The sequence below is a fragment of the Microbulbifer maximicatervae (SeqCode) genome, assembly GCF_052467695.1.
In genome coordinates, this window is record NZ_CP174320.1 from 295858 (window position 1) to 353528 (window position 57671).

Sequence of the window (57671 nt, forward strand, 5' to 3'; positions counted from 1 at the left end):
GCTACCAGGAGGGCACTCGCGCCCTTAGCGATCAGGATGTAGACGTTATTATCTGGCCCGAAGCCGCCCTGCCCATGCTCTACGGGCAAGCCCCCAACCTTATGCAGGCGCTGCAACGCAATGCTGAGACTACCAACATCGATTTGATCACCGGTATTCTCTATGACACCCGGGGTTCGACACAGGAGGGGCGGAGTATTCACAACTCCGCCGCAGTTTTTGGCCAGAGCCCCAGCGTGTATCACAAGCGCCACCTGGTCCCCTTTGGTGAGTATGTACCTCTGGAGGATTTTATTCGGGGCACTATCGAGTTTTTTAATCTCCCCACTTCCTTTATCCGCTCAGGCCCGGACGAACAATCGCCGCTCAATGCTGCTGGTGCAAGCTGGGCGCCGCTTATCTGCTATGAGGTTGTCTATCCCAGGCTGGTTGCCGACTCAGCACTGTCTTCCCAGGTTTTGCTGACCATTAGCAATGATGCATGGTTCGGGACCTCTATTGGCCCCTTACAACATATGCAAATGGCGCAGATGCGCGCTTTGGAAACTGGTCGCTACCTGGTGAGAGGGACAAATACTGGTGTGACGGCAATTGTGGACCCCAAGGGGAGGATTATTAAAAAACTCCCCCAATTCGAGCGCGCGAATATGACCGGGGATATCAGAGCGATGAGTGGCGCCACTCCGTTTATGCTAGCCGGCATCTCATTGGTATTTGCCTTGGCGCTCCCAATGCTGGCCCTGGCCCTGTTTTTACGCCGTAGGGTGGAACCCCAATCCAACTCCCCTCTCAGTGGCGAGCTACCCGATTAAAACAAGCCCTCTGGCCACTCCCTGCCGGGGTGGCCATCGGTAAGCTACCGCCACTGAATATCACTGCTATGCTCCATTCAATTTTCTAGCGAATATAAGGCAAGGTGATTCCCCATGCATTGCTTGATTAGCGGTGGCACCGGGCTTATAGGCAGACTCTTTTGTCGGCGCTGGCTGGAGCGAGGCCATACTATTACGGTATTAAGCCGACATCCGGACAGGGTTCGAAACTTATGTGGCGAATCAGCCAACGCCTGCCGCGATCCCGCAGAGGTAAACCAGCCCGTAGATGTTATTGTGAACCTTGCCGGGGCCCCCATCTCCCGTCGCTGGACAGAAAAATATCGCACTGAAATTCGCGGTTCACGCCTGGACACAACAGAGAAGCTGGTTCGCTGGACCCTGGGCCAAAGAGACAAGCCATCCTACTTCTTGTCCGGCTCCGCAATCGGCTATTACGGCAATCGCGGAGGGGAGTTACTGAAAGAAGACAGCGCTCCAGGGGGGGGCTTTGCCGCACAGCTGTGTCGGGACTGGGAGGCCGCCACGCTCCCGCTGCAGCACTCTGGCGTTAAGGTAGGCATTATCCGCACAGCTATCGTTCTCTCCATGCGCGGTGGCGCCCTTCCCCAAATGCTGCCACCATTTCGGCTCGGGCTTGGCGGCCCCATGGGCTCGGGCGAGCACTGGATGAGCTGGATTCACGAAGAAGACGAAGTCGGGCTGATATTACACGCCATCGACAATCAACTTTGCCGTCCATTTAACGGAAGTGCACCAGAACCTGTAACCAACAACAGCTTTGCCCGGATCCTGGCCAAAGAGCTGCATCGCCCGGCGTTTTTACGCTCACCGGCCTGGGCTTTAAAGATAGCTTTTGGAGAGATGGCTGATGAATTACTGCTAGCCAGTGATAGGGTCGAGCCCTGTACAGCATTGGAAACCGGCTATACCTTCCAATTTCCAACTCTGGAGCAGGCCCTCTCAGACCTGCTCAAGGGTGACGGCGCTGCCACTAAAGCCAGCGCCTGAACAAATGAATTTAAGCGGCGGCCATATCGCTTTCGAGTGCCTGGGCTAAGTAGCGTCGGCTAGATTCACTGGTCACCAGGTCGCCATGGCACTCCATTGGCGCAGAACCCACCCATTGGGCATGCCAGCGATACCAATGGGACTCCTCGGCTTTTGAACGCAGCTCGATAAACTCCACTTCGGCGGGAGCAAAACCGAACTCCCGAACAATCTGCCCGGCAAAGGTCTCAAAATTTTTACTGAGTTGGGCGCCGCTATCGCCACCAGCACACAGAAAAACCAGTGTGCGGCCATCTTGCTCAACCCGCTTGAAGCCAATCCAAACAGCCCGGTTTAACCGGTTATGTAACTGTATCGGAGAGAAAGAAAGTGGGATGCCCTTCATCATAAGGTTATCTCGATTATTGTTATGTTTCTTATCCACAGCCGCTACTCCATATAAAAAGATAATCAATGGGTATGTCCTGTGGCGCCAGTCATCCTAAGCCCGGTACAACTAGCAATCAAGAGCTCTCAAACATTTGGGCTCGACGCCTGATCCCTCAAATCCTGTAGGCCTCTGAGATTACATTTATCAAAAAGTTCCTTATCCATCCTCAACATTTTCTGATGGACGGTAGCGAACTCCACCGATACCAGATCCGTGCCAGTATTTCCCGCCAGTAGACCTGGGTCCTTAGCTGGGAGACAGCATTAGGCAGCCAGCGCCCCACACCTGTTTGAGCGCGGGGCATCAATTCTCCGGCACTCCCAACCGGCAGGGGTTGTACCTCTAAGCCAGCGCGGGAAAAAATTTCCGCTGCGCGAGGCATATGCCACCAGTGAGTGGCCAAAAAAACCGACCTCACATTAGCTCTGTGCAAAATATCAGCACTATTTACTGCATTCTCTGCAGTAGTACGACTGCAATCTTCACGCCAAGTGACCGGAGTGGAAAACTCCTCCTCCAACAACGCAGCCATTAAATCAGACTCTGACAGCCGCTCTCCGCTGTGAACCCGACCGCCAGATACCAGAATCGGTAACTTTTCTGGTGCTTGCTCGACAGCACCGGCAACTCTTTCAAGACTCGCCGCAGAGAGTCTCTCCCTATTCGAATACCTGTCGCGATAACGCCCTGCACCAAGGATCACAACGGCCTCAGGCCTTATATGGGGTTGATAAGGTACCTTGCCCAATCGATCCCCAAGCCAGGATGAGAATGCCGGGGTCGCCCCTAACCAAAGCACACAAAAGGAAATCACAGCCAAGGGTAGAGAACATCTCTCAAGCAGGGACCCTGATGAAGAGAATCGCAAAAGGAATGCAACCAGCAGCCCCAACAATGGGGCTGCTGGAGGCATCAGAAGCGTGGCCGCCGCCGTATAGAACCCATTCAATACTCGAGACCACCCTCAATCTGGCGAAAGCATCCATAACCACACCGGTGGCAGGGAGTGATCTGGGTATTTGCCGGTGGCATAGCTCGGTATCCACAGCCCAAACACTGCAACTCCTCATCCGGCCCTACAAACTCGCCGGCCAAAGCCCAGGGCTTGCCCTCTTTGATGCATCGCATTAAGTTTGGCCAGGCGGTTTCTGTGGGGTCCGCCGCATCCAGCAGCCAATCACCGCTGCGCTCCTCCAGGGTCTTCAATTCCCCACCTAGTCCCCGGATATAGTCAGCAGCCCGATGCAGGTCATCTTTCAGCCAAGCCCGCAAAAATGCCATCTTATTGGCGGTGAGATTCTCAACAGCCAGCTCACCTTCGACCAAATCTTCAAAGTCTTCGCGAAACTCATTAATCAGATCGTCCTTCGGCGGCAACTTTGGTTCCTTCGTCACGGTATCCCTCCTATAATCCCGCGTTTACGCATCGTAAAAGATGCACTGGGAGCGAAACTTGATCGCGATCAATCTTTACCGATTGACAAGCGTTCACATCCCCCAATAAGCACTGAACAGTTTCCCGCAAATTTTGATCACAGAGTATAGGTCCCGAATCGATGGAAGAGCAGTACAACCCCTCCGCAGTCGAAGCTTCCGCCCAGGAATTCTGGGAGGCCGAGAAGAGCTTTGAAGTAAAGGAAGACGCCGGCAGGGAAAAGTTCTACTGCCTATCCATGTTCCCCTACCCCAGCGGCAAGCTACACATGGGGCATGTGCGCAATTACACCATTACCGATGTAATTACTCGCTATCAGCGCATGCAGGGCAGAAACGTGTTGCACCCGATGGGCTGGGATGCTTTCGGTCTGCCGGCAGAGAATGCGGCCATCCAGAACAAGACCGCTCCAGCCAAATGGACCTATGCCAATATCGAGTACATGAAAGGCCAGCTCAAGGCTCTGGGTTTTGGCTTTGACTGGTCCCGCGAACTGGCCACCTGCCAACCCTCCTACTATCGCTGGGAGCAGTGGTTCTTCACCCGCCTCTACGAAAAAGGCCTGGTCTACAAGAAAAACTCTGCAGTGAACTGGTGCCCCCACGACCAGACAGTACTGGCCAATGAGCAGGTAGAAGATGGCGCCTGCTGGCGCTGTGGCACTACCGTTGAGCGCCGCGAGCTGGCCCAGTGGTTTATCAAGATCACCGATTATGCCGAAGAGCTGCTCGAAGACCTGGACAAACTGCCCGAGTGGCCCGAGCAGGTGCGCACCATGCAGCGCAACTGGATCGGCAAGAGCCGGGGAGTAGAGCTGAGCTTTGCCCTGCCCAAGCCTATTGCGGGCATGGACCACTTCGATGTGTATACCACCCGTCCGGATACACTGATGGGCGTTACCTATGTTTCCCTCGCCGCCGAGCACCCCATCGCTCTGGAACTTGCCGAGTCCAACCCCGAACTCAAAACTTTTATCGCCGAGTGCAAAAAGCAGTCCCTATCCGAAGCCGATATGGCCACGATGGACAAGAAAGGCATGGATACCGGGCTCAAGGCGATTCACCCCATCAGTGGTGAAGAAGTCTCCGTATGGGTGGCTAACTATGTTCTGATGGATTACGGCTCAGGCGCGGTGATGGCAGTACCGGCACACGACCAGCGCGATTGGGAATTTGCGCAAAAATACCAGCTGCCCGTTATCCAGGTTATCGAGGCTGCCGACGGCGAGTCCATCAACTTGGAGAAAGAGGCCTATACGGAGAAAGGCAAACTGGTGAATTCCGGCAGTTTTGACGGCCTGGATTTTGATGGCGCCTTTACTGCGATCTCCGAAGCGCTGATTGCTGCAGGTAAGGGTCGGGTTAAGATCAACTATCGCCTGCGCGACTGGGGTGTCTCCCGCCAGCGCTACTGGGGTGCGCCCATCCCCATGTTCAACCTGGCCGACGGCGGAGAAATACCAGTACCCGCAGACAAGCTGCCGATCCTGTTGCCGGAAGATGTCGAGCTCGACGGCGTTCAATCACCTATTAAAGCCGACCCCGAATGGCGTAAAGACGAACTCAACGGCACTCCCGTAGAACGTGAAACCGATACCTTCGACACCTTTATGGAGTCCAGCTGGTACTACGCCCGTTATACCTGTCCCGATTTTGAAGAGGGCATGCTGGACCCGGACCGCGCCAACTACTGGCTGCCAGTGGACCAGTATGTCGGCGGTATTGAACATGCCATCTTGCACCTTCTCTACGCGCGCTTCTTCCACAAGCTGATGCGGGATGAGGGCCTGGTCAATAGCGATGAACCCTTCAAGAAGCTGCTGTGTCAGGGCATGGTGTTAGCCGAATCCTTCTACAAGGAAGAACACGGCCACAAGACCTGGATCAACCCCGCCGATGTGGACGTCGAGCGCGATGACAAGGGCAAGCCGACCAAAGCGATTGAGCGAGCCACCGGCGAAGAGATTATTGCCGGCGGCGTGGTAAAGATGTCCAAGTCCAAGAACAATGGCATAGACCCTCACGCTGCGGTTGAGGAGTACGGTGCCGATACCGTTCGCCTGTTCACCATGTTTGCCGCCCCTCCGGAGCAGACTCTGGAGTGGCACGATGCCGGTGTGGAAGGTGCCAGCCGCTTCCTGCGCAAACTCTGGAAGACCGTTCACGCCCATATTGCAGCGGGCTCCAGTGAAGCACAGATCGACCAGCAGTCCCTCAATGACAAGCAACAGCAGCTGCGCCGCAAAACCCACGAGACCATCCAAAAAGTGGGGGATGACTATGGCCGCCGCCAGACCTTTAATACCGCTATCGCAGCAGTAATGGAATTGCTCAATGAAGTCGGCAAGCTGGCAGATCGCAACAGTGATCAAGGACTGGCTGTAGAGAGAGAAGCCCTACAGACCGCCGTCTTGCTGTTGGCTCCGGTTACTCCTCATATCTGTCACCAACTGTGGCAGGTGCTAGGGAATACCAGTGCCCTAATCGATTCTCCTTGGCCAATGGCAGATGAAAAAGCACTGGTGCGCACCTCGATTACTTTGGTCGTCCAGGTCAATGGCAAGGTACGCGCAAAACTGGATGCGCCTGCTGATGCAGACAAAGAGAGCCTGGAAAAACTCGCCCTCGCCGATGAGAACGTTCAGAAATTTATCGGTGAAGCTACGGTGCGCAAAGTAATTGTCGTACCTGGCAAGCTGGTTAATATTGTCGCCAAGTAAAGACCCGCAATATGATGCCGGGAGTTTCACTCCCGGCTCACTTAAGTCAGCTCGCTGTAGCCGACAAGACCATGGCAAGTAGTTTATGAAAACAATCGCAAATCGAGCCTTTATTTTTCTTCTCGCTATCACTATTGCCGGTTGCGGCTGGCATCTAAGAGGCGCCCCTAAGAATTTTCCTCCCGGTAGTACACTCTATATATCCACAGTAGACCCTCGCAGTGATATCGCAGATCAATTAACTCGACTGCTCAATAATGCGGGTGTGCCTATGGCGGAATCACCTGCAGAAGCTGACTATACACTCATCATTCACCAGGAAACCGAGAGAAAACTAACCGTAGCTGTAGACTCTGAAGGGCGAGCATCTGAATACGAATTAATTACCAGTGCAATCTATAGCGTACGCACAGCTTCAGGCCAAGTCCTCCTAAATAAAGCACAGGCAGATGTTTACCGCACCTTGGAGTGGGATGTCGATGAAATTGTCAGTAAAAGTGAAGAGGAAAATACCTTGCGCGCGGAGATGCAGCGGGAGCTTATTGGGCGCATTATCGATCGCTTACGGCGTATCGATGTGAATGCTTCATTAGAAGAAAAGAGCTACTAGGTTAGTTTTATTAATGCGCGTTAACCCCCATCAATTATCGCAAAATCTAAAAAAGGGCCTATCGCCAATTTTTATTATCACTGGTGATGAGCCCTTAATAGTACAAGAGTGCTGCGATTTAGTCCGCTCAACAGCGAAAAAGCACGGTTTCACCGAGCGAGAACTTATTCACGCAGAGCATAATTTTGACTGGAACACGCTGGTTGCTTCAGCCGGAAATATGTCTCTTTTCGCAGAAAAAAAACTTGTCGAGCTGCGTTTACCCGGAGGTAAACCCGGGGATAAGGGCAGTAAAGCCCTGCAAGAGTTTGCTTCAATGGCGAGTGAAGATCTTTTGCTTTTACTGGTATTACCGAAACTTGATAAATCGCAACTCAACAGCAAATGGGTCAAAGTCCTAGAACAATCAGGAGTACTGGTTCAGGTATGGCCTGTGACGATTCAGGAAATGCCCCGCTGGATCAACCAGCGCCTTGCATCTGCAGGCCTCTCAGCCGAACCAGAAGCAGTACAAATCCTGGCAGAAAGAGTAGAGGGTAACTTGCTTGCCGCAAGCCAGGAGATAGAAAAACTTAAGCTTTCCAGCCCCCGGCAAGAAATCACCCGGGAAATGATGGAGCATAGTGTCACCAGCTCCGCCCGTTACAGTGTTTTTGACCTAATTGACACAGCACTCTCTGGCAACTCAGCCAAAGCAGTCAAAACACTCGACGGATTGAGGGTCGAAGGTATTGAACCACCCATTGTACTTTGGGCAATAGCAAGAGAAATTCGCACTCTTCTCGACATTATGGAAAAACTGGATCAAGGCCAACCTCTAGCGAGATTGGTTCGGCTGCAAAAGCGACAGCCATTGGTCCAAGGAGCCCTACACAGACTTAATAAGAAGCAACTGGAAAGCTTATTAATTCGCGCTCGAGCTATAGATAGCTCTATTAAAGGTGGTAGTGGGCAGCAATCTCCATGGACAGGGCTATTAGAGCTGACTCTCAATTTTTGCGGGCAGAGAACCATTTAGTCAATCTGCTCTTAGATAAGGATTAGCTTCTACCTTTATATAAAAAAACCGCCCAATAGGGCGGTTTCTTCATACCTGAAACTCTTCAGAATCAGTTCTGAGTGATGGTGGCAACGTTGCTTGCACCAACCTGCTCAATGCTAGCCATATTATATGCACTGTTCTGGCTAACAGTGGCAACATTTTCATAGCCACCCTGTCCAACGTGAGCGGAATGCTCGTAGCCAGTTTGGGCCACAGTAATCAGGTTATCGCCGCCAAAGTCTTGGTGAACTTCTGCCAGGTTCAACTCACCCGCTTGATCAATATCTACGATATTTGCAACACCAGCACTGTAACCATAGGCGTAGTTGCTGTTGCCTGTCTGATCAATATTTGCCAGGTTAGCATCGCCATACTGACCAAAGTCAGCACTATTCATGTCACCGGTTTGTACAAGGTTAGCGGTATTGTCATTGCCAAATTGAGCCATAGCACCAAAGTTATTGGTCTCATTCTGGGTGATATTGGCAACGTTGTTAACACCGGATTGGTAACCGAAAGCAGCGTTAGCATCACCTTGCTGCAGGATAGTCGCAGTGTTGCTGAGGCCGGATTGAGACAGGTCGAGCAGGTTAATATCACCACTCTGCATCAGGTTTGCAGTGTTCTCAGCACCTGACTGAAAAACAGTACCTACGTTGAAGTCACCTACCTGACCACCAACAAAACCATCAAATGAGGAGTACCAGGTGCTGTTCCAAACACCGTTATTGTCTCCAACCTGGGTGCTGACGAAGTAGTTACCGTCACCTTCCTGTTGCAGAACGCCCATGTTGTCGCTGCCGTCTTGATACATGTCGGCATAGTTAAAGTTAGAGTCGGTATACTGATCCAAATGAATCATATTTTCACTACCAAACTGCGCAGCGTAGGCACTATTGTAGGAACCGGTCCACTGGTGGATAGTTCCATTGTTACCTTCCCCATCCTGGTAGGTCAAAGCTTCACTGCCCATTTGGCTGGACTGACTGGTGTAAGCAGCATTACGGTCACCGAGTTGGGTCTGATCAATGTAGTTATCATCAGCATAATCCTGAGCTGCAACAGCTACGTTATCATTACCCTCCTGCCACTGATAGGCAGCATTATTGTTAGCCTCATATACTTGGGATACATTTGCAGAGTTATTTTCGCCGAGCTGAACCTGATCACCGTAGTTATTATCAGCTACAGCCTGACCTGCGCCAGCAATCAAAGCAATAGCAGCAGCAAGTGTAATCTTTTTCATTTATCAATCTCCCTCAGAATAAAATTATAAATACAAGTAAAATAGTGCAATGCCTTAATCGTACTGCACCAGTTGCACCGCATGGTCGTCACCGAACTGCGCGACATAACCAAACAATCCATCACCATTTTGAATAATGTTTGCAGAATTTCCGTAACCAACCTGGCTAATTAAAGCCACATTATCTACGCCATTCTGTATCGCTGTAGCTTGGTTGTAGGCTCCTGACTGCGATATCGCAGCATAATTAGAATCGCCTGTTTGTTGCACCAACGCTGCATTGGAGCCACCCTCCTGGATCAGGACAGCCTGGTTGTAAAGACCAGACTGGGTAACTTCAGCAAGGTTGTAATCACCTACTTGTGAAACCTGGGCCAAGTTACCCGTAATTGAATCTTTTCTTAACAAAAGAAGATCCAGAGCACCCTGCCCCGCAGACAATTCATTGTGGTCATCTAAATCAGAAGCCCAGCACACCGAAAGCGGTAAAACCAGAAACAGAAATAAAATTGCCGTTACTCGTTTAGCTGTAGCAATCACCAACCACCTCTCCAATAAGAACGGTTAACAACTATAAGAAACAACATGGACACTATAGGTAAAAAAAAATATATCTTAAATCAGAAGAAAGATTACATTTAACCGGAAAGAATAAGAAGAACGTAAAACTTTTGTATTAAGGTAGTGATTTAAATCAAAACACACAAAAAATAAAACAGTTCAATTCCACCAAATTACACACACAAACATGAAAATACATAGATATAATTTAATAAAATTCCATTTCGCTAAATTACATATACATCTAAATGAACATGCCAATAAAATTTAATATCCGCTAAAGATTTATAATATTTTTACTGGTGTCGCAGAATATTCACTGAGGACAGACATAGGGTATTGGCTATTATCTTCCAATGCCCACAAATTAGCATTAACTCCCTGGGATATAAGATGAATTACCGCCGACTCTATCGCAGAAAGAACACATAATTGAGCTGGATCGTTCGTGGTCATCCCAGCCTCTATTTCAAGTAAGCGCTTATATTCCACAAAAGTGTAAACATCGCCTTGAACTTGCCTCGACAAGATTTTCTTGCTCGTTAAAACACTACTTAGAACTCGTCCACTTCGGACATCTACCGCACGCAGGTTTACAGTAACCTCATCTACACGATATTGTTCAGAAATACCGATACCGAAGTAACGTGCCCCCGCACCCCCTGTTTTGATGTTTGTATCGTAACCGACTATCCCACCCTCCAACATAATATTGGCTGACATAAGAGAAGGCAGATCGAATACAGGACTGGCAGGATTGTCCTGTTCTTTCAGTGCAGCTCTAATTATTTTTCTTTCGGTTAAGAGGTTTTGTAAACCCTCCCGCTCAAGAGTCACAAACCATCCAGATTCATTTAGAACCTGAACCAGCATAGCTGCAGCCCCTTGAGTCACTGCGGTCGAGAATGAGCTGGAGGGCGCTGGCCGATATTGTCCAGTTTGATCACTAAAACCGTACACTGCTGCAACTATTTTCCCTCTAGGAGCAGGCAAACTGACTAAGTCAGAATAGGTGCTCATTCTATCCGTCAAAGTTGCCTTTTGCTGTCCAGGGCCGAACAACGCCTCCTTAACAGAACTACACCCACTAATGCTAAAAATAATAATTAGAATAAATATTCTCGATAACATCGCACCACCCCACAAAACCTAAGCTTGCAAATATAATTTTATTAGTTGCTTGGATTAAGACCTACAACTACAATTTCAGATATCTCACCCGTAACAGCATCGGTAATGGTGATCGTCAATTCACCATCAATATCAACAATATTTACGATATAGTCATCAGTTACCAAAGTACCGTCATTACCATTTCCCACATCTGTTAGTAGCTGTGAGAGCAAACGAGATTCTAACGTGTCAGTAAATCTATCCAGGGAAGAAGAGTCAGAGTACGGCGAATCCTTAGCATCAGGATCTTTTTTACTGTTCTGTGCACTAGCATTATTCAGTAAATAATTACCATTAAGAGGATTGCCCCCAAACGATGGATTCACAGGCGTGTACACCAGTTCTGTTGCAAACACCGAGCCAGATAACAATAAAAAAGCCGTTGTGAATAAAAATTTCATTATATTTCATCCCCCGCCAAATCAACATTTTGAGATAAAAGATCCTGCAACCGTTGCTGCCTCACATTATTATTTATTTGCGAAGCAGCCTGCTCGACAATTGCACCGAACTTTCTCCGCCCAGGATAAATGACAGTTTTAAAGACTTGCTTGCTATCAAAGGTTACCCAAACAACACTGCCCCACCTTGCCGAAGGCCTTTCATGCACGGTCAGGTTGTAGTCGAATCCTGTCAAATTAGTTGTTATATAAATTGATAGCGATCTAGCGAACTCATGACCTATACCGCTTACCGTATTATCAATTACCAATCCAGTAAGCAGGGATTCCTCAGAGCTTTGATCACTTGTTTCTTGAGCGTGACTTTTGTGAACGATACACGAAAGCGCAACTGTTAACACAGTTGCGCACAAAAATATTGATTTCATAATATTACAAGTTTTGACTGGCCCAACTACTTGCTTCTAACCGGTTCTTACAGCCTATTTTTCTATAGATTTTATACAAATGACTTTTAACGGTATGCTCGCTAACACATAATGTTTCGGCTATATTTGCATTGGTATTACAGTCACAGATCAACTGTAAAATTTGCCGTTCTCGCTGCGTGAGGTTTGAAGCCTTATCGCACCACTTTTTAGGCTTTCTGTGTTGCCTGAGAAAATTATGGAGAACATCCCTTGGAAACCAGTATTCTCCCGAGAATATCCTACCCAACCTCTCCATAATGACTTTTGCTTCGCATTCGGAGGGTATTAACCCCAGAACTTTTTCCCAATGCAGAACAAAATCAATATCGGCCTTCTGATCGACATTGATCAATACTATGTTGGGAGGTGTGGGCAGGGAGTGTATCTCCCTCAAAAGATTCTCGAGATCTGAAGAGGATACATCGGCACAATCAAGAAGAAGGTATTCGGCCTTAATACCACTTAGGGATGAAAGTGTCGAGCGCTGAAGGATAGCGCAGGTAGTCTTAAACTCATCTTCAATTCGCCCGGCAAATATTGAGGATTGAAGATTGACGCATGCAGTTAAAAAGGCAACTGTAATCCCTGTTTTTTCTGACTTAGGGCTAACAACCTTTAGTGGTGCATAATCCTTATGCAAATTCATCTGGGTTCCCCCAATGTGCAGTCCTTTTATGTTTCAGCCTGTTACCAGCCTAACTATTTTTTATCAATTTTCCGCGCTCATCTTACGCTGTGAGCTAAATCTATTCGATCAACTCATTAACTGCAACCGGTAGTGATCTAGATATCAAAAATTCAATCTTAAGTGTGCCAACTTGGTTCTCTAATACCATTTTGTAATACAAAGGTATCATGGATCAGTAAACTAAAAAGAAAAATCAACATGCTTTGGTATAGATTTCCTATCGGCAATAGAGCTCTATAAATATCAATTTTTTTGTACTGGTCCACATTATTAATAAATTTATTTTGAATAATTTAAGATAAAAAAAATTGCTACCAACAATAAGACGACAAACACAAGATGATTCGAGCCTCATCGGAGACAGACTGACAAAACGGTATTCGATAGCAATAAAATATAAATTTCACCTCATTACTTTTAAGCCATATTTGATCGAGTAAAATCACCTGAGAATTCATAGGATCAGGCCCTGCAAATAAAAACGGCAAAATCACGACTTAAAATTAAACAGCTTAAATAGTAATCAGGAAAAGCTTGTTTTATGCTCATATTCGGCTATGCCTGAACTATTCCCCTAGGGGAATTGGCAAAACCGTACAAGTTAAATTACAGCATCAAATAGAAATCTACATCCTCCAGGGTGAAGTTATGAACAGTGAGATCCACACATCAGATTGCAAAACCAATTATCAGGTTGCCAACCAGCCCAGCCCGCTTTCTGGTCATAACCTCTATATTGCTGATCAAGCGTTAAAGGAAGCCGTACATATTAATGGGGCCCATTGGGCTGAAGATGACCTGGAGCGGTATGGGGAGGTGTGTGGCAGGCCAGAAATGATTGAGCGGGGTTATGCCGCTAATGAATTTAAACCTATCTTCGAAAATCACGATCGTTCCGGCCACCGCATTGATTTGGTTCGATACCATCCCTCTTATCACCAGCTAATGCAGCTGGCACTTTCAGAAGGTTTACACAGCTCTCCCTGGACCGACCCACGCGCAGGTGCCCACGTGGCCAGAGCTGCAAAAAATTACTTGCACACTCAGCTTGAAGCCGGTCACGGGTGTCCTATCACTATGACCTTCGCCTCAGTGCCCACTATCGAGCTAAACTCTGAAATCGCCATTGAATGGATCCCCAAAATAACCAGCCGCACTTACGATGGAAGTAATCGCCCATATTTTGAGAAAAACTCATTGACGATCGGTATGGGCATGACCGAAAAACAAGGGGGCTCAGATGTCAGAGCAAATACCACCGCTGCAATTCCCCTCGCCGATGGAACCTATGAGTTATTAGGGCACAAATGGTTTATGTCCGCCCCTATGTGCGATGCCTTTTTAATTCTTGCCCAGGCGCCCGGCGGCTTATCCTGCTTCTTGGTTCCAAGATGGAGACCGGATGGATCGAAGAACCAGCTGGAGATTCAACGCCTGAAGACAAAGTGTGGCAATGTTTCCAATGCTTCTTCAGAAGTTGAGATACGCGGCGCATTGGGCTGGCTAATCGGCGAAGAAGGGCGTGGGGTCAGCGCCATCATCAAGATGGTAGCGATTACGCGGTTTGATTGCATGATGGGCTCATCTGCAGGGCAGCGGCAAGCTGTGATCCAGGCAATATACAACGCTAGTGAGCGTAAAGCATTTGGCAAAAAGCTGATTGATCAACCACTGATGCAAAATGTGCTTGCCGACCTGCAATTGGAGGTGGAAGGCTCAATTGCCTTTACCATGCGCATAGCCAGAGCAATGGATCAAGAGGACAGCGAACACGAAAAGATGCTACTCAGACTCGGGGCCGCGGTGGGAAAATACTGGATATGCAAACGCAGCCCTCATCACGCCTATGAGGCTATGGAGTGTCTGGGAGGCAATGGAGCTATTGAAAACTTTATTACGGCACGGCTGTACCGAGATGCTCCGATAAATGCAATCTGGGAGGGCTCAGGGAATATTCAAGCGATGGACGTGTTACGTGCCATCACTAAAACTCCTGCAGTAATTAGTCACTGGTTTGATGAATTAAACATTAGTCGAGGCATAAACACACAGTTTGATACGGCAGTCGACAAGTTAAGAAACGACCTTTCCGACCTAAATCAATTTGAATACCGTGCACGTCATATTATTGATCAAATGGCCCTGACCATGCAGGCGCACCTTCTGCTACAGGGGAGTAGCCCTTGTGTAACTGATGCCTTTATCAAATCAAGAATAGGGATTAACGGCACACACAATACTGGAAGCCTACCCACCGGGATTGACATCGCCACTATTCTGGAGCGGGGAAACCCTCTTATAACTTAAGATACGAAAACAGCTACTATCGCGCCTATTTCACGCTGATCGCTACCAGGGTATAAGACTTCCATCCCATGATAGTAATTTTCCGGTGTCTGACGATGCCAGTTGGCTCAAGACATCCACAATACGATTCGCGCTTAATTCAGGGGTGTAGAGTTTATCTGGGGGCAAATTAGACTGAAAAGGTTTGGATAATGAAGTATCTGTCGTACCTGGGTGAATCGCCACCACACAACTTTCCTCCAGTTTCCGCGCCCACTCAATAGACAGATTCTTAACCAGCATATTTAATGCGGCCTTACTACACCGGTAGCTGTACCAGCCACCGAGCTGGTTATCCGTGATACTTCCCACCTTTGCCGAAAGCGACGCCCACAACAAAGGGCGTCTGCGCTTCAAGAATCCATCCAGTGCGCGCGCTAAATGTAAATGGGAAAGTACGTTGACCTGAATCGACTGCAATAACCAGTGATCATCACATTGCGATAGGGACTTCTCCGGTCCATGGAACTCATCATGTAAAATGCCACAGCAGTTGATTACCCAACCTGGAGGCTCAGAGTGTTCGGCCAAAAAATTTTCAACAATATCGATGGACTCGGCTTGCTCTAAACAAACGGATAAATGGTGTCGCTCACCGACATGGCCAGGAATCATATCAACTGTGATTCGACTCAAGGTCAATAATGTAACTTGAGGATAGCGCCGAATAATTTCGGCGCCAATGGCCTGCGCTATGCCACCGGAAGCACCGGCTATCAACACAGATTGTGGACTTTCGAGCATACCGGCCTCCATGCCGGATTATGGAGTTTTACTATTTTCCTTTCTTTTTCTCTCCAGAAGACTGCACTTTCTCAGCTTTGCCCTTGGAGGCTTCCTTAACGACCCTTAGCATCGGCTCATCAGAGCGGAAAATAAGACCGTGAATTTCTGTCGTATTCTGCCCCTGAAGTAGCTGCTGTAAAAACTGTACTATTTGGGCTGAAATTTCCTGTCCCGGCACAAGGACCGGAATACCTGGCGGATAGGGAACAATTTCATCTGCACTGGTCCGACCAACCAGGTTCTCAATAGCTTCTGTGCCATTATCCATCAGCGGCAATTCTTCTGCTTCCGAAAAATAAGCATCTGCCGGTAGACATGTAAAACGGGTAAATTCTGGCAAACGCCTCGGCGACCCGATATGAATACGCTTGTGAGTATTTCCTGCCAATTGCTTAAGAGCATGAATCAAGCGAAGTAATTTGCTCTCTGTACTACCAAGGGTTACAAGTACAGTAATGGTATTGTAGGTGGTCTTTTCCACCTGGATGCCATACTGATCAAACAATTTAATCTGCATTTCATTGCCAGAGTAGCCACTCTTGGAAATATCAATAGTCACCTTGGTGGGATCAAGGCGAATGTTATCACTGGCAAGTGGGTCAGCAATTAAGTCATCACGTGTTAGCGCGCGGAACACACCTGTCTCATTAACGGCATTACGTAAAATTTCCACCATCTTTAGACATTGCTTCAAACGACCATACCCCTCCATCGCCATTTGTTTACGCGCCACATCTAGGCTCGCAATCATTGCATACTGAGGACTGGTAGAGGCGTGCATATTCAGGTTTTCACGAAAACGGAATTCATCAAAGTCCGGGTCTTGCACGTGGATCATACTGGCCTGGGAAAAGGCCGACAGCATTTTGTGGGTGCTTTGGGTCACATAATCTGCCCCACATTCCAGTGCTGTAGGCCGCAACTCGGGATGGAAGAAACCGTGGGCAAACCAGGCTTCATCCACCAGCACTTTCACTCCACGCTCATGGGCGTAGTCGATAATTGGCTTAAGGTCGTAACGCAATCCATCATAGGTGCAGGAGGTAATTACCAATAGGCGCGCATCACTATGCTCATCCAGGGCAGCTTCAATATCCGAACGCTTTACCGGCCCGTAAATTCCAAATTCTGGATGCAATACAGACTTCAGGTAAACCGGCTCACAGCGATTCATCACAATCGCATGGTGAACTGATTTGTGACACGCTTGGTCAACGATAATTTTTCCGCCACCGCCAAGAATTTGCTGAATAACCACTTTATTCGCGGTAGAGGTGCCGTTGGTCAGGAAAAAGGTATGGCGAGCCCCAAAAGCCTGAGCCGCTAGATCCTGAGCCTCCTGAATAACCGAGTGGGGCTCGAGTAAACTATCTAAAACTTGAACAGATACAGACAAGTCTGTATTGAAGATATGTTCACCCATAAAGCGATAAAAATCCCCCACCCAGGGACTATTGCGCAAACTGTCACCACCAGAATGACCAGGTGTATGCCACGCATCCCGAGCTGAGAATACGTATTCTTTCAGGGTGTCGGCAAAAGGAGTCGAAGCTCGTCGAGCAATAAACGCCTGCACCAAGCGGAACATATGGTTGAAATTGCCCTCACGGCGGTCGAACAACTCATCGAAGCGGCGACGCAAATTTGCCAGGGATTTTGAACCGGATTTGCCCGGCTTGGAGGTTGTTCCAGCAAAACCACTGTGAGCTACGAGGAAGATATTAAGCTGGGAACGCAAAGCGTGAATTCGGTCAGCGAGTTCATCTGCAGCATCCAGCCCCTGCCCGTCACTGCCACCATCGACAATGACCGCTTGCAGGGAATCCTCTTCTTTTGCCAACCTTTCAGCATCTGCGGGCGTTACGGCTTCAAAATGAAGACCAAAAGGATTGTCGTGTACTGCTGCCGTATTATTGAGAGCGGTAATCCACTCATTGGCCAATTTGCTATCAGAACTGACCAGAGCGACCCGGCACTCTAATTCAAGGCTGTTTTCGTTTAGGTTGCCCAAATCAGGCATCTTCAATTCCAAACCCATAATTCTTATCCATCAGCATAGCTTGCAGGTGAGTACAACTTGCTGTATCAATTATTCAACTATTTGATTTTATTAACTTTTATAAGGCCTCCGCGAGTTGCGGTGGCTCTGGAATTCCAGGGCAATAAACACCAGGGGGCAAATACTAATGTAGGAGGGAGGGGAATTCTGCGACTACATTGCATTTGGCGATTTTCGCCAAATGTACCCAGGCATACCAGATCTATTGCCAAGGAAGATAATAAAGTTAGAACTTTGCGCTACGCACAATACCATTAAACGTGAGGCAATCCTCGACCCTGTGACGTTGTACCTGGGATAATTGGTGAAGCGGAAAGTAAGCCCATTGGGAATGTTCATCAGAGAGAATATAGTCACCCTCTTTAATGAAATGGGCTCGAAAAATAAAAACATGTGAATTGAAAGCGTTGTGGTAATAGATGCCACTGAGATACTCTATTTGAACTTCTCGTCCAAGTTCCTCATGGCACTCCCGCACCAATGCCTCATGGGCAGTTTCACCCGGGTCTAATGCTCCGCCTGGCAAGCCCCAGCTACGCTCAGCATAAGTCGCTTTCAGCTGCAGTACTTCTCCGCCAGTATTCGTGATTACCGCATGGGCACTCAAGCGGTAACTATCATCAAAGGCCATGAACAAACCCTGATAACAAGTGAGGTTAAGAAGGGAAAAACGAGAGCCTATTCATTGCGAGTACGCCCTCGTCGTTAAGGTTAAAACCCCTGGGCTAATACAAATCCAAATCCTAAAGTTTGCACTGATTCATCATAATCAAGGAGGCTCTCGCCGTAACCATTGAAATAGCGGATATATCCATCGACGCGTTTCCCGAGAGGGAAGCCCCAGGTCAGCTCCACTGCACCACGATTATCTGAGCGCAAATTGTTACGTAACATCAGTGAAACCGTGTGATCTCCATCGCGGTATCGCCCACCTAGCTCAAAATGCCCCAGGTAGTGCTCAATATCCGGATTATCATCATCATCCTTATCTTCAGGAACCCTGTACCAGGGCTTTAGGCTGATTGAATAATTATCCCGCTCAAAAATGAAATTCGCATATATTCTATTCCAGCTACGGGAATAGGGTTCACTACGCCCATTTGACTGGTGGTTAATCGCTACCTGGTTAGCTACATTATTCCAACCAAATAGACTCCAGTCATTGAGCCAACTCAGAATCAATTCCGGCTCGTGGTTTGTTTCACGGAAGGGAGCGGAGTCATCGGAGTTGTACGCCTGCCAAAAGCTGCGATTTGTATAGGCGACACTCAGTACAGAAGCCTGCCCCAAAAAACCCCGCCAAATAGGCACCTGCACAGAAAGCTGGAATTGAACTTCGACGTTATCCAACTCTTCTGCCTCAGCTAGGCCTTCAATGTCTGCCAGCCCTCCCTCTTCCGGGGCTGGATTGTAGACCATTGGCAGCACGTAGTTAGTTTTATGGGAAGCTAAAGTAAAAGGGTTATTGGCAGCATCCCTGATAGCCTGAGCCCTCCCCCCTAACAATACTTCATCTGTCGGAAGGTCTTCCTCATACTCGTCGACAATAAAGTCCGCTATCACCGGATCCTCTTCAAGAGTCAGTTCAGCTCTGACTCTTTCAGCGCAGATACGTCGAATTTCCCTTATCGTGACATCGGCATCCGAAACAAGAATTTGCTCGTTCAAGCAGCGCTTATGGTGGGTCTGCAGGTTTTCTCCCGCATCCATAGAAAAAGTTGATTCTGGCGCCTCTTCAGCTAAAGCTGTTGGCAACTGTGCAACTAACCCAACAGAAGAAAGTAATGTGAGCCCGGCAAAAACCCTTCTTCGATAGTAGGACAAAACGCTTTCCCCCAGTCATTTATTGCAATCGTGATGCAAGCTTACACTGGAGAGGATTACAAGTCCCACTACATAATTTTGCGATTATCGTGACAAGACAGCCAATCAGGCTAGATAAGCTCTAATTTCAGCTTAGATAGAACAGAAAACTAAATAGTGACAGGTATAGAAACAGGAATCTCCATTTGAGCCTATTTGTGTGACCAATAGTGGTTATAAAGTTTCCTCAAGCTGGGCTAAAGTAGTCCTTTTAAGCTCGACGACCACTCCAAGTCCCTCAGCCGAACCTGCCACAGGCGACCAGTACTAGATGGCCAATCGTACCCCACTAACAGGCTCCGACTATCAACATAGCAATGGGCATCTCTTTCAGCTTCATCACCCTGGTAAATGTAAGCAATAATATCGGAACCCAGTTCCTGAGCCTTCTGGCTCGAAACATCCCCCGCCATTGATCTTGCCGTGCGATGGCTCACCCTAGGAGAGAGCAACTTACCCCGCTGAGATGGATCGACGATATCAGGGGATACAACTTCCAGGCCATTTTCATGTTGTACCAACCTCGACAAGACAGGCCCCATAAAAACCCGCATCAGTGGAAACAATAGCCGCTCTTCCCCTTCGATGTTGAGTTGCTGAGGGCCATTGGGGCCTGTCCAGCTGGCTTGAATATCATCACCTATCGCAGGACTCTTTCCCTCTTCTGGAATTAACTTGTAGTGGGCGCTCACCTCATCAACTTCATCTCGCCAATGCACAACACACTCACTCACTAGCCCCCCTTCCAAAAGAGCAAATACTTCGATACCAAACCCCTGGTCCCCGACTAAGCGCCGACTGACAAGCGAGCGTCGCCCCTGCTCATCATTCCCTAACTGCCAACTATCTTGCACAGGCATTTCCCTGCCATCACAACTATAGTGATAGCGACCCTGAGCCAAAGTTGAATTTAAACGCATCGCAGGTTCCCTCCTTGCTCGCTGTACATCAGACCGGCGGTCCAGTACCCAAAAAGTATTGCACATGGAGGGAGGCTAACCTCGTTTTTTACGCCTCCTTTAGCCAAACACTATGGAGACAGTGACCAACACAAGGATTTAAAAATAGGGGAAAACTATGAAACAGCTGAAATACCTCCAAAGTGAATGACTTAACCTGAAGTAGTTGAAGAATTTTCCAGCCGGATGCACCAATAGAGTGAACGTTTTATATAAAGCACTACTGAGGTTCATTTAAGGTATCCAGAAATTAGGCTCGCCAAAATTCCAGGTAACTCCTGACCTAGAACCAACTATCAATCATTGGAAAACCTATATCTACAAAAGTACTTACAGCCTCTTCTTTTATTCTCATTCACCCAAAAGAAACTTAAGCTATTTAAGCGGAATAACGTCAAGCTGGCGCAATAAACATCAAATAACTTTTCCCACATCACATAAGCACAAAATTCCAGCTAGCAGCACAGGATTTCCGGGGGAATGATCCAAATATATTTGGTAGCCTTTAATTCTTGAGCATGACAAAAGAGAAAACTCTCGAATTTTATCATTATCCATATCACTCATCGAAACCAGTAACTTGCTGGTACAGCAAAGTGAATGACTTTCATGGCGAGTAAAATTAGACGCAACAGCATGTCAGAAATTTGTTTGAATAGAGGATCGCTAATTCAACTACTAATTCTCTTAGAAGAGCTACGGAGACAATATCTTTAGGTATCCATGATGTTGCTGGAATACAACCATTAGATCCCTATAAATATCGCTTTCTCCTACCAGCTTTCACGTACTAGCGTCACCGAAGTCAAGAAATATGATATTGGTATTTAGGACTCTTAAAACACCCAAAACCCCAAGAAACATCCCCTTACAAAAAGCTTCTGCGTATCTACTGCTACCACCGTTTGTATGGACATTATTTTTAATATTATCAATCAGTAAAGTCTCAGGGCTACAGACCTAATCTATGGAACTAATAATTGGGGTACATCGCACTTCAGCAGCTACCAATAAAATATCTAACAGTATTGGTCAGCCGTAGCTTTCAGATCACAGCCACGGCTTATCGGAAGATAGCCCCATACAATGACTACAAATTTGAAAAGGTGAATATTAAAGATATCGCTGCCAAAATTCGGCCTGACCGAACTCCTCATCCATGGCGTACGGTTTAAACCCAGTCTTACGGTAAGCAGCCTGCGCAGTGTAATTTTTTTGTAGAACTTCCAAGGTTAACTTACAACAACCTCTGTCTTTTGCTTCTTTCTCAAGAAAACCCAGCATAGCCGTACAAACGCCCAAACCTCGTGCAGATTCACTAACAACAACATCGTGAATATTAATAAGAGGTTTACATAAAAAAGTGGAAAAACCAGTAAAGCAATTAATAAGACCAACAGCTCTACCATCTCGATATGCTAAAACACTAAAAGCTCCAGGAAATTCATTTAGTGCCGACACCAACCCTGTTCGACAATGATCAGAAAGAGCTTCACCACCACCAAATGGATGAAGTGCATACTCTTCCATTAAAGCAATTATGCTTTTTGCATCATGCAAGTCATCATAATTCGCCAAACTAATTTTTAAATCAATATCTACATTACAACCTGACAACACCATATGATTCTCTTTTTACTTTTCCATTAGCTCAACTGCTTTATTGAATGTAATTTATTAACCACTTATACAGCCAACTTATCCACCTCACTTATAGATCTCTGATGCAGCGTGGACAACAGAGGGTACAATATCGGATTTACTCCGTAACTTCAGCACCCTTCTTTTCCAGTACCGCCTCGATATTGGCTTTTTCATCCACTGGGAAATGCTGTAAATAGCTACGCAAACGCGTCCGTCTTGCAAGCAATTGACGCACTCTCAAGCGATGCCGCCCCACTGAATTCGAGTGCCTGGAAACCCTCTGCCGCCTTCTGGGAATGGCGCTTTTCTTTCTTCCCATGATCTTAGATTCCTTTTTAGACCAGGTTTTAGGCAATAGTCATCTTTTTAGATTAGACCAGATACACTTGGCGCGCACGAACAAAGTCGCTATCCTGCTGACTAATTGTCCAAACGGTCACATCAGGATAGATTCATTGCACCCGCTTAATCATTTAATAGAGAACAACCAACATTGGTCAGAGGCAACTCGCGAAGATAAGCCTGACTTTTTCCTTAAACTGTCTGAGCAGCAGAGCCCTGAATATCTCTGGATTGGCTGCGCTGATAGTCGCGTTCCCGCGAATGAAATTGTCGGCCTATTACCCGGGGAGCTTTTTGTCCACAGAAATGTTGCCAATGTAGTAGTCCACTCAGACCTGAACTGCCTTTCAGTACTGCAGTACGCTGTAGAAATCCTAAAAGTAAAACATATTATTGTCTGTGGTCATTACGGCTGCGGCGGTGTCCAGGCTGCACTTAATAACGAGCAGCTTGGCCTGATCGATAACTGGCTAAGACACATTCAGGATGTCAGGGATAAGCATCACACCTTGATAGATCTTTTCCAGCAACAGCAACGCACAGACTTACTGTGCGAACTCAATGTTCTGGAACAGGTAATACACGTTTGCCAGACCACCATTGTCCGCGATGCCTGGCGTAGGGGCCAGGAACTGACCGTCAATGGGTGGGTATATGGACTCAAGGATGGCCTGGTGCACGATTTGGGTATTTCAATCAAGCACCCGGGGGAAATTGCTGATATTTATCAAAGTGCTCTCAGCAAAATCGCCCAGCGCAGCACGGAATAATACCGCCCAACCACAACTCCTTTCGTTTTTACCGCTATAAATGGGAAAGCCCCGGTATTTATTTATCGGGCTCGACCCTGCTTGGTGGAAAAACATGTCGACATACAGAAAGTGGCAGTGCCAGAACTGCGGCTGGATATACGATGAGTCCAAAGGTTGGCCCGAGGATGGAATTCTTCCCGGTACTCGCTGGGAAGATATACCTGAAGACTGGTACTGCCCGGAGTGTGGTGCAGCCAAACAAGATTTCTCCATGCTGGAGATTGGCGCCGATACCACTCAAGCCAGCTTAGCTAGCAATGATGGCTTCCGGATCTGGGAGTGTATGGTATGTGGCTGGACATACAATGAGGCCGAGGGATGTCCACAAGATGGCATTGCTCCTGGTACTCGGTGGGAGGATATTCCCGACGAATGGAATTGCCCTCAATGCGGCGTTAGTAAACAAGAATTTGATATGGTCCTCGTGGGCCAAGCTCCCATAGCCCCGTCCCCTTCAGCCAACCAAAAAACAACCACTACAACCTCAGCACCTTTAGTTATTATTGGCACAGGGCTAGCCGGGTATAATCTGGCGCGAGAGTTTCGCAAGCTTACCCCCCAGTCTCCTCTCCTGTTAATCACTGCCGATGATGGAGCTTTTTACTCCAAGCCTTTGCTGTCAGCCTCTTTCTCTCACGGCAAGACTGCGCAGCAACTCAGCACTTCCAGTGCCGAAAATATGGCTCGCGAACTCAATGCACAAATTCTGGTTCACACGCGGGTAATACATATAGATCGCCAAAACAGAACTCTGACGATTCAGCAGGATGGTGCAGAGCATGCATCCAAGATTCCCTATGGAAAGCTAGTTCTGGCAACCGGGGCCAAGTGCCGCAAACTTCCCCACTATGAGGGGGATGCCCAATCACATATCTTTCGCATAAATAATCTCAGAGACTACCACCGTTTTCGCACTGCCGTGGTGGGGCGCAAGCGCATACTACTCCTGGGCGCTGGTTTGATTGGCTGTGAATTTGCCAACGATCTGGTACAGACCGGCTTCGCAGTGGATCTGGTTGACATGGAGCAATGGCCACTGGCGACACTGCTGCCGGAAGTCGCCGGACGCGATCTGCAGACGGCCCTGGAAGACTATGGCGTTCGCTTCCATGGGGGCTCATCATTAAAGCGTATCGAGAAATTGAGTACCGGTTTCCGGGCCCAGCTGAGTAATGGAGAGCAAATAGAAGCGGATGTCGTTCTCGCCGCACTCGGACTTGAGGCTAACACCGGCTTAGCCTCCATGGCCGGTATAGCCGTGCAAAGAGGTATTGCTGTAGATCGATATCTGCAAACAAGCGATCCCGATATCTACGCCCTGGGGGATTGCGCAGAAATAGACGGCCATCAGTTACTCTTTGTCGCCCCCCTAATCAGCTGTGCGAAGAGTCTGGCACAAACTCTGTCAGGAAATCTGACTCCCGTTTGCTTTGGCGTTATTCCTGTGGCCGTAAAGACAACCCTGCACCCAACTACCGTTTGCCCACCAAGCCCTGATACCAAGGGGACTTGGCAAATCAACAAAGAAGATTCAGGGGTTTGCGCCGAATTTCGCGACGAAAAGGGCAATTTACTCGGTTTTGCTCTTACCGGTAGTACGATCGCCCTCCGGGAAAGGCTCAGCCAAGAGTGCCAGCCAATTATGAACGACCAGTCAAAAAATGACTGTTAATCATACTTATTTTAATAGCTATTCGAGGTAAAGCGCGCAAACCGTTAACTTTTGCCTTAAAATGGCGGCCCTTCAAAGTTTTGGTACAAGTAGCCCTAGTATGACGACAGAGAAAAGCCGTACGATTTCCCCGTCACCCGAGCAAAGCCGGCTACTGCGGGACACCCTCGGCCACTTTGCTACCGGTGTAACTGTCATTACCACTCAGGATACCAATGGCCAACCTGCCGGCATGACGGCTAACAGCTTTAATTCCGTTTCCCTCGACCCCGCCCTGGTTCTATGGAGTATCGATAAGCAATCCATGGGCTATAAAGCATTTACCACCCGGGAGCACTTTGCCGTGCATATCCTGCGAGCAGACCAACAACATGTCTCAAACCTATTTGCTGGTCGAGGGGCAGACAAGTTTGGACAGGTCAACTGGTATGAAGGCCCCAATGGTATACCTCGCCTAGAGGAGTGTGCAGCCTATTTCCATTGCCGCCGCGCGCAGTGCATTGATGGTGGAGATCACACAATATTGCTTGGAGAGGTGCTGGAATTTGCCGCTTTTGGTGGTGAACCCCTGGTCTTTCATCAAGGCTGTTATCGTGCACTGGCTGGAGAGTAGCAGCTCACTTTTTGGAGCCTAATCACTACCCAAAGGCTATAAAAATAATTTTTTAATGCCAATTAACCAGTATTTGGCAGAAACTTTGGTGTTGCATTAGTGACCTCGTAATAATTCAAGGGCAGTCTGAAGCAAACCATGAAAATGGACTGATAAGCCATGACTTCAACTACGCTCTTCTGTTTCGCCCACCGGGGCTATCAACAGCGAGCCAGTGAAAACACTCTCCAAGCAATCGGGCATGCGTTGGAACTCAACGTCGGGGGTATCGAAATTGATGTGTGGAATATTGGTGGGCAGCTTCTGGTCAAGCATGACCGGCGACTCGGACGCCTAATCGCGGGCTCTGAACTCATCACTGAAATGCATCCCGATGCCCTGAAAGAGAGACCTCTCCCTTGCGGGAATAAGGTCCCTACATTAAGGGAAGTCCTGGAACTTGTGGGAAATAGTGCCCAACTCAATATCGAGCTGAAAGGGCCTAACTGTGCAGCCCTTTTCGCGGATGAAATCCACACCTTTACGCAGGATACTGGTGCAAGCTATGAGCAATACATCGTCTCCTCTTTTGATCACCGCCAGTTGTACCAGTGCCTGCAATTAGCTCCTGAGGTTCGGCGGGGAGTGCTGGTTTCCGGTGTTCCCCTCGATCTTGCAGCCTGCTCTGCTCCATTAAAGGCCTATTCATTACATACGAACGTAGATTTTATAAATGCAGATTTAATAGCCGATGCAAAACAGCGCGGGCTTAAGAACTACGTATTTACCGTCAACGACCCCAACGATTTGATACTGTTGGCAGCTCAAGGTATTGATGGGGTTTTCACTGATGAACCTCAAATCGTATCCGATTTTAATGCCCGTGTTGAATTCACAAAAACTGGCACTTAGACGTTGGAGAAGATCCTCTTCACCAATTAAGAAAACAGACAGTAACCCGGGACAATTACCGGGCTACTGCTGTGAGTTAAAGCAGGAAAAGACTCGAGGCTAAATAGTCTCCCCTATTTATACAGCTTAAAACTCTGCGCTAGCACGTAAATACCAATAACCACCATTAAAGCCAAATGGTGATGTGAGGGCATGGCGTACCCCGAGATATCGCAATGTGGGCTCCTGCTCATCATCAGGCATTACGTCAAAGATATTCTCGCCCCCCAACGACAATTTATAATTTTCATACAGCGTAAACGTCGCTTCGATATCAACGAGAATTTCACTGCCATAACTATAGGTATCATTGGCATCCCCAGCACCAAACAACCCGCCTGTTGATTCCCAACTGCCATAGCGATTAAAACGCAGGTACCCTGCAAATAAATCACCCGTATCGAGATCAAAAGTTAAAGTCGTTCGATCACTGGGAACTTGGTTTTCCAGGTCAAATACCCGTGAGGCATTGATGGTATTTGGCGTAACACTGGTAACTTCCTGGCGATTGTGATTGTGGCGTAAATCCACCACTAATAAACTTTCAAAAATCTCGAAATCACTGGTAACTGCCAGATCTATACCTGACACTTCCGAGTCATAAGCATTGACGAAATAGTTTGCATTGCTGCCGTTGAGTAGTGCTGCATTTTCTATACCGGCATTTTGCAACAGAATCACTTCGTCATCTCCGATGGCATTGTTGCGCAGAGCCAGGCGATCCTCGATGTCGATGCTGTAGTAGTCTATTGTCACACTGGTATTGTCCAGTGGAGCAAAAACCGCACCCAAGGTAAAACTGGTGGATTCCTCCGGCTCCAGCTCAACGGCTCCGAGCGCTGATGCTACCGGATGAGCCACAGGGTAGGTTCCATTGGGTATCAGGTTGCCACTGGAGTCTGTCGTAGTAGTAACATTTAAGGTATTCACCTGTCCGGGTGTTGGCGCCCTGAAACCAGTATTTACCGTCGCTCGAAATGCCAGTTGTTCATTCACATCATACCGTGCTGACAATTTCCAATCCGATGTCGAGCCAAACTCATCATATTCCTCTAACCGTAAAGCCGCTCCCAAAGTCAGAGCCTCAGTCACATCGGCTTCAAGGTCAATATAAGCCGCAATACTCTCGCTACTGAAACTGCCCAGCGCTTCAATCGGGAAACCCTGAAAACCATCTGAACCCACACCAAAGTACGCAGCAGTTGGACCTACCTCAGTGGACGCTGCATCCCCCCTACCAATTGAGTAAGTCTCTTCACGCCACTCAGCGCCGAATGCAAGGTTCAATGGCGAAGCAAAAGCCATGACATCAATGGGGTAGACAAAATCCGCATTGAGGCTGGACTCTTCCTGCGTGAGGGTTCCCGGCTTGAAGGAAGTAGGAGACAAAATACCCAAGCTTGGATTGATGGAATTTTTCAGGACATAGTCCACTTCATTTTCAGCCAAGCGTCCGCGTAGATCCCAGGAGAGGCCATTGGCAAGCTCTCCACGCGCCCCGAATACAGCCGCGATATCATAAATATCTGCACCAAATTCAGGGTTGTAGCCGCCGGGAAACTGAGTATAAATTGGGTTTCGCAACACGTACCCACTGTCGCTGGAAGTATCTGCTACCAGGTAATCCGAGGGGTTTAGGCCCTGCGCCAAAATAGAATCCACTAAAGACTGGGGAGCTGGGTCGGGCATGTAGTCGATACTATTCGGATCAAGGGGGTCATTGGGGCTGTCTACTTGCAGGGTACCTCTCGCAGTAAACTGGTGTTCTGGGTCGAGCACCGGTCCACGATAGAAAAAGTCAGAAATTGTTTCATTTTGTGAATAACCGAAGTTTCCATAGAGCTCTACCGAATCAGAGATATCCAGGCCGCTGTTAATAAAAAACTTCAGGGACTCAACATCGGGATCACCCCATCTCTGACCCAAGCCATCCAGTGGTACTAAATTATTTCCCACAACTGATCCTACCTGTTGCGCATCTGGCCGCGCTTCGCTGCGCCAGGTTTTATCTGCGCGGGAGAATTCAACGGTGCCATTAATAAATCCTGCATTACCCAGCGCAAATCCCGTATTTGCGGCAATACTCATCCGGGTTCCATCCCCTTCAAAATACTCCCCTGTCTGAGCTGATAAGCTAAATCCCTCTGCATCATCCTTCAGGATAATGTTAACGACACCAGCAATCGCATCGGAGCCATATTGTGCTGAAGCGCCATCACGCAAAACCTCAACTCGCTCTATAGCCATAGAGGGTAGCGCCGAAAAGTCGACGGCTTGGGCACCCTGGTTAACTGTGCCCAGGGGGGCAAGCTGCAAGTTAACCAGCGCAGAGCGATGGCGGCGAGTTCCATTGACCAGTACCAAAGTTTGATCTGGGGATAAATTACGTAAAGTCACCGGGCGGATAAAAGCGGTGCCATCAGCAATTGGAAATCTCTGCGTATTAAATGAAGGGGCAATTTTTGCCAGGGACTCAGTAAGATCAAAGCTCGCTTGATCCGCAATGTCCTCTCCGCCAACCACATCTACCGGAGAAAGAGTCTCGGTGGGAGATACACCCTCTTTGCGTGTACCTGTGGTTATCACTTCCTCCATTGCCCGATCAGCAGTATTAGAGGCGCCCTCTTCCTTTTCCTCAGCAATCGCATACCCACCAGAATTAAAAATCGCAACTGCCACCGCCAATGACAAAGGTCTCAACAAGTAACGCTTCATATTCACCACCCTCTCTTCTCATTATTAACATCAAACAGAACATCACCGGATAACTCATCAAAGCAATGCACATCAAATTAGATCCGTGCAGGGGTTAAACAAAAAAGCGGCATACTGACGTTCCGTTAAATTGCATTCATGCCAGAAATTAGTGCACGCCTGGGGTAGATCTTTTACGCGATTAAATGTCAACTTCCAACAAATCAAAAAATTAATGTCGCGATATTTATTTTAAAAGGAGGGGGTACACGTTTAGCAAATACCAAAAACTGCCAAACGTGACTTTTAGAAAGGCTGAAGCAAAAGTGACAGCAATGAATTCACTTAAAAAAATAAATAGGTGAAATCAGCACCGTCTATTGAGGTGTATAAGTAACGTCAACTTCATAATCCGATCCAAGGCGACTGTAACCCCGCACCATAAAATAGGCTTCACTCTCACCACTTGGCACGGTTAAGGAACAGTTCTCAGAGCTATCTCCCTCATAGGGACGACAATCGTAATAGCGCCAAGTAGGTGCCGCACCAAAACGGACATATAGATCGGCATCATTAGTACCGGTCATATCCGCGATAAAATCTGTACCGGGCGTTACACTGAGAGGTCCATAGTGATCCTCCGAACCTCGACCCACATCACCACTAAAGGTTTCTGTTTGTTCCTCACCGGGGTCTGGATCGGGATCGGGGTCCGGATCGGGGTCTGGGCCCGGATCATCCCCTATATAACCCTTGGCCAATTCAGCGACATAGGCAGCAGCAAGCTTTCCAAACTTCACCGCATGACTGGCATCTCCACCACTATTAGCGAGGGTATCACTTGAAGTGTGGATATAAGGGTTTGAGCCATTAAAAGTCGCCTCAAAAGGAAAGGAAACCGGATACCCCTGGTTATACCAAGATGCGTGATCAGAACACGCATAACCACAATAAGTTGTTCCAACAGTGAGGCCGCTCAGGTAGGTCTGGGCCAGATCCTCAAGAAAGCTATTCTGGGCACTATTGGTGTAATCTCCAATAATATAGATATCACTATTTGAGCCATAGTAATTGGTCATATCCAACTGCAAGGCACCTATCACATTTTTATTCTGTGACTTGTAATCGCTGGCAATATCATCTGAGCCCCGCAGCCCCACTTCCTCAGCAGCGTACCCCATAAAAGCCAGCGTTTTATCCGGCTTATAATCTGTAGCGACAATTGCATTAATGACATCAGTCAATGTTGCTATGCCAGACGCATCATCGTCAGCCCCCGGCGCTCTCGTACCTTCACCAGTGCCAAAACCGACCGTAGAATCCAGGTGCGCCCCCAGCACGATAATTTCATCCGGGTCAGCTTGCCCCTGAATCGTCAAAATTACAGAGGGTTGCGCCCAACTATGGCTATAAAGTTCGACTGAGGCATCACTTCGTGAACTCGTTAATGCCTGCCACTCATCCCTTATCCACTCAGCACCATCCACGCCGGTTGAAGTGGTGTAATAGCGATTAGTAAAATTCGACAAACTTTGAATAGTTGACCGTATATTAGACTCTGAGATCTCTGCTTGCAGGGCGTTAACCACATCTGCATTATCAATAGAGTAAGCGATCACGTTATTCACTGTTGTCGTCAGCGATGAAATCTGGGCAGCTTCTGCTTCCTCCAATGAGTCATGTACCATAAAGCCGCCACAACGGTTATGGTTGATATGCATCAGAGTCGATATTTCGGAAAGATTCTTTTCATTAACTTTTAGAATAGTGACTCCGTTACGTTCCTCACCTTGAATCGAGAGTGGTTGCTTGGCAACCAGGCTACTGTTTTGCTTTAAGGTTTTATAACCATCACTACCTATAGTTATCCACAGCTCTTCTGCCACAACAGCGCCGGGGAGTGCAAGAACCCCAACTAAAGACCTACTAATAATTTTTTTCATTATCTTCTCCACATTAAGTTAGCCCCCTGCGAATCCCTGATATTTCAAAAACACAGGCAGGCAATAAACACACATGCAAGAAGCCTGCACAAACAGCAGTTTTGAATCTCAATAATATTCAAATAATACAAAAACCAATGAGGATGGAACTACAGGCCATACCTATAAACAATCGCGGACAATCCAGAAATATTTTTATTATTCGAATTTCGAAAAGCGCAGAGAGAACAAACAAAACCGGATTGACCAATCCGGCAAGGAAAAACTAGCACATTCAAATAAATACTAAAACAATTTGGCATCTTTCAGCGTAAAAGCCGCAATAAACTTTAAGTGGATCACAAATATACAAAAAACATAGAATATAAAAACACTATTAATAGCAAATAGAACTAGGAATAATTTCTGAACTAAAGGGTTTTTCAGCCCTTTATTTTAATTAGATCTACAAGAAGAATTTTAAGATTGCAACTCACACAGAATCTACCCAACCAGGAAGCCTCCTTTTTAATCCCTGCTGGTTTTGTAAAGCAGCGGCTGCACATAAAACGGTCTCATCAGCATATTTTCTGCCTACTATTTGCAGACCTACTGGCAGACCACTCACTGAAAAACCACAATTGATTGATATTGCCGGATGGCCTGATAAATTGAAGGGGTAGGTATAAGGTGTCCAGGAATACCATAGAGATCCTGGATTATTATCCGGTACATTGACCCCAGCACTAAATGCGGTAATAGGTAAAGTTGGGGTCACTAACAGATCATACTTCAGAAAAAATTCCTGTAATCGCTCAACAAAATTATCTCGCCACTTCAGCGCGTCGAGATAATCAGGTAAGGATAATTTGTCCGCTTGTTCTGCGACCTCCAACAATTGGGGCTCCACCAGTTGGCGCCTGGTACTATCCATCGCCCTAAAGATGCTCGCTATTCCCGCGCAAAACAGACAGCCAAAAGCTGCACTAGCATCATCAATACCCGGGTCAACCTCTACAACTTCAGCACCCAATTCCTGGAAGTGCATTACACTAGCAGAAACGTTGCTCACCACCATGGGATCAGGTTCTACGTAACCAAGACTGGGGCTGTAAGCAATACGCAACTTTCTTGTTCTTTCAATCAACCTTCCCTCTGTAGCTGCAAGGAAATCAATGTTCCGGCGAGGTATTGCGCGGATATCCCGATGATCCGGTTCACTGATTACATTCATCATCAGTGCACAGTCTTCCACCGTCGATGCTAAGGGCCCCACATGCACCAGGGAGGAGAAGGTACCTAATGGCCAATGGGGAACCTGTCCAAAACTCGGTTTGAACCCAATTGTGCCGCAAAAGCTGGCCGGAATCCGGATAGATCCACCACCATCAGCCCCCACAGCCAGAGGGCTCAATCCCAGTGATACTGCAACCGCAGCCCCGCCACTCGAACCACCCGATGTCTTATCCCTATCCCAGGGGTTTCTCGTAATACCGTCTATGGCGTTATCCGTCACCGCCTTCCAACCAAACTCCGGTGTCGTGGTTTTCCCTATTGGCGTGTACCCGTTGCGCTGTAATGCCGCAATGCAAGGGGCCGCACATCCCAGCGTCGTCTCTGGATCAATTATTTGGGAGCCGAAAACCGTTGGCCACATCGGTGTATAGAAGACATCCTTTATTGCCACTGGCACCCCATCAAGTAATCCCCGCACATTACCAGACATATAGCGGTGTTCAGCTTCCCGCGCATAGGCGAGGCTTGTCTTTCTGTCAATCAAACAAAAAGCCTTAACATGCCTATTAAGTCGCTCAATTTGGTTGAGTAACTCCTCGGTAACCTCAACCGGTGAGAAAGACTTCTTCCTGTATCCATGCAACAGCTCAAGAGCTGTCATCCCAACGAAATCGCCCATCGAGTAAGCCTTCCAATTACTGATCCGTTAACTTCATCAGACTAGTCGTCGGTAGCTAACTACTTGCTCCACCTTCTCTTAATAAGATCCGATGGAATAATTTCACGCAATACAGAAAGTTCAGCTTCCAGTCAGGAAATTCACAGTAAGCTTTGGTGAAATCACCGACACGGATAACCGCTGTGAAATTTCCCTCTCAAATTGCACTCCTCTTTCTTTTAGTTTCATTGATCTCGGGATGTGCCACCATGAGCGAAGATGAATGCTATGTCGCAGACTGGCAGGCAATCGGGTATGAAGACGGTGCAGCAGGTCGAGACATTTCTTATTTAGGGGGGCGTCGTGAGGCTTGTGCAAAGTACGGTGTGTCAGTCAATACAATGGCTTATCGCAATGGGCGAACTGAAGGGCTGGAGCTTTTTTGCACCGAGCTGCGCGGCTTTGATCAGGGTCGCTCTGGCAACAGCTATAACGGGGTCTGCCCCGCAGACCTCGAAGGGTTATTCTTGCGGGGATACAATTCAGGCCAGGATATTTTTCTTGCCGAATCTGCTGTCGAGGAACTGGTATCCGCAATTCATGACCTGGAACTGGCAAGAGAGCATATTCTCGATGATATGACAGAGATCGGTGCTTTATTGGTAGATGAGACAGTCGACAACTCTGAGCGGGTGACATTGCTCGCTGATATTGCTCGCCTAAAGGTCAGGCATTCAGAACTGGGGATGGAAATTACTGGCTTGCAGTTCGAACTAATGCAGCGAGAAGCCGAGTATCAGGAAGTATTGGCCCGTTCTCCCTACCTGTAACCCTGCTCTAAAATCCCATAAGAGCCAAGATTACCTCTGCGGGCCCTAATCTGCAGAGGTTAATTCCTGTCTCTATCTATTGTCGTGAATCAACCATTTCTAATCCCGGTCTCCATTACTACCAAACTGACACCATATGATAAATAGAAAAAGTAGGCCTCCTACAAAAGGCAGGCTTGCAGCGGTTGCCCCCTATTCGACTTATAGACCACCAGGAAATTTGCACCAAAGAACCAAGTAAAAAGACAGTTTCAAGAAAAATTATTCTCTATATTTCGGGCAATTGGATCAGTGCTGGTCTTTTATCCTACCCCGCATTGACTTCACCTGAGAGCGACGACTTTTTGCTTGCAGGCGACGCTCCTTGACACCACGACTGGGTTTTGTGGCCACGCGGAATTTTGGCTTAAATGCAGCTTTATCCACCAGTTCCTGCAGTCGCTCCAGGGCATCCTGGCGGTTTTTCTCCTGGGTTCGGAACCTCTGAGCCTTGATAACCACCACGCCATCAGAGGAGATTCGACGATCTTTTAACTTTAAAAGACCATCCTTAATCAACTGTGGAAGTGAAGAAGCCCGAATATCAAACCGCAGATGAATTGCACTGGAAACTTTATTTACATTTTGGCCACCGGCGCCTTGTGCGCGTATCGCACTCATTTCGATTTCTTCTTGAGGGACAGACACCTTCCCTTTTTCATAAACCATAAACACCCAATGCCCGAGTTACATCATTTTACTAAAAATACAAAATCTAATGACCATTCTGCCCAAATAGTGCAGCTATTAACCAGCCCCACCACACAGATACAATTCGCCATTGACAGAAATCAAATTATAAAAAAATGCTTCCTATAAAATGAGTGTATCTAGGGGTAAACCTCATTTACCGGGAAACCCTCATTAAGTAATATTGCGCCAGCCGAATAAAAGCTATTAAAGGGGCCTTAAAGGCCAACCAGGATTTGCGGAATGATTTGTGACTTATTTTCAAGTCATAGTCAAATCCGCTAAGATTGCCCGGCTTCCTAGAAGTACTGGAGCAAAGAACAATAAAGACTCGCGCCCTGTAGTTTCCTCTGGACTGCTCCCGATGTCTCCGCGGGTGTGAGATTACCGCGACAAGGAGAAAACCATGCATAACGCCAAGCGTAGCCTCGCAGCGGCCATAGCACTCGCAACAATGACAAGCTCTGCGGCTTTCGCCAAAGAGGCAGCCTTTTCCCAGGTTATCGCCTTCGGTGACAGCCTGACCGATGTCGGCAACTACGATGTATTCACTAATGGGGGCGACGATCGCGAAGTAGCCATTAGTCTTTTATCCCAGAACCTGGGCCTGGGTGCCGTAACTCCGTCTTGTGCAGGTATGGAATCTTCCTTTTGCCTACCCACCGTAGACCCCTCACTGAGTGCAGAGGAACTTGAAGCTTCCGTTACTGCTCAGATTGCTGCTGGCTTGAGCAATGCCGGTACAGGCTGGGCCGTAGGCGGACACAAAGCAGCTGATGTTCTGATGAATATCATCGGTCCCGACAACTATGCAGCCTACCTGCAGGCATATGGCCTGGAGGCTGACCCGAGCCGTCATAACCTGTTAAGCGCCCTGATGCCAACCACTGGTGACGAAGGCTTAACTCCCAGCTACCCGGACTCCGAACTCCTGACCCAATTGCTGGTACAACAGGCCACTGCAGCCCAATTAGTAGCCCAAGCCGAAGCTGCCCTGGCAGAAGGTGATACCGCAACTTATGCTGACCTGATGACCCAAGCTTCTGCTATGGGCGACGCCATTGAGGGCACCTTTGCTGATCTTATAGCCACGACTGGAACTTCCGGTAACCCACACCCACTGGGAATGGGCTACCTGGAAAGTACTCTGGGAAGTGCTGATCACAACGCTCTCTATTGGGTAAACGGCGGTGGTAACGACTTACTCAGCGGTTTCGAAGATGTCGTCGCTGGCACCTCAACCATCGAAGAAGTCACTGCGGACCTGGACGTTGTATCAACAATGCTGGCAAGCGCAGCTGGCGCTCTATCCGATGCAGGTGCCAATTACATCCTCGTATCCAATGTACCGGATGTCAGCAAAACTCCTGGCGTTTATGCTGCTGCATATGAAGCAGTTTACTCCAGCGACAATGCAGAGGCTCTGCAAGCTGCAGTTGATGCTGGACTAGTGAGCCAGGAAGAGGCGGATGCCCAGCTGGCCACCGCCTTCGAAGAGATACTTTTCGAAGCAAGTAGCACTTCTGAAACCTTCAACTCAGCACTGTTAGCTAAGGCCAAGGATATCGACGGCGTTCTGATGGTTGACCAGGCAGGTATCCTGAAAGTCGCCCTCAATAACCCGACCATCTTTGGTTTATCCTCCTCAGAGAACCAACTGTTTTGTTACGACGGCAGTGGCAACGACTGTATTGAGCATTCCGTTTATGGCATTAACGGCACCGACCCCGATGCAGACAAGCTGATCTTCAACGACAGTGTTCACCCCACTCAAATTGGTCAGGAAATCCTCGGTGACTACTACACCGCAATCGTGAATGCTGCTCAGGTTGCCGGTCAGCTGCCAGATATCGCAATCCAGGCTACTCGCACCCACACCAACAGCCTTGACGAGAGCCTGGCCAGTGTTCGTTACCGCTCCGCTCAGACTGGCGTTTTCGCCGGTAGCTCCCTGGGTAACGTCGACTACGATACAGATTACACCGCCAATGTCAGGGGAGATGGCTACTCCAATATTCTCGGCATGACTTTCGCCGTGCGCGACAATGCGGAAATCGGTTTTGCAGTAAGCCGCTCCAATATTGATGTGGATAATTCACAGCTTGCTATTGATTCCACCTCAACCAACTACAGCGTTTTTGGCCGCATGCACTACGACATTTTCTTTGTCGAAAGTAACGCGACCCTGACCGATGTAGATTACGATGACGTCAGCCGTTCTGTCTCTCTGGGCGACACTTATAACGGTAACCTGACCGGGAATACCTCTGGCGAGAACTTGTCCTTGGGTATCACTGCCGGTGCCAACCTGCTCAACAGCGAAACCTTCCAGTTCGGTCCATTTGTAAGCTTCACCAAGGTAACTACGGATGTAGATGGCTACACCGAAGATGCCATCGAAGGCTTTACCTATACCGACCTGAGTGGCAATGAGCTCGACCCGCTGGGTATGCACTACGGTGATCAAGAGCGCCGCCTGAGAAATATGCGTTTTGGTGCTTTCGCCAATAAAAGCTGGGATACCATTAATGCCTATGCAGAAATTTGGTATGAAGACACCAACGGTACTGAAGAAGACACTATTGAAGTGGGTGTAAAATCCATGGAAGGCAATATGAATGCCATGCCTAGCTATGCCAGTGTCGACGAAGGTATCTTCAACGGTGGTATGGGTATGATTGCCGGTATTCGCTGGCAAGCAGCTGACGCTATCGCAGTCAGCGCAACTGTCGCTTCCCGCCCAACGACTGAATCTGCTTCCGTCAATTTAACTTACCGCTTCTAAGTGGTAACTGTGCCCCCTACCAGGGGGCACAGCCTCCCCTTTTATTTAACTACGATTCTTCTCGCTTCAGAGCCTTCCCTCATCAGTGAAACTGAAAAAACAGGGCCCGTCCAAATGCTCCGATTGGAAACTGACAACCTGGTTATTCAAGAGCTTAATGAAGACAGGGATAACGGTTTAATGCTGGCACTACTCAATGATGCCGATTTTCTAAAGAATATTGGCGATCGCGGGGTTCGCACAAAAAGTGAGGCTCGCAACTATATCCTAAATGGTCCCATTGCCATGTATCGTGAGCACGGCTTTGGTATGTACAAAGTGTCCTTGAACAATGGCACTGCAATAGGCATCTGCGGACTGGTTAAGCGAGAGGGGCTCAATGGAGCCGATATTGGCTTTGCCTTTTTACCCGATTATCGTGGCCAGGGATTTGCTTTAGAAGCTGCCAAAGCTGTAATGACGTACGCCAAGGATACACTGGGATTAACGCGAATCCTTGCGATTGTACAACCAAAAAATAAACCCTCTATCCGATTACTGAAAAAACTCGGCCTAGCCCATGAGAAGCAAATTGTATTGCCAGGCGAGACTGAGAAACTGATTTTAATGGCCTGGCACAAAGACGCAGCTGAAATAACAAACTAGAATAAAAACTATTTCTTAATAAAATTATTCTGATATACAACGTCGCTGCACCTTATAATAAAAATACCACACAGACCCTGTGGTTTTTCATTGACATGCAACCATGCTGGTCTAGTCTCCAACTTACTATTAAGGAGAGGACTGCCATGATTATCGCAACCGATATGCCAGAAGTCAGTCGATGTGCCGCCAGCCAGTGTGCTTATAACGCCAATGATGCTTGCCACGCCAGAGCAATTACCATTGGTGACGGTGCCGATCCCGACTGTGATACTTTCTTCACCAACTCCCGTCATACAAGCAGCTCCCGTACCGCCGGCGTTGGTGCCTGCAAAATGGAAGACTGTAAATTTAATGATGACTTCGAGTGCTCAGCAGAAAGTATTCAAATTGGGCTGACAGGAAAATCCCAGCACTGTCAGAGCTACACTCACTGACTAGGCAACCAACAACCCAATAAAAAAGCCCGGATCAATACTCACCGGGCTTTTCTATTAATCGGGGGCGATTAACTCACAGGTTCAAGTGAAGCCTCTTTTGAGCCCTCACTCACCGCAGTGCGAGGCTCCCATACAATCCCCTTGGTATCCACGTGTTGTTTAAATAAAGGCTGATAATGAGCTTCAAGTACCTTTCGCTTAATCTTTAGTGTCGGCGTTAGGAATTCATTGAGGGGAGTCCACTCTTCTTTGGTAATAAAGATGGTCTTAATCCGCTCATGTTGCGGTAACTTATCATTTACCGAAGTCAGTAGCTTCTGCAAATGCTCATTAACTTCTCCCCGTGGTAATTTCTCAGCGGACTCGGAGATAGTCACCAGCATTACCGGCTGATCCATACCGTGCCCCAGAACACAGAGCTGGGCCAGCATTGTCTCATTACCAAAAAATCCTTCGAGTCGGCTGGGCTGAATAAACTTGCCTTTACTGGTTTTGAAGGTTTCTGAAATACGCCCAGTGATATGTACCAGGCCGTCCTTATCAATAAATCCAGAATCACCCGTGTGGTAATAACCGTCCCGTATTACCTCCGCAGTTTTTTCCGGTTCAAGATAGTATCCCTTCATCAAGGAACCGCTCTTAAAGAGTATCTCCCCTTCCTCAGAAATCTTAACTTCACAGCCGTGATAAGGCTTACCAACCGTCCCCGGCACAGGATCTTCCCCCGGCGGAGCAAAGCAACCATAAATAAAATTCTCGGTCATACCGTAGCCATCGGCCACCTTCATTCCCATGCGGTGGTACCACCGCAGTAGTTCAATGGAAATAGGGGATGCGCCGCTAACCAATATTTCTGCATCATCCAACCCCAGACCATTGCGAACTTTCTTTCTCAACCAGGTATTGATTCCAGGAATACGTAGCAGTACTTCTTGCAGTGACGGCGGGATTTTTTCATCAATTCCCTCTTTAAACTTGGTCCAAAGACGAGGAACCGAGAAGAACATCGTCGGGCGCGTGCGCTTTAAATCTTCCAGGAAAGTATCCAGAGACTCGGGGAAATGAATTGGGGTACCAGAATACAAACAATGGAATTCAACCAATATCCGCTCTGCAGCATGGGCTAAGGGCAAATAGGAAAGAACACGGTCATTCTCATCCATTCCATAACCGCGAATCATATTTGGGGAGACAAAAACCACCGAAGACCAGCTATGCATAACCCCTTTTGGATTACCTGTAGTTCCAGAGGTGTACATGATCGTAAAGATATCATCCAGATCAAAAGTCGGCTTCTCCTCAAAGCGCTCACTCTCTTTGATTAGGGTTTCCAGATCCTGGTCACAACGGATCTCACAGCGCTGGATAGCGACCGAGGGCAGCATGTCAGCAACTTCCTGTAGAGCCGCATTATTGTCGGTGGCCCCACAGAAAAGCATCTTCGATTCAGAGTGCTGTAAAACATAAGTCATCGAGGAGACAGATTGACCTGGGTAAAGCGGCACGCTGATCATTCCCGCCAGCATGATACCCACATCCACAATAATCCAGTCCGCACAATTTTTGCCGTGAATAGCGATGCGATCACCGGGCTCGTACTGAGCGCGCAGGTAGCCAGCAATCCTGCGAGCCCGATCCATTACCTCACCCCAGGTATAGTCTCTCCATTGCCGCTGCTGCATTTGGCGAAGAAAGACCGTATCAGCCTGCTGCGCCTCCCTCTGATAAAGAAGCTCTAAAGGTTGCAGGCCCTTCACCTTCTCGTACTTTTCTTCCGGGGTCATCGCTAGTCCTCTCTGATTATTGTGTTTTTTTTAATTATGAGCAGTATCATTTGTCCGGGCAGATTGCACCAATATGCAGCACACCCTGAGCGGAGTTACCAAGATAACTAAGCAGTAAAGCCACTAAATAACGACTTTTACCCGGCTTGGCTAGATCCGCCGAATGAATATGGCAGATGAAACACCTAAAAAGGCAGAATTCCTGACAGTTATTGTTTTACCTTAAGTTACTGAAGATCAGCTATTAGTGCAATTATTGTTATCAACCATAAAATGCGAATGGCCGGTCACAAAGGAGCAGGCTCTTTGCTGCTTAATTGGGACATCAGGTCTAACAAAAGTATCCCTTTTATCAGGACGCTACTTACTAATAGAACTAAAAACTAGTGCATTGTGGTACACAGTGTCACATGAATGTAATTCGAAATGACTTTTGATTTCTTAAAAATTTAATCCGCACTAATTTCTAATTTGATATCAGGCTTACAGAAAAACAACCTGAGACAACAAGCAAAAACAAATAGCAACACCCAACTTAAAAGCCCGAAAACTACAAAGACTTTCTTTTAGTAAGTGCAAGCACTCAGGTAAACAAAAAAACGACAAAAATCCACGGAGACTTAAAATCTATTTAAGGCAATTAATACATTAACCTTAATTTAATTAAGAGCATTAACAGCTCTTAAACATTGAAAATAGCCGCCTCAATACTTCAGAGAAAATAACTTTAATTTCTCAATCAAGAATATACTTTCAGAGCTCGCAACAGCGAAAGCACTGTCAGTTTTGTTTAAAAATAGATGTGTTTAACTGGGCGTTAAAAGCGAGATTGAGGAGGGAGAAATGGGGAGAGGGATGTGAAAAACACCCCCCTCTCCTACAAATTGTATTAACCTACCTTTTCTCCGTGAGCCTGCTTATCAGCATGGTAAGAAGAACGTACCAAGGGACCACAGGCCGCGTGCTTAAAGCCGATTTGCTCGGCGTAGCGGCGATACTCTTCAAACTCATCCGGATGGACGTAGCGTTGTACCGGCAAGTGTTCTTTACTCGGTTGCAGATACTGGCCGATCGTAAGCATATCGATATCATGCTCGCGCATATCGTCCATTACCTGGAAAATTTCCTCTTTCTCCTCACCCAGGCCAACCATCAACCCGGACTTGGTCAGTACGTCAGGGCGACGCTTTTTGTATTCCTGCAGCAGCTTTAAAGACCACTTGTAATTGGCACCGGGACGAGACTCTTTATACAGGCGTGGCACAGTTTCCAAATTGTGGTTAAACACATCCGGAGCTTCTTTCTCCAGAATGTCCAGCGCTACATCCATACGGCCGCGGAAATCCGGAGTGAGAATTTCCACTTGCAGGTTCGGGGATTGCGCTCTCGATTCACGAATACAATTGGCAAAATGCTCGGCGCCACCATCGCGCAAGTCATCCCGGTCAACAGAGGTGATTACCACATAGCGCAAACTCATTGCAGCAATGGCATCCGCCAGGTTCTTGGGCTCTTCCGGGTCCAGTGGATTGGGCTTACCGTGGCCTACGTCGCAGAAAGGACAGCGACGGGTACAGATTTCACCCATGATCATAAATGTCGCGGTACCGCCACTAAAGCACTCTCCCAAATTAGGGCAGCTCGCCTCTTCACAAACCGTTGACAGTTTTTGTGAGCGGAGAATATTTTTGATGCGATCCACTTCTTTTGAAGCGGGAACCTTTACGCGAATCCAGTCAGGCTTACGCAGCAGGTTATCGCTGGCAATTACCTTCACCGGGATACGCTCTACCTTATCGCCATCGCGAAGTTTCTCCCCCTGCTGGAGGCGGCGAGTGCGCTTAACGGGCACCAGGTTGGGTTTATCAGCCATTACTTAATTCCTGCTGTTCTGCGCTCAGCTGCGCAAATACTTTTTCATCAATGGGTTGCCACTGGGCGTCGGGCAACTGAAGAGTGTGGAGCAGCTCGCGTACAAAAATCTCGGCGACCTGGCTCCAACTCGGGGTTGGTTCCAATATTTCTGCCATCTGCACCATCTGCATCCCCGCATAGCCACAGGGGTTGATCCGCAGGAATGGAGCCAGATCCATATCGATATTGATGGCGATACCGTGGAAACTGCACCCCCGCCGAACTCGCAATCCGATAGAGGCAATTTTACTCCCCGCACCTGGGCCTTTAGTGAGGTAGACCCCAGGCGCATCGGCCCTGGGTGCCGCTGCAACACCAAAGGTTTCCAGCATTGCCACCGTGGCAGTTTCCAGGGCAGTGACCAGATCACGCACGCCGATTTTTGCTCTGCGCAGGTCCAGCAATGGGTACACCACCAACTGGCCGGGGCCGTGATAAGTCACCTGTCCCCCACGATCCACCTGAACCACGGGTATATCACCGGTATTCAGCAGGTGCTCGGCTTTGCCTGCCTGCCCCTGGGTGAAAACCGGCTCGTGCTCTACACACCAGATCTCGTCGACACTTTCGCCATCGCGACTATCGGTATAGCGCGACATGGCCTGCCAGACACTCTTGTAATCTCGCCGCGCAAGATCGCGAACAATGGTCATCAGAGCACCATATGCACAGCGGGGTGCTGTTTCAGTTCTTCAAATAATGCTTTGAGCTGCTCCTCACCAGTGGCGAGGATAAAGAAAGTCATTGAGGTGAATTTACCAGTACTACTGTCACGTAAGGTAACGCGCTCTTCATCCAGGCCGGGGGCATGGCGACGCATCACATCCAGTACAAATTCGTGCGCCTCATCATTGGCATCACGCACGACCTTGACCATGTAGTCTTCGCAGGGAAATTCAATTTTCGGGGCTTTTTGATTGGGATCTTGACTCATACCACTCTCCGGGGCCGGGCTGTTAGATATTGAGAAAAGCTTAGGCACAGCCGGGCGGCGATTATACAGCGGCTAAACAGCAGTGGACAGTGAGCAAAAGGGGAAGTGGACAGAGAGTGGGGAGGGATGGACAGGGATGGGAATCATTCCCATCCCTAAATCAGCAATTAGCTAAAAAAGCCCATTACAAAGCGCTTGATGGAGTCCCACATGCGCTTGAAGAAACCGGCACGCTCCACATCTTCGGCAGCAACTGCTTTAACATCGGCGACAGTCTCACCATCCAGGGTCACAACAACTTTACCTACTGGCTGGCCCTTTTGCACAGGCGCTTCCAGCTCGCCATCCACAATCAGGTCGGCCTTAATGCCTTCCTCACCGCCTCGGGGGATGGTAACGAATACATCTTTAGCTACGGCAATACCCACGCTGGGCTCTTTACCACCCCAGACACGCTCCGTCTGCAATTCTTCACCCTGACCATAGACCTTGTGGGTTTGGTAGTAGCGGAAGCCGTAGGCGAGCAGTTTTTGGGTTTCAGAGGCGCGCTTCTCATCACTGTCGGTGCCGACAACAATAGCAACCAGGCGCATGCCGCGCTTCATTGCAGAAGCTACCAGGCAGTACCCTGCTTCTTCCGTATGGCCGGTCTTAATTCCATCTACAGAGGAATCGCGCCACAGCAAACGGTTGCGGTTGGGCTGGTTAATGCCGGAGTAGCTGAAATACTTCTCGGAATAAATATCGTAATGCTCTGGGTGGTCCATTATCAGCGCGCGCGCCAGTACACCCAGGTCATGGGCAGTCGTTACATGCCCCTCTGCAGGCCAGCCAGTGGCGTTGACGAAGTTAGTATCTTCCATTCCCAGCAGCTCTGCCTGCTGGTTCATAACTTCGGCAAAGACCTCCTCACTACCGGAGACGTGTTCTGCCAGGGCGATACTCGCATCGTTACCGGATTGAATAATCACACCGCGCATCAAGTCGATAACCGGCACCTGGTCACCCACTTTAACAAACATCTTGGAGCCACCCTTGCGCCAGGCCTTTTCAGAGATACGAACCATATCGTTTTCTTTGATGCTTCCCTTAAGGATCTCCTCAGAAACGATATAGGCCGTCATCATCTTGGTTAGGCTTGCCGGCGGTACCGGAGTATCCGCCTCGTGCTCAACCAGGACCTGACCGGTATTGGCATCTAAGAGCAGGTAAGACTTTGCCGCCAATTGAGGCGGTGCAGGGATAAGAGATTGCGCCTGGGCCAGGCCCGCACATAACAACAGGAAAGAACAGGCGATAATCCGTGTGATCATAGGTATATGTCTCGTCATTCCTCGTTTTCGTTGGCTTAACCTGCAACGAAATCTACAAGGTTAATCAGCGGCACTAGAGCTTGTCACCAAACGCCGCCTATCATTACAAAATTACAAAATACAAGAAAAAACGCGTCAATGCGCACTATTTTGTGAACGGGTATTCAAATGACTGCCACCGATAGCATCAGTCACAATCATTTAAGGCAGATATCACCCTTCCCTATTGATACCCAAAAGCCCACAACACTATTCGTAAACTACTTGTGGCTGTCCAAATTGCTTTTGCTCAACAGTTTCCCGCGCTGTTGCCAAAGCTCTCTGCTGGGTGAGTGGGCCAATTCGAACTCGATAATAAGTCTTGCCGCCACTCTGAACAGAACTAACAGCAACAGGATAGTCAATGGCCGCTGCCAATTGGGTGCGAATTTCCTGGGCCTGCGCGGAACTGCTATAAGCACCAACTTGCAGATAGGTATTGTCGGGCAACTTGATAGTTGTATCTTCCGCCAAACCAGCGGTGCCATCACTATTGGCCAGCACTTCATTGGCCGCCGGCAACGCGGCCGGATCCAGAGCCTCTACCTCAACCCGAGCAATGCCTTTATCAATGTATCCGAGCTTTTGCGCAGCAGTATAACTGAGGTCGATGATGCGCCCGTGCACAAAGGGCCCCCGATCGTTTACCCGCACGATAATACTGCGGCCATTGTCGAGATTGGTGACCTTGGCATAGCTGGGCAGTGGTAGCGTTTTATGGGCAGCAGACATGGCATACATATTGTAGACCTCGCCATTTGCAGTGCGTCGGCCGTGGAATTTTGTTCCATACCAGGAAGCCTGCCCCACCTCTTTATAACCCTTGACGTCATTGCGTACACGATACGTGACACCGTTGACCTTATAGGGGGATTTATTGCCGGCGTCGCCGATCGGCTCGCGGACAGGGATCGGCTCAGGGGCTGCTTGCATATTTACCGGAGCAGCAGGGCCACTATCCTTGATGCTATTAAAGTCCGGCTGCTTGGTATTTTCGGTTTTCTGTGGTTTTGGCTGCGGGCCACTACAGGCCGCTAATATCAGGACCGCCAGGGCCACTCCCCAACGCGCTTTGCACTGAAACATAATCCCCCCGGCGCGCGACAACTTATTGCTGCCGTCTCCAAGCCGCTATTATCTGGAACTGCTAAATAAAATAGAAAAATATGAACGCTAAAAACCGAAATGGTTCCCTCCATTTGGGTTAAATTTAGCTGCGGGACTGAAGCCGCCTTAAGACTTGCCGCCTCTCGCTTTAACGATCTCTTGGGCCAGGTCATTGACGGCCATAGCGTAGAGACGACTGCGGTTATAGCGGGTGATAGTCGCGAAATTATTCAAACCGAGCCAATACTGTTTACCCTGCTCAGTTTGCAGGGAGAATACGTTGGCCGGCATTTCCGGAGCCACCTGGCTAGTAGCGTTAAAGCCTTTGTCCGCCAATTCTCCAACGGTCCACTGCGGCTGCAGAGTATCGTTGACGATTGTCATGTCCGCATTCGGGCGGGGGCTGGCCAGTACCGCGACCGGTTCACCGGGCTTCCATCCATGTTTAACGAAATAGTTAGCCACACTGCCGATCGCATCGGTAGGGTTGTTCCATATATCCGCCTTGCCATCGTCGCTGAAGTCCACCGCATAAGAGCGGTAGCTTGACGGCATGAATTGACCGTAGCCCATAGCCCCGGCATAAGAGCCCTTGAGAGCCAAGGGGTCCATATCCTGCTCACGAGTCAGCAGAAGGTAGTTTTCTAACTCTTTGGTAAAAAACGCAGAGCGACGGGGGTAGTTAAATGCCAGCGTGGAAAGTGCATCCAGAACCCGGTAGCCGCCCATATTACCGCCGTATCGGGTTTCGATACCGATAATGGCAACGATCATTTCAGCGGGCACACCGTATTTCTTTTCAGCCTCAGCCAGGGCCTCGGCATTTTGATCCCAAAAGTCTACCCCACCGGCAATGCTCTGCGGGGTGAGAAACATTTTGCGATATTCATGCCAGGGCTTGGCTTTCTCGGCTGGCCGTTTGATCGCCTTTAGGATGGAGTCTTTGCGCTTGGCCTCACGCATCAGAGTCTGCATTTCTTCGCGATTAAAATCGTGCTCTTCCACCATATAATCTACGAATTCTTGCGCTTGTTTATTATTTCCATGACCCGGTTCCTGCGCACAGGCGGCGAGGGCCAGTCCCATCCCGATTAATAATCCCGAGGTCCACTTCAAAACGACCGCTCCTGTCTTCATCTCGCGTCTCTAAATCCGGTTATTGTCCCTATGCAGTGCTCCTCAAAAGTGAACTCTGCGCCGCTCAGTGCCAACAGCCATCAACAAGCCAAATCCGGCCATCAATGTAATCAAGGATGTCCCGCCGTAACTAATCACTGGCAAAGGCACCCCCACCACCGGCAACAATCCTGTAACCATACCAATGTTTACAAATACATAGACAAAAAAAGTGAGGGTAATACTCCCCGCCAACAGTCGGCCAAATACGTGCTGGGCCATAAAGCTGATGTAAATGCCGCGGGAAATAATCAGTACATATAGCAAAAGCAGCAACAGGGCGCCGCGCATACCCCACTCCTCCGACAGTACCGCGATAATAAAATCGGTATGGCTCTCCGGCAGGAAATCGAGCTGTGACTGGGTTCCCTGCAGGTAGCCTTTGCCGTAAACACCACCGGAGCCGATAGCCGCTTTGGAGTTAAATATATTCCAACCAGCACCAAAACGGTCATCATCTGGGTTGAGTAGGGTCAAAATTCGCTGCCGCTGGTAATCGTGGAGCCCCCAGTGCCAAATTGGATAGGCAGCAACCAACAGCGCCATTGCTGCCGCACTGATCATCTTCCAACTCAACCCCGCTAGATACAGGGCAAAAAGACCGGACGCCGCAATCAGGATCGAAGTCCCCAAATCCGGTTGCCGTACGATAAGAGCTGCGGGAATCGCCACAATTGCCAAAGCTCCAATCACTGTGGTCAGTGATGGCGGCAAACGGCGTTGATGCAGGTAAGCTGCCACTGCCATGGGGACACCGAGCTTCATCACTTCCGATGGCTGGAAGCGAAATCCGCCTATCTCCAACCAGCGCTGTGCCCCCATCGCCTTGGTGCCAAAAAACAATACCCCAACCAATAGCGCACAACCGGCCAAATAGGCCCAGGGGGACCAGCGCCGATAAAAATCCAGAGGAATTTGCGCAACGATAAACATGCCCACGAAGGCCACGCACATAAAAATCGACTGGCGCCGCACATAGTTCATATCACCGCCAGAAGCGCTGTACAGCACTCCAAGTCCTACGGCGGCCAACACCAACAACAGCACCAGTAGCGGTATATCAATATGCAGGCGGCGTGAGAGACTGGCCGGTTTGCGCAGACTGCCGTGGGCATCTGACAAACGGTGGGAGAAATCGCGACTAGCCATTGCCAGCCCCCTCGCTCAAATAAGTGGTATCCGCCGTCTTCTGCGGTTCCAACTGCGGGCGTGACATCCACTCCGCAAATAGCTCTCTTGCCACCGGAGCAGCAACCTTGCCGCCGCCCTCGCCATTCTCGACCAGCACCGAAACAGCGATACGGGGGTTATCCACAGGCGCGAAAGCCACAAACAGGGCGTGGTCTCGGTGGCGCTCTTGCAGGGCCTCTGAGTCATAGCGCTCCCCCTGGGCAATGCCGACCACCTGAGCGGTTCCGGACTTACCCGCCACGCGGAAATCCAGATCTTTACCAGCCCGTTTCCCGGTACCGGTACGGTGGTTGACTACAGCCTCCATTCCCTCGAATACCAAATCCCAGTGATCAGGGCGGGCCTCGAGGTTGTGCAGTATCTCGGGGGGTTGCTCCACCCCGTTGATCGACTTGACCATCTGCGGGCGGTAGTGGGTACCGCGATTGGCAATCGTGGCAGTCATTACTGCAAGCTGCAGTGGCGTCGCCAACACAAAACCCTGTCCCAGCACCGCATTCAAACTGTCACCGGGAAACCAGGGCATACCGCGGGCACCGCGCTTCCAATCTCTAGAGGGAAACAACCCGGAGCGCTCCATGGGCAAGTCGATTCCGGTCTTTGTCCCCAGGCCAAAATGGGAGGCGATGCTGTGCATATCATCAATATCCCAGCTGTGCGCCATATCCCAAAAGTAGACGTCACAGCTCTGCGCCATGGCCTGTATCAGATCCACTTTCTCACCGTGCCCCCAGCGCACATGGTCACGGTAGATGCGCGGATCGTTGGGCAGCTTGTAAAAGCCCGGGTCCTTGACCGTACTCTCTCGGGTAATAATGCCCGCCTGGAGTCCACCCAGCCCCATCAAGGGCTTTAGAGTCGAGCCCGGTGGATACTGACCCTGCACCGCCCGATTAAAAAGTGGCACGTCGAGGGAATCGCTGAGGGCGCGATAGTCGGCAAAGCTGATGCCGGTCACAAACAAGTTGGGGTCGAAGGACGGCTTGCTGACAAACGCCAACACACCACCGCTATTTACATCGATCGCAACTACTGCACCGCGGCGATCTCCCAGGGCATCAGAGGCGACTTGTTGCAGCTGAGCATCCAGGTTGAGCACCAGATCCGAGCCCGGTTTGGGGTCCCGGCGCTCCAGTACTCGTAAAACCCGACCACGAGCATTAATTTCGACATTTTCATAACCGACCTCTCCGAGCAGGAGATCCTCGTAGGAGCGCTCCAACCCCACCTTACCGATGCTGCGGGTACCGCGATAGCGGCGCACATCATCCTCGGTAAAGTTACTCAGGTCGCGGTCACTGATTCGCCCCACATAGCCCACACTGTGGGCAAATAAATCCCCGAGGGAGTAGTAACGCACCAACTCCGCCTCCACTGACACCCCAGGCATACGGAATTGATTAACACTGATCCGTGCGATTTCATCTTCGTTCAAACGAAACCGGAGAGGCACTGGCTCATAGGGGCGCCGGCGCTTGAGGCGTTTCTGGAATTTGGTGACATCATTTTCATCGAGTCGCACCAGGTTACCGATCAGCTCTAAAGTGGCATCCATATCGCGAACGCGCTCGCGAACAATCGACAAGTTATAACTGGCGCGGTTATCGGCTAGCAAAATGCCGTTGCGGTCATAGATCAATCCGCGGGTCGGCGCGACCGGGCGCACCTGGATACGGTTCTCATCAGATTGAGTGCGGTAGTCTTCGTAATTAACCACCTGGAGGTTGTAGAAACGCGCTACGAGAACACCCAGTAAAAAGATAACCCCCACAAGCGCCACCAACATACGATTGCGAAACAATCGCTGCTCGGTATGGGGGTCCTTGAGATGGTAATCGTGCGGCATCAGAATTTATTCGATGGTTTTTGACTGGCGTGCAAAAAATCTAATTCCCTACATTAACACAGAGCGAGTCTGGAGAGAGAACCGAGTCGGCAAATCTCTCCGCGACTTATCGCAAATGCTTTATTTGTGGTAGGGATGGCCGGCCAATAATGTCCAGGCCCGATAAACTTGTTCAGCCAGAACCACTCTCACCAGCGGGTGCGGCAAGGTCAGAGGGGACAGAGACCAGCGCTGGCGCGCACGGGCGAGGCAGTCTTCGGATAAACCGTCGGGCCCGCCAATTAACAGGCTGATATTTTCCCCGAGCATTTGCCAATCACTTAATTGCGCCGACAACTGCTCGGTACTCCAGGGCTTGCCTTTCACATCGAGCGCTACCACGTGGTCCCGCGGTCCCAAAGCGGCGAGCATCGCCTCGCCCTCTTTTTTTCGCGCTTTTTCAATCAGGGCTGCAGAGCTCTTTTGGCCTCGTTGGCCGAGTGGAATTTCCACCATTTCCAGAGCAATTTCCCTGGGCAGGCGCTTAGCGTACTCGGCGTAGCCCTCCTGCACCCAAGCCGGCATTTTTCCACCGGCGGCAAGAATGCGGATTTTCACAGCAATTAACCCTGGTGCGGATCACTGCCATCGGCATCGTCACGGGTATTCGGAGTCATAGACCAGAGTTTTTCCAGGTCGTAGAAACCGCGAACATCTGCGAGCATCACGTGAACAACCAAGTCACCGTAGTCGACTAATACCCACTCGCCCTGGTCAACACCTTCAACACCAATGGGGCGAATACCTTCTTTTTTCAGCTCGTCTACAACGTTCTCTGCCAGGGACTTAACCTGGCGGCTGGAAGTACCAGTACAGATCAGCAGATTGTCCATTACATCTGAAAGCCCGGAAACATCCAGGGAAACAATATCCTTACCTTTCAAATCTTCCAGCGCATTGAGAGCGATATCTTTAATATTTGTCATAACACCTTGATTCATTGCGGGTCGCCTGAAGCAACCTCTGTATAAAGTCGATGATCTTCTATGTACTGCAACACAGTTGCGGGCAGTAAATAGCGTGGCGACTGGCCACTTTTAATTAATTCGCGAATTTGCGTCGCGGAAATTGGCAACATGGTCTGCTCCCGCAACAGCAGGCAACCACATGCTCGTGTATGCAAGCCTGCAACCGTGCCCCGATGATTCTCCAGCAGTTCTGCCAGAGGGCCATGCTCTTCGCTATCGCGATCTGGCAGGTGCCAGCCCGGCCTTGTTACCACCACCAGATGTGCCAGCTCCAAGAGGCGCTCCCAGCGGTGCCAGCGGTGCAGACTCAATAGGGAGTCCAATCCCATGCAGAAACTGATGGAGGTTTCACCTCCCAGTTCACTGCGCAGCTCCTCCAGGGTATCTACCGTATAAGTAGCTCCGCCACGATGGAGTTCTCGCTCATCCAGGGTGAGCTCATCACACCCCTCAAGCGCCAGAGCCAGCATTTCGCTACGCTGGCGGGACGATACACCTGGCGTCTGCCGGTGGGCAGGCTGGTGGCTGGGTAGCAGGCGCATTTCATCAAATTCGAGCACCTGGCGCAGCTCCAGCGCCATGCGCAAATGACCGAGATGAATCGGATCAAAGGTTCCGCCAAACAGGGCCAACTTATGCCTTTTGCTCGCCACAATTATTTCTCGTACCCCCCGCACTCGCTGCCCCAAAGGGAAAAGTGCTTATTGCCGGATATGGCCATCTCCGAACACAATCCATTTTTGCGAAGTGAGCCCTTCCAGGCCAACCGGGCCGCGGGCGTGGATTTTATCAGTACTGATACCAATTTCCGCCCCCAAGCCGTACTCGAAACCGTCAGCAAAGCGGGTTGAGGCATTAATCATCACTGAGCTGGCATCCACAGCACTCATAAAACGGCGGCTGCGACTGTAATCCTGGGTGACAATTGCCTCGGTGTGGCCGGATCCGTAACAGGCAATATGGTCCATAGCCGCTTCCATATCCGCAACAACACGCACAGCCAGAACCGGGGCAAGGTATTCCTCACTCCAGTCATCTTCTGTCGCCGCTACACAGTGAGCAATGATTTCACGGGTCCGGTCACAACCGCGCAATTCAACCCCTTTGTCTTCGTAGGCACCAGCCAAGCGCGGCAGTATATCCGCCGCAACCATCTCGGCAACTAAAAGTGTTTCCATGGCGTTACAAACACCATAGCGATGGGTCTTGGCATTGAGGGCGATATCGAAAGCTTTGTCCAGGTCAGCCCGATCATCGATATACACATGACAAACACCGTGCAGGTGTTTGATTACCGGCACCCGGGCTTCGCGACTGACCCTTTCAATCAAGCCGGTTCCGCCCCTGGGTACAATCACATCCACATATTCCGGCATAGTGATCAGGGCACCCACCGCCGCTCGATCGGTGGTATCGACAACCTGCACCGCCGTTTCCGGCAAACCCGCTTCGCGCAAGCCGGCGGTAATACAGGTGGCAATTGCCTTGTTCGAGTGCAGCGCTTCACTGCCTCCACGCAAAATTGTGGCATTGCCGGATTTTAAGCACAGGCTCGCTGCATCAATGGTCACATTGGGCCTGGACTCATAAATAATGCCCACCACCCCTAGGGGCACACGCATTTTGCCCACTTGAATACCGCTGGGGCGATAGCGTAAATCTTCAACTTCTCCCACCGGGTCGGGCAGCTCTGCCACCTGCACCAAGCCCTCGATCATGCCATCGATGCGGGCATCGTTAAGCTCCAGACGATCCAGAAGAGCCGCATCCAGGCCGCGCTCGCGACCGGCCTGCATATCCAATGCATTGGCCTTCAGTAAAGATACTCGCTGTGTCTCCAGTTGGGCAGCGATGGCTTTAAGAGCATTATTTTTGGTGGAGGTATCCGCAGCAGCTATCTGTTTGGCGGCGGTACGGGCTGCGCGCCCCATTTGTTCGAGCTTGGCGCGAGTGGATTGCTGATCAGCGGTGTCTGTGGCGGTCACTTGGCTCTCCGTGCAAAATCCGGTCGGCCGCGCAGTATAACCCAGCGAGACCCGGTTGAAAGTGCCGATTACCGGGCCCCACAGCTTTATATCTAGCTATTCCCGCGCCCAACGGTCCAGGTTCTCGGCAATGGTTGCAAGCCGAATAAGAGGATCTTCTACCGCTAGCAAGTCGGTGCGAACCTTATCTTCCAATGGCAGAAGCTGAGCCAATTGCCAGGATAGTGAGTCCGCAGACTCCACCGGCTCAAATTTAAGTGATAGCGTCTGTGCCCGCTCCTTCAACTCCTCCAACACCGACAGAAGACCATCGCAATCCGCTGGAATCGGCTTTTCATCTTCATCTGGTATCCATTCCACGTCCCCCAGAAGCAAGTCATCTTCTGCGCGACGGGTGTGGACAATGCGAAAGCGACGCCGACCTTTCACCTCCACATTTAGCAGCCCTCCCTCGCCCTGCCCCCAATCCACGATGTCGACATAAACACCGAGAGGCCATACTGAAGCGCGCCCCACTTCGCCCCCGGAGCGAATCAAAACAATGCCGAAGCCACTATTGGTTTTCATGGACTCACTGACAAGGTGAATATAGCGCTGCTCAAAAATCCGCAGGGGCAAAGTCACGCCGGGGTATAGAGGGACACTCAGGGGAAAAAGGGGTATCTGTTGCAAAGTCATCACTCATTATTTTTTGTGTGCCCTAAAGATAACATCGCCCTAGGGAACTCTGCGGCAGGTTAAGAGACTTTTTACCGCCAACCGGTTGGATTGCGAGCAAGTTTTTCCACTTTGCGGTAATTGTCGCTGGCAAGCCCAACACCCAGCCTTTAAGCTGCTGCGGTAAATTGACCAAACGGAGATTTTTCATGCCTACAGCAACCGCTCGCCATATCCTGGTTGAAAATGAACAGCAGTGCCAGGACCTGAAACAGCAAATCGAGAACGGCGCTGACTTCGGTAAAATTGCCGAGCAGTACTCCCAGTGCCCCTCTAGCCGTTCCGGCGGTGACCTGGGCTCTTTCAGCAAGGGAATGATGGTTCCCGAATTTGACAAGGTCGTATTTTCCGAAGAGCTGCATAAGGTACATGGCCCAGTCAAAACCCAGTTTGGCTACCACTTGCTGGAAATTACCAGCCGCCAAGACTGAGTCCCGACTGTTAAGCAGACATAAAAAAGCCGGGGTTATCCCGGCTTTTTTTATATTTCAAATTCCTTCGCTTCAGGCGCTGGGCGCCTCCTGCATCGGTGCCTCGGGCTCAACTTTATCAGCTTGCCTCTGACGACCGAGGGGCTTGAACATCACCAGCAACAGGGGCAGAAGTGTCAGGGAACCCAACAGTGCGGCGGACATCGCCAGCGCGGTGAGGAGACCGAAATAGATCGACGGAACAAACTTCGACAGCGCCAAAATTGAGAAACCGACAATAATCGTGATCGCAGTGTAGAACATGGCACGACCAATCGTCGCATGGCTGCGATGCATGGTCGCCAGATAATTGCCATCTTTGGCAAACTCCGCGCGGAAGCGATACAGGTAGTGAATCGCATGGTCCACCCCGATACCCACGGTAATCGCGGCGATAGTGATGGTCATCATATCCAGCGGAATACCCGCGAGCCCCATACCACCAAGTACCACACAGGCCGCCAGCATATTTGGCACCAGTGCAATCAGAGCAATCCACAGAGAGCGGAATAGCACCAGGAACATCAGCAGGATTCCGACAAAAACAGCACCCAGGGTCAGGATCTGGGATTTAAACAGGCTCTGTAACATATTGTTGTACAGAACCAACAGGCCGGTCTGATGAACATTCTCTGGAGCTATGCCCATCTCATTGTGAGCGTAGTTGTAGATACGCTGGATCAGCTCATCGCGACGCAGGGTGGGGTCTGTCTCCATCACTCGCAGGGTGATACGAGCCTGGTTGTTCTCCACAGATAAATAGGGGGCTACCAAAACGGAGCGAATTTCGGCCGGCAGGCTGGTATTGGCCACCGCCAGCTCAAAGTCATTGAGGGGACCGCCATTCAGATCCACGGCAACTTTATACAGGGTCGCCAGAGATTGAACCTTGCCTATCTCCGGCTGCTCCTCCAGGTAATCATGCAGCTGCTCCAGCTTTGCCAAACCGGCAACCGTAAACCAGTAGCTCTGCTCCACTGACTCCTCTTCACCGCCAAATGGATCATCGGAGGCAAAGGGGTCCTCTTCTACAGCGAAGGGATCTTCCTCTCCTTCCATCGCAAAGGGATCTTCTTCTCCCTCGAAAGCTGCCTCCTGCTCCTCGGGCTGATCCAAGATAATATCCAGGGTCACAGTGCCACCCAGGCGGCGGTCAATCACCAGCATGCCCTGATAAATTTCCGTGGAATCATCGAAGTAATCGATAAAGCGGTTTTCCACTTTCAGCTGGGATATGCCCACCACACTCACGACGGCTGCCAGCAGTGAAATACCTAGCACCACAAACTTGTGGCGCTCGGCAAAGCGGGAAAACTGCAGGGTAAATGCGTGGGAGTTATCTGCACTCACACTGCCCACACGCTTCGGCAGCACCATCAGGAAACTGGGAATAATCAGGAACGACAGCAGCAGAGCCACGGTCACACCCATTGTCATCATCCAGCCAAAATCGATAACCGGGCGAATGCCGCTCACCACCAGGGACACAAAAGCCACGATGGTGGTCAGTGCGGTATACAGGCAGGGCTTGGCCATAAAGCGCACTGTCTGCAACACCAATTTTTCAAGATCCCAATCCGGGTTCTGGGCAATATATTCCCGGTAGCGCACCGCCAGGTGGATGGTAATTGCCAAGGTAATAATTAACAGCAGTGCGACAAAGTTGGCCGAGATCACTGTCAGTCGCCAATCCAGCCAGCCGAGTAGCCCCAGCATCACCACCGCAGTGGTAACACAAGTCATCAGCGGCAACAGCACCCAGCGCGGCTGGCGGAAAATCAGCAACAGAGTAATCACGATAAAAGCGAGAATCCCCACACCGAATACCAGCAGGTCGCTCTTAATAAACGAAATCATATCGGCGGTAATCATGGTGACACCACCGAGGAACAGCTCCGCTTCGCCGTTGTAGCCAGCCAGAATTCCGCGCACGGTATCGACGCGCTGGTGGGCAATTTTCTCTTGCTCAGTACGGTGGGCCAGATAGACCGCGCTGATCTCCTCCAGGCGAACGGCCTCTTCCGGAGTCAGCCCCTCTGTATTGCGCTTGCTGCGCAAAGCATCCCGCTCGCGCACCATCTCGATGCCGCGGCTATCCAGTCTCAGGTTCGCCAGAATGGCGGTCGTCTGCCCGTCCGGACTCAGGATCAACTCCCGATAAATCGGACTGGAAAGGAACTCTTGCCGGGCCATATCCCGGTCGACATCGGGCCTGGAGAGCGTGCGCACCTCATCGCTGATATCGGTGAGAACCAGCTTGGGGCTGTACAGCAGTGGGACATCGAGAATGCTCTGCACACTGGACACACCATCTACCTTGGCCAATTCATCCCGCAACTTGCCCAGGGTTTCCAGGGACTCATCACTGAACAGGTCCCCAGTCTTGGAGCGGTAAGTAACGACCAGGAAATCGCCACTGGCATAGCGCTCGGAAATCTCGCGGAAATAATCCAGGGATTTATCAGCTTCCAGAGTGAGGGAATCGGCAGAGGCGTCGATCTTCAGGCGGGACAATCCGAGGGCTGCCAGCAGGGTTAACAGGCCGATAACCACCAACACCGCAGCGGGCCGCTTGGTCACCAAGTATTCATAAGACTTCTGTAAAGCTGACAGCATAAATTTCCGCTTCTTTCCAAACTAAAAACTGGCCGCATTGCGGCGCGCATATTGTTCGCCTATGCGATGAATTAGCAAACCTAAAATTTGCCACCGCACCGTTTTATTGGAACTTTTTTCAGGGATTGTCGATATGCCCCAGGTCGCGTTCGGGAAACAGGGTATCCCTGACGCGACGTTTGAGCTCCTTAGCACCGGGAAAGCCACCGTCACGCTTGCGCTCCCAGATCAAAATTTCGCCAATCCGAATCTCGAATACTCCCCCAGTACCCGGTTGCAATGCAACCTGATTGAGGTCATCGGCGAAAGTGTGCAGCAATTCCTGGGCCATCCAGGTGGCTCGCAACATCCAGTTGCACTGCACACAGTAGTGAATCGTAATACTCGGTTTTATCTCATTGCCCATCCTGATCTCCCCAGCTGGGCAACAGCTTCTGCTCAATGCCCAGTTGGTCGAGCAGTCGAGCCACCACGAAATCCACAATATCCTCCACAGAACTGGGCCTTTGGTAAAAGCCAGGGCTGGCCGGCAGGATCATGGCCCCCATGCGGGTGAGTTTCAGCATATTTTCCAGGTGAATCTCTGAGTAAGGCGCCTCGCGGGGAACCAGAATGAGCTGGCGGCGCTCTTTCAGGGCTACATCCGCAGCCCGCTCAATCAGGTTGTTCGATGCTCCACAGGCCACCGCAGACAAGGTGCCACCACTTGCCGGGCAGATCACCATACTGGCTGGCGCCCCGGTTCCAGAAGCCACCGGGGAAAACCAATCGCGCTTGCTGAAAAGGGTCAGCTGGCCTTCCTGCGCGGCAAAACGATCGGCGAGGAAATTCTGCAACTCGCGCTCATCGCCCTCCGGCAACTGCATATCAGTTTCGGTGTTGATGACCACCTGAGCCGCCTCAGACAACAGCAACCACACGCGCACATTCGATGCCAGCAGGCATTGCAACAGGCGCAAACCATACTGAGCGCCGGAGGCCCCGGTCA

Annotated in this window: 52 protein-coding genes (2 of these 52 only partly in view); 15 read left to right on the top strand and 37 right to left on the bottom strand. The window is 49.5% G+C overall.

Going from position 1 to position 57671, the window contains the following annotated elements:
* Both lnt and ACJJI8_RS01345 read left to right on the top strand, forming a co-directional pair.
* Nucleotides 1-812, top strand: the 3' portion of a protein-coding gene (gene lnt / locus ACJJI8_RS01340) for an apolipoprotein N-acyltransferase (RefSeq protein ID WP_444934022.1). The gene continues 754 nt to the left of window position 1, outside the view; the window shows 812 of its 1566 coding nt (coding positions 755-1566); its start codon lies off the left edge, out of view; its stop codon occupies nucleotides 810-812.
* Between the two features lie 114 nt (nucleotides 813-926).
* Nucleotides 927-1844, top strand: coding sequence for a TIGR01777 family oxidoreductase (locus ACJJI8_RS01345; RefSeq protein ID WP_444907434.1), 918 nt, complete (start codon nucleotides 927-929; stop codon nucleotides 1842-1844).
* A 10-nt stretch (nucleotides 1845-1854) separates the two neighbouring features.
* On the opposite strand, the gene ACJJI8_RS01350 is transcribed toward ACJJI8_RS01345, so the two are convergent.
* From ACJJI8_RS01350 to ACJJI8_RS01360, 3 genes are all read right to left on the bottom strand, one after another.
* Nucleotides 1855-2268: a hypothetical protein gene (locus ACJJI8_RS01350; RefSeq protein WP_413663111.1), complete on the bottom strand. Its 414-nt coding sequence runs from the start codon at nucleotides 2266-2268 to the stop codon at nucleotides 1855-1857.
* Between the two features lie 172 nt (nucleotides 2269-2440).
* A complete protein-coding gene (locus tag ACJJI8_RS01355) occupies nucleotides 2441-3223 on the bottom strand; it encodes a YdcF family protein (RefSeq protein ID WP_444934023.1) in 783 nt (260 codons plus the stop codon).
* Nucleotides 3220-3669: a zinc ribbon-containing protein gene (locus ACJJI8_RS01360; RefSeq protein ID WP_108734284.1), complete on the bottom strand. Its 450-nt coding sequence runs from the start codon at nucleotides 3667-3669 to the stop codon at nucleotides 3220-3222. The genes ACJJI8_RS01355 and ACJJI8_RS01360 overlap by 4 nt, the downstream gene beginning before the upstream one ends.
* Before the next feature lie 161 nt (nucleotides 3670-3830).
* Here ACJJI8_RS01360 and leuS point away from each other — a divergent pair, with 161 nt between their 5' ends.
* From leuS to holA, 3 genes are all read left to right on the top strand, one after another.
* Entirely contained in the window at nucleotides 3831-6428 is a 2598-nt protein-coding gene (gene leuS, locus ACJJI8_RS01365; protein WP_444934024.1) for a leucine--tRNA ligase, read from the top strand.
* Nucleotides 6429-6513: 85 nt separating this feature from the next.
* Nucleotides 6514-7038, top strand: a complete 525-nt coding sequence (locus tag ACJJI8_RS01370; RefSeq protein WP_444907431.1) for an LPS-assembly lipoprotein LptE — start codon at nucleotides 6514-6516, stop codon at nucleotides 7036-7038.
* A gap of 13 nt (nucleotides 7039-7051) precedes the next feature.
* The gene (holA, locus tag ACJJI8_RS01375; protein ID WP_444907430.1) at nucleotides 7052-8056 is read left to right on the top strand and encodes a DNA polymerase III subunit delta; all 1005 of its coding nucleotides are present in this window, start codon (nucleotides 7052-7054) and stop codon (nucleotides 8054-8056) included.
* 91 nt (nucleotides 8057-8147) lie between these two features.
* On the opposite strand, the gene ACJJI8_RS01380 is transcribed toward holA, so the two are convergent.
* The 6 genes from ACJJI8_RS01380 to ACJJI8_RS01405 form a co-directional block, all read right to left on the bottom strand.
* A complete protein-coding gene (locus tag ACJJI8_RS01380; protein WP_444907429.1) occupies nucleotides 8148-9326 on the bottom strand; it encodes a hypothetical protein in 1179 nt (392 codons plus the stop codon).
* A 54-nt stretch (nucleotides 9327-9380) separates the two neighbouring features.
* The gene (locus ACJJI8_RS01385) at nucleotides 9381-9866 is read right to left on the bottom strand and encodes a hypothetical protein (RefSeq protein WP_413665886.1); all 486 of its coding nucleotides are present in this window, start codon (nucleotides 9864-9866) and stop codon (nucleotides 9381-9383) included.
* A gap of 306 nt (nucleotides 9867-10172) precedes the next feature.
* Nucleotides 10173-11018, bottom strand: a complete 846-nt coding sequence (locus ACJJI8_RS01390) for a CsgG/HfaB family protein (RefSeq protein WP_444918059.1) — start codon at nucleotides 11016-11018, stop codon at nucleotides 10173-10175.
* 41 nt (nucleotides 11019-11059) lie between these two features.
* Nucleotides 11060-11461, bottom strand: a complete 402-nt coding sequence (locus ACJJI8_RS01395) for a curli assembly protein CsgF (protein WP_444934025.1) — start codon at nucleotides 11459-11461, stop codon at nucleotides 11060-11062.
* The gene (locus ACJJI8_RS01400; protein ID WP_444934026.1) at nucleotides 11461-11889 is read right to left on the bottom strand and encodes a CsgE family curli-type amyloid fiber assembly protein; all 429 of its coding nucleotides are present in this window, start codon (nucleotides 11887-11889) and stop codon (nucleotides 11461-11463) included. Before ACJJI8_RS01400 ends, ACJJI8_RS01395 begins: the two co-directional genes overlap by 1 nt.
* 4 nt (nucleotides 11890-11893) lie before the next feature.
* Complete coding sequence (locus tag ACJJI8_RS01405; RefSeq protein ID WP_413663120.1) at nucleotides 11894-12577, bottom strand: helix-turn-helix transcriptional regulator; 684 nt, start codon at nucleotides 12575-12577, stop codon at nucleotides 11894-11896.
* Nucleotides 12578-13267: 690 nt separating this feature from the next.
* On the opposite strand from ACJJI8_RS01405, the gene ACJJI8_RS01410 reads away from it, so the two are divergent.
* Nucleotides 13268-14926 (top strand): acyl-CoA dehydrogenase family protein, encoded by a 1659-nt coding sequence (locus tag ACJJI8_RS01410; RefSeq protein WP_444934027.1) that lies wholly within the window; start codon nucleotides 13268-13270, stop codon nucleotides 14924-14926.
* Nucleotides 14927-14968: 42 nt separating this feature from the next.
* Here the strand turns inward: ACJJI8_RS01410 and ACJJI8_RS01415 are convergent, their stop codons facing one another.
* The 7 genes from ACJJI8_RS01415 to ACJJI8_RS01445 form a co-directional block, all read right to left on the bottom strand.
* Complete coding sequence (locus tag ACJJI8_RS01415; RefSeq protein ID WP_444934028.1) at nucleotides 14969-15709, bottom strand: SDR family NAD(P)-dependent oxidoreductase; 741 nt, start codon at nucleotides 15707-15709, stop codon at nucleotides 14969-14971.
* Between the two features lie 31 nt (nucleotides 15710-15740).
* Nucleotides 15741-17771 (bottom strand): aminotransferase class I/II-fold pyridoxal phosphate-dependent enzyme, encoded by a 2031-nt coding sequence (locus tag ACJJI8_RS01420; protein ID WP_444934029.1) that lies wholly within the window; start codon nucleotides 17769-17771, stop codon nucleotides 15741-15743.
* 265 nt (nucleotides 17772-18036) lie between these two features.
* A complete protein-coding gene (locus tag ACJJI8_RS01425) occupies nucleotides 18037-18441 on the bottom strand; it encodes an NUDIX hydrolase (RefSeq protein WP_444934030.1) in 405 nt (134 codons plus the stop codon).
* Between the two features lie 80 nt (nucleotides 18442-18521).
* Nucleotides 18522-19634, bottom strand: a complete 1113-nt coding sequence (locus ACJJI8_RS01430; protein ID WP_413663125.1) for a phospholipase A — start codon at nucleotides 19632-19634, stop codon at nucleotides 18522-18524.
* 236 nt (nucleotides 19635-19870) lie between these two features.
* On the bottom strand, nucleotides 19871-20593 hold the full coding sequence (locus ACJJI8_RS01435) for a hypothetical protein (protein ID WP_413663126.1): 723 nt from the start codon (nucleotides 20591-20593) through the stop codon (nucleotides 19871-19873).
* A gap of 1152 nt (nucleotides 20594-21745) precedes the next feature.
* A complete protein-coding gene (locus ACJJI8_RS01440; protein WP_444934031.1) occupies nucleotides 21746-22255 on the bottom strand; it encodes a GNAT family N-acetyltransferase in 510 nt (169 codons plus the stop codon).
* Between the two features lie 136 nt (nucleotides 22256-22391).
* Nucleotides 22392-22595, bottom strand: a complete 204-nt coding sequence (locus ACJJI8_RS01445) for a hypothetical protein (protein WP_444934032.1) — start codon at nucleotides 22593-22595, stop codon at nucleotides 22392-22394.
* A gap of 136 nt (nucleotides 22596-22731) precedes the next feature.
* Between ACJJI8_RS01445 and can the strand changes: the two genes are divergently transcribed.
* The 4 genes from can (at nucleotide 22732) to ACJJI8_RS01465 (ending at nucleotide 26606) form a co-directional block, all read left to right on the top strand.
* A complete protein-coding gene (gene can / locus ACJJI8_RS01450; RefSeq protein ID WP_413663129.1) occupies nucleotides 22732-23388 on the top strand; it encodes a carbonate dehydratase in 657 nt (218 codons plus the stop codon).
* Between the two features lie 94 nt (nucleotides 23389-23482).
* The gene (locus ACJJI8_RS01455; RefSeq protein ID WP_444934033.1) at nucleotides 23483-25102 is read left to right on the top strand and encodes an FAD-dependent oxidoreductase; all 1620 of its coding nucleotides are present in this window, start codon (nucleotides 23483-23485) and stop codon (nucleotides 25100-25102) included.
* A 100-nt stretch (nucleotides 25103-25202) separates the two neighbouring features.
* Nucleotides 25203-25715: a flavin reductase family protein gene (locus ACJJI8_RS01460; protein ID WP_413663130.1), complete on the top strand. Its 513-nt coding sequence runs from the start codon at nucleotides 25203-25205 to the stop codon at nucleotides 25713-25715.
* Between the two features lie 159 nt (nucleotides 25716-25874).
* Complete coding sequence (locus ACJJI8_RS01465; protein ID WP_413663131.1) at nucleotides 25875-26606, top strand: glycerophosphodiester phosphodiesterase; 732 nt, start codon at nucleotides 25875-25877, stop codon at nucleotides 26604-26606.
* A gap of 126 nt (nucleotides 26607-26732) precedes the next feature.
* Here ACJJI8_RS01465 and ACJJI8_RS01470 read toward each other — a convergent pair whose 3' ends face one another.
* The 3 genes from ACJJI8_RS01470 to ACJJI8_RS01480 all read right to left on the bottom strand — a co-directional run bounded on the left by ACJJI8_RS01470 (nucleotide 26733) and on the right by ACJJI8_RS01480 (nucleotide 33176).
* On the bottom strand, nucleotides 26733-29360 hold the full coding sequence (locus ACJJI8_RS01470) for a TonB-dependent receptor plug domain-containing protein (protein WP_444934034.1): 2628 nt from the start codon (nucleotides 29358-29360) through the stop codon (nucleotides 26733-26735).
* 356 nt (nucleotides 29361-29716) lie between these two features.
* A complete protein-coding gene (locus tag ACJJI8_RS01475) occupies nucleotides 29717-31282 on the bottom strand; it encodes a M28 family peptidase (protein ID WP_444934035.1) in 1566 nt (521 codons plus the stop codon).
* Between the two features lie 472 nt (nucleotides 31283-31754).
* Nucleotides 31755-33176, bottom strand: coding sequence for an amidase (locus ACJJI8_RS01480; RefSeq protein ID WP_444934036.1), 1422 nt, complete (start codon nucleotides 33174-33176; stop codon nucleotides 31755-31757).
* Nucleotides 33177-33424: 248 nt separating this feature from the next.
* Here ACJJI8_RS01480 and ACJJI8_RS01485 point away from each other — a divergent pair, with 248 nt between their 5' ends.
* Nucleotides 33425-33985, top strand: coding sequence for a DUF2799 domain-containing protein (locus ACJJI8_RS01485; RefSeq protein ID WP_444934037.1), 561 nt, complete (start codon nucleotides 33425-33427; stop codon nucleotides 33983-33985).
* Between the two features lie 288 nt (nucleotides 33986-34273).
* On the opposite strand, the gene arfB is transcribed toward ACJJI8_RS01485, so the two are convergent.
* Entirely contained in the window at nucleotides 34274-34693 is a 420-nt protein-coding gene (gene arfB / locus ACJJI8_RS01490; RefSeq protein ID WP_444934038.1) for an alternative ribosome rescue aminoacyl-tRNA hydrolase ArfB, read from the bottom strand.
* A 427-nt stretch (nucleotides 34694-35120) separates the two neighbouring features.
* Between arfB and ACJJI8_RS01495 the strand changes: the two genes are divergently transcribed.
* The 3 genes from ACJJI8_RS01495 to ACJJI8_RS01505 all read left to right on the top strand — a co-directional run bounded on the left by ACJJI8_RS01495 (nucleotide 35121) and on the right by ACJJI8_RS01505 (nucleotide 38581).
* Nucleotides 35121-37499, top strand: a complete 2379-nt coding sequence (locus ACJJI8_RS01495) for an autotransporter domain-containing protein (protein ID WP_444934039.1) — start codon at nucleotides 35121-35123, stop codon at nucleotides 37497-37499.
* A gap of 114 nt (nucleotides 37500-37613) precedes the next feature.
* Complete coding sequence (locus ACJJI8_RS01500; protein WP_444934040.1) at nucleotides 37614-38144, top strand: GNAT family N-acetyltransferase; 531 nt, start codon at nucleotides 37614-37616, stop codon at nucleotides 38142-38144.
* Between the two features lie 146 nt (nucleotides 38145-38290).
* Nucleotides 38291-38581, top strand: coding sequence for a DUF1540 domain-containing protein (locus ACJJI8_RS01505; RefSeq protein WP_413663139.1), 291 nt, complete (start codon nucleotides 38291-38293; stop codon nucleotides 38579-38581).
* A gap of 71 nt (nucleotides 38582-38652) precedes the next feature.
* On the opposite strand, the gene ACJJI8_RS01510 is transcribed toward ACJJI8_RS01505, so the two are convergent.
* The 14 genes from ACJJI8_RS01510 to ACJJI8_RS01575 form a co-directional block, all read right to left on the bottom strand.
* Nucleotides 38653-40368, bottom strand: a complete 1716-nt coding sequence (locus tag ACJJI8_RS01510) for an AMP-binding protein (protein ID WP_444911414.1) — start codon at nucleotides 40366-40368, stop codon at nucleotides 38653-38655.
* 889 nt (nucleotides 40369-41257) lie between these two features.
* Nucleotides 41258-42241: a lipoyl synthase gene (gene lipA, locus ACJJI8_RS01515; RefSeq protein WP_444934041.1), complete on the bottom strand. Its 984-nt coding sequence runs from the start codon at nucleotides 42239-42241 to the stop codon at nucleotides 41258-41260.
* Complete coding sequence (lipB, locus tag ACJJI8_RS01520; RefSeq protein WP_444934042.1) at nucleotides 42234-42935, bottom strand: lipoyl(octanoyl) transferase LipB; 702 nt, start codon at nucleotides 42933-42935, stop codon at nucleotides 42234-42236. Before lipB ends, lipA begins: the two co-directional genes overlap by 8 nt.
* Nucleotides 42935-43216, bottom strand: coding sequence for an HP0495 family protein (locus ACJJI8_RS01525; protein WP_282931473.1), 282 nt, complete (start codon nucleotides 43214-43216; stop codon nucleotides 42935-42937). Before ACJJI8_RS01525 ends, lipB begins: the two co-directional genes overlap by 1 nt.
* Before the next feature lie 167 nt (nucleotides 43217-43383).
* Nucleotides 43384-44529 carry a D-alanyl-D-alanine carboxypeptidase family protein gene (locus ACJJI8_RS01530; protein WP_282931472.1) on the bottom strand — a complete coding sequence of 382 codons (1146 nt, stop codon included), beginning with the start codon at nucleotides 44527-44529 and terminating at the stop codon, nucleotides 43384-43386.
* Nucleotides 44530-44778: 249 nt separating this feature from the next.
* Nucleotides 44779-45654, bottom strand: coding sequence for a septal ring lytic transglycosylase RlpA family protein (locus ACJJI8_RS01535; protein WP_282931471.1), 876 nt, complete (start codon nucleotides 45652-45654; stop codon nucleotides 44779-44781).
* 147 nt (nucleotides 45655-45801) lie between these two features.
* The gene (gene mltB, locus ACJJI8_RS01540; RefSeq protein WP_413663142.1) at nucleotides 45802-46812 is read right to left on the bottom strand and encodes a lytic murein transglycosylase B; all 1011 of its coding nucleotides are present in this window, start codon (nucleotides 46810-46812) and stop codon (nucleotides 45802-45804) included.
* Nucleotides 46813-46854: 42 nt separating this feature from the next.
* Complete coding sequence (gene rodA / locus ACJJI8_RS01545; RefSeq protein WP_444934043.1) at nucleotides 46855-48000, bottom strand: rod shape-determining protein RodA; 1146 nt, start codon at nucleotides 47998-48000, stop codon at nucleotides 46855-46857.
* Nucleotides 47993-49888 (bottom strand): penicillin-binding protein 2, encoded by a 1896-nt coding sequence (gene mrdA / locus ACJJI8_RS01550; protein ID WP_444934044.1) that lies wholly within the window; start codon nucleotides 49886-49888, stop codon nucleotides 47993-47995. Before mrdA ends, rodA begins: the two co-directional genes overlap by 8 nt.
* 120 nt (nucleotides 49889-50008) lie before the next feature.
* On the bottom strand, nucleotides 50009-50485 hold the full coding sequence (gene rlmH, locus ACJJI8_RS01555) for a 23S rRNA (pseudouridine(1915)-N(3))-methyltransferase RlmH (RefSeq protein WP_282931467.1): 477 nt from the start codon (nucleotides 50483-50485) through the stop codon (nucleotides 50009-50011).
* Between the two features lie 5 nt (nucleotides 50486-50490).
* Nucleotides 50491-50868: a ribosome silencing factor gene (rsfS, locus tag ACJJI8_RS01560; protein WP_413663146.1), complete on the bottom strand. Its 378-nt coding sequence runs from the start codon at nucleotides 50866-50868 to the stop codon at nucleotides 50491-50493.
* The gene (gene nadD / locus ACJJI8_RS01565; RefSeq protein WP_444934045.1) at nucleotides 50865-51548 is read right to left on the bottom strand and encodes a nicotinate-nucleotide adenylyltransferase; all 684 of its coding nucleotides are present in this window, start codon (nucleotides 51546-51548) and stop codon (nucleotides 50865-50867) included. The genes rsfS and nadD overlap by 4 nt, the downstream gene beginning before the upstream one ends.
* Nucleotides 51549-51596: 48 nt before the next feature.
* On the bottom strand, nucleotides 51597-52880 hold the full coding sequence (locus ACJJI8_RS01570; protein ID WP_444934046.1) for a glutamate-5-semialdehyde dehydrogenase: 1284 nt from the start codon (nucleotides 52878-52880) through the stop codon (nucleotides 51597-51599).
* Nucleotides 52881-52976: 96 nt separating this feature from the next.
* Nucleotides 52977-53552 (bottom strand): LON peptidase substrate-binding domain-containing protein, encoded by a 576-nt coding sequence (locus ACJJI8_RS01575; RefSeq protein WP_444934047.1) that lies wholly within the window; start codon nucleotides 53550-53552, stop codon nucleotides 52977-52979.
* 194 nt (nucleotides 53553-53746) lie between these two features.
* On the opposite strand from ACJJI8_RS01575, the gene ACJJI8_RS01580 reads away from it, so the two are divergent.
* Nucleotides 53747-54028: a peptidylprolyl isomerase gene (locus ACJJI8_RS01580; protein ID WP_282931463.1), complete on the top strand. Its 282-nt coding sequence runs from the start codon at nucleotides 53747-53749 to the stop codon at nucleotides 54026-54028.
* A gap of 72 nt (nucleotides 54029-54100) precedes the next feature.
* On the opposite strand, the gene ACJJI8_RS01585 is transcribed toward ACJJI8_RS01580, so the two are convergent.
* The 3 genes from ACJJI8_RS01585 to ACJJI8_RS01595 form a co-directional block, all read right to left on the bottom strand.
* Complete coding sequence (locus tag ACJJI8_RS01585; protein WP_444934048.1) at nucleotides 54101-56683, bottom strand: efflux RND transporter permease subunit; 2583 nt, start codon at nucleotides 56681-56683, stop codon at nucleotides 54101-54103.
* Between the two features lie 118 nt (nucleotides 56684-56801).
* Entirely contained in the window at nucleotides 56802-57089 is a 288-nt protein-coding gene (locus ACJJI8_RS01590) for an Rdx family protein (protein ID WP_282931461.1), read from the bottom strand.
* Nucleotides 57079-57671 carry the 3' portion of a flavin prenyltransferase UbiX gene (locus ACJJI8_RS01595; RefSeq protein ID WP_444934049.1) on the bottom strand. Its footprint extends 70 nt past the window's final position, so the window shows 593 of its 663 coding nt (coding positions 71-663); its start codon lies off the right edge, out of view; it ends in the stop codon at nucleotides 57079-57081. The genes ACJJI8_RS01590 and ACJJI8_RS01595 overlap by 11 nt, the downstream gene beginning before the upstream one ends.

Bases quoted from the DNA above. Each gene is read 5' to 3' on its own strand.
- ACJJI8_RS01415 (WP_444934028.1), bottom strand. From the start codon at position 15,709: ATGCTCGAAAGTCCACAATCTGTGTTGATAGCCGGTGCTTCCGGTGGC.
- ACJJI8_RS01510 (WP_444911414.1), bottom strand. From the start codon at position 40,368: ATGACCCCGGAAGAAAAGTACGAGAAGGTGAAGGGCCTGCAACCTTTA.
- ACJJI8_RS01410 (WP_444934027.1), top strand. From the start codon at position 13,268: ATGAACAGTGAGATCCACACATCAGATTGCAAAACCAATTATCAGGTT.
- lipA (WP_444934041.1), bottom strand. From the start codon at position 42,241: ATGGCTGATAAACCCAACCTGGTGCCCGTTAAGCGCACTCGCCGCCTC.
- ACJJI8_RS01380 (WP_444907429.1), bottom strand. From the start codon at position 9,326: ATGAAAAAGATTACACTTGCTGCTGCTATTGCTTTGATTGCTGGCGCA.
- leuS (WP_444934024.1), top strand. From the start codon at position 3,831: ATGGAAGAGCAGTACAACCCCTCCGCAGTCGAAGCTTCCGCCCAGGAA.
- ACJJI8_RS01400 (WP_444934026.1), bottom strand. From the start codon at position 11,889: ATGAAATCAATATTTTTGTGCGCAACTGTGTTAACAGTTGCGCTTTCG.
- ACJJI8_RS01390 (WP_444918059.1), bottom strand. From the start codon at position 11,018: ATGTTATCGAGAATATTTATTCTAATTATTATTTTTAGCATTAGTGGG.
- ACJJI8_RS01525 (WP_282931473.1), bottom strand. From the start codon at position 43,216: ATGAGTCAAGATCCCAATCAAAAAGCCCCGAAAATTGAATTTCCCTGC.
- ACJJI8_RS01530 (WP_282931472.1), bottom strand. From the start codon at position 44,529: ATGATCACACGGATTATCGCCTGTTCTTTCCTGTTGTTATGTGCGGGC.
- ACJJI8_RS01475 (WP_444934035.1), bottom strand. From the start codon at position 31,282: ATGAAAAAAATTATTAGTAGGTCTTTAGTTGGGGTTCTTGCACTCCCC.
- ACJJI8_RS01470 (WP_444934034.1), bottom strand. From the start codon at position 29,360: ATGAAGCGTTACTTGTTGAGACCTTTGTCATTGGCGGTGGCAGTTGCG.
- ACJJI8_RS01405 (WP_413663120.1), bottom strand. From the start codon at position 12,577: ATGAATTTGCATAAGGATTATGCACCACTAAAGGTTGTTAGCCCTAAG.
- ACJJI8_RS01345 (WP_444907434.1), top strand. From the start codon at position 927: ATGCATTGCTTGATTAGCGGTGGCACCGGGCTTATAGGCAGACTCTTT.
- ACJJI8_RS01580 (WP_282931463.1), top strand. From the start codon at position 53,747: ATGCCTACAGCAACCGCTCGCCATATCCTGGTTGAAAATGAACAGCAG.
- ACJJI8_RS01420 (WP_444934029.1), bottom strand. From the start codon at position 17,771: ATGCCTGATTTGGGCAACCTAAACGAAAACAGCCTTGAATTAGAGTGC.
- ACJJI8_RS01465 (WP_413663131.1), top strand. From the start codon at position 25,875: ATGACTTCAACTACGCTCTTCTGTTTCGCCCACCGGGGCTATCAACAG.
- ACJJI8_RS01500 (WP_444934040.1), top strand. From the start codon at position 37,614: ATGCTCCGATTGGAAACTGACAACCTGGTTATTCAAGAGCTTAATGAA.
- ACJJI8_RS01590 (WP_282931461.1), bottom strand. From the start codon at position 57,089: ATGGGCAATGAGATAAAACCGAGTATTACGATTCACTACTGTGTGCAG.
- ACJJI8_RS01440 (WP_444934031.1), bottom strand. From the start codon at position 22,255: ATGGTGTTGTCAGGTTGTAATGTAGATATTGATTTAAAAATTAGTTTG.
- holA (WP_444907430.1), top strand. From the start codon at position 7,052: ATGCGCGTTAACCCCCATCAATTATCGCAAAATCTAAAAAAGGGCCTA.
- ACJJI8_RS01370 (WP_444907431.1), top strand. From the start codon at position 6,514: ATGAAAACAATCGCAAATCGAGCCTTTATTTTTCTTCTCGCTATCACT.
- ACJJI8_RS01495 (WP_444934039.1), top strand. From the start codon at position 35,121: ATGCATAACGCCAAGCGTAGCCTCGCAGCGGCCATAGCACTCGCAACA.
- ACJJI8_RS01485 (WP_444934037.1), top strand. From the start codon at position 33,425: ATGAGCGAAGATGAATGCTATGTCGCAGACTGGCAGGCAATCGGGTAT.
- ACJJI8_RS01585 (WP_444934048.1), bottom strand. From the start codon at position 56,683: ATGCTGTCAGCTTTACAGAAGTCTTATGAATACTTGGTGACCAAGCGG.
- mrdA (WP_444934044.1), bottom strand. From the start codon at position 49,888: ATGCCGCACGATTACCATCTCAAGGACCCCCATACCGAGCAGCGATTG.
- rodA (WP_444934043.1), bottom strand. From the start codon at position 48,000: ATGGCTAGTCGCGATTTCTCCCACCGTTTGTCAGATGCCCACGGCAGT.
- mltB (WP_413663142.1), bottom strand. From the start codon at position 46,812: ATGAAGACAGGAGCGGTCGTTTTGAAGTGGACCTCGGGATTATTAATC.
- ACJJI8_RS01535 (WP_282931471.1), bottom strand. From the start codon at position 45,654: ATGTTTCAGTGCAAAGCGCGTTGGGGAGTGGCCCTGGCGGTCCTGATA.
- lipB (WP_444934042.1), bottom strand. From the start codon at position 42,935: ATGACCATTGTTCGCGATCTTGCGCGGCGAGATTACAAGAGTGTCTGG.
- ACJJI8_RS01395 (WP_444934025.1), bottom strand. From the start codon at position 11,461: ATGAAATTTTTATTCACAACGGCTTTTTTATTGTTATCTGGCTCGGTG.
- ACJJI8_RS01480 (WP_444934036.1), bottom strand. From the start codon at position 33,176: ATGGGCGATTTCGTTGGGATGACAGCTCTTGAGCTGTTGCATGGATAC.
- ACJJI8_RS01460 (WP_413663130.1), top strand. From the start codon at position 25,203: ATGACGACAGAGAAAAGCCGTACGATTTCCCCGTCACCCGAGCAAAGC.
- ACJJI8_RS01435 (WP_413663126.1), bottom strand. From the start codon at position 20,593: ATGCGTTTAAATTCAACTTTGGCTCAGGGTCGCTATCACTATAGTTGT.
- ACJJI8_RS01425 (WP_444934030.1), bottom strand. From the start codon at position 18,441: ATGGCCTTTGATGATAGTTACCGCTTGAGTGCCCATGCGGTAATCACG.
- rsfS (WP_413663146.1), bottom strand. From the start codon at position 50,868: ATGAATCAAGGTGTTATGACAAATATTAAAGATATCGCTCTCAATGCG.
- ACJJI8_RS01455 (WP_444934033.1), top strand. From the start codon at position 23,483: ATGTCGACATACAGAAAGTGGCAGTGCCAGAACTGCGGCTGGATATAC.
- ACJJI8_RS01445 (WP_444934032.1), bottom strand. From the start codon at position 22,595: ATGGGAAGAAAGAAAAGCGCCATTCCCAGAAGGCGGCAGAGGGTTTCC.
- arfB (WP_444934038.1), bottom strand. From the start codon at position 34,693: ATGGTTTATGAAAAAGGGAAGGTGTCTGTCCCTCAAGAAGAAATCGAA.
- ACJJI8_RS01505 (WP_413663139.1), top strand. From the start codon at position 38,291: ATGATTATCGCAACCGATATGCCAGAAGTCAGTCGATGTGCCGCCAGC.